Origin of the sequence: Photobacterium pectinilyticum (assembly GCF_024357955.1) — a bacterium.
Lineage (GTDB): Bacteria > Pseudomonadota > Gammaproteobacteria > Enterobacterales > Vibrionaceae > Photobacterium > Photobacterium pectinilyticum.
The window spans coordinates 1-48,344 of record NZ_JANEYT010000038.1 but is presented as its reverse complement, the minus strand read 5'-3'; the positions used below and the strand labels follow the sequence as shown (position 1 = coordinate 48,344).

The following is a 48,344-nucleotide window of genomic DNA, read 5'->3' as shown; positions in this document are numbered from 1 at the left end:
CAACTAGAAATCAACTAGTTGGGATTATCGCCTAACTGCAGGATCGTTCAAGTTAGCTTAAACGATCGGCATTACATCCTATGATGCGGCTTTCTCCGTTTAGCTTTCCGTTCCTAAGATATTCAATTACTTAAACAAACCGATGAAGAATAGTTTAATGTAGTCGATCAAGCGGCTAAAGAAGCCACCTTCTTCTACTGACTCTAGCGCAACCAGCGGTACTTCAGATACATCCTCACCATCGACTTGGTAGAAGATCTTACCAACAATTTCGCCCTCGCTAATCGGTGCCGTTAGCTCAGAGTTTAGCTCTATCGTTGCATTCATTTTGCTGACATCACCACGTGACAATGTCACGTAGGTGTCTTCTATCGTACCCAGTGAAATAGAATCGGCGTTACCCATCCACACTTTTTCGTTAATGAGTTCATCGCCTTTCTTATGAGGTGATACGGTCTGGAAAAATCTGAAACCGTAGTTTAGCAGCTGCTTACTTTCAGCCTCACGAGCTTTTGGACTGCTCGACCCCATAACCACTGAGATCAAACGCATGTCACCTTCAGTTGCAGAACTGGCTAGGCTATAACCAGCACCGCTGGTATAACCGGTTTTCATACCGTCTACATTCATGCTTCGGTCAGCAAGTAGACCGTTACGATTGCGCTGGGTAATATCGTTGTAGGTAAACGAACGCTCGCTGTAAATAGAATAGATATTAGGTAAATCATTAATTAATGCGCGACCTAGCAGTGCTATATCGTAAGGCGTAGAGTAAAGCTTATCGCTATCAAGGCCATGAGGATTTGAAAACGAACTGTTGTTCATGTTGAGTTTTTTGGCCCAAGAATTCATCAGGCTAACAAACGCCCCTTCCGACCCTGCAACATGTTCAGCAATCGCCACACTGGCATCATTACCAGATTGAACAATCAAGCCTCGATATAAATCCATCATGTTCACCTCGGTATTCACCTCAATGAACATTTTTGATGAATCAGGGAAATTACGAGCCCAAGCATTACGGCTGATCACGACAAGATCATCTTCGTTAATATTACCGCTTTTCATTTCCTGGCCAGCAACATAGCTGGTCATCAATTTGGTTAGGCTTGCAGGGTTAAGTTGCTCGTGGGCATTCTTCTCAACCAATACTTGACCAGTATAGTAATCCATCAAGATATAACCCTTGGCACCAAGAATGGGGGCATCAGGGATGACTGTAGGCGCAGCAAAGGCAGAGGCCGAAAGACAAAGTGTACCTGCAATTAAAGTGCGAAAAGTGTGTTTCAGTTGTGTTTTCATTATTCTCGCCATCGATGGTGTTGTTGGGGGCAGTATATCGAACCCAAGAATGAAATCTTGTAAGCTTTACGAAGTCTTACGTTATTGTAACATCCGTTACAACTGGATGTTTAAGTTGGTGTATTTTTAACCCAAGATATCGGATTTCAAACAACATATCCTGCTCAACGTCTTGCATTTCGATGCTTATCGCTTCTGATCGTCTATGTAATCCAGTATCAATGCATAGCGTATGTATTAAAATGCCGTTAAGATAACGTAAAATAACATTTTCTCAGGCTGAGATGCGTCAAAATAAAGGAATGATAATGACTTTCTACCAAAAATTAGTACACCATCATAAAAAGATTTCTCGGCTTGAACACCTTGAAGCTATTTGTGGCTGGGATCAGGCAGCAATGATGCCTGAGGGGGGGAACACAGCCCGTTCAGAAGCATTGGCCGAGCTCGCCGTTATTAAGCATGAACTATCAACTGCCCCGTATCTGTCTGGTTGGTTTGAACAAGCAAACAGCGAGCAATTAGAAGCTGATGATGTGACAAGCCTTCTTGAAATGCAGCGAAGCTGGCAGCAAGCCAATATTGTGCCCGCAGAACTCGTAGAGAAGAAATCCCTAGCCTGCTCTAAATGTGAACATGCTTGGCGAACACAGCGTGAAAAAAACGACTGGCAAGGATTTAGCCAGAACCTAAAAGAAGTGGTTGAATTAGCAAGACAAGAAGCACAAATCCGTGCTGAGGCCACTGGTTTAAGCCGCTATGACGCCTTGCTTGATTTGTACGAACCGGGAATGACCACCCATGAACTTGATAAATTATTCAGTGAGGTCAAAAGTTGGCTGCCTGATCTCATTCTTCAAATTATGGAGCGTCAAAGCCAGGATATTAGTATCCAACCTGTCGGTCCCTTTCCGGTAGAACAACAGCAAAGTTTAAGTCATGCATTAATGACTAAGTTTGGCTTTGATTTCAACCATGGCCGACTTGATAAGAGTATGCACCCTTTCTGCGGTGGTGTACCAACTGATGTTCGTATTACCACCCGTTATGATGAAGCTGACTTTACCTCCGCGCTAATGGGAGTGATTCATGAAACGGGCCATGCTCGTTATGAGCAGAGTTTACCTGAAAAGTGGGCAGGATTACCCGTAGGTAAAGCGCGATCAATGGGCATCCATGAATCACAAAGCCTATTTTTTGAAATGCAGCTATCAAGAAACGAGTTGTTCATCGAAACCTTGGCGCCGATGGCGGCCGAAACATTCCAGCGTAGTGATGACCCAGCCTTGTCAGCTGAAAACCTTACCTTGCTAAATACCCGAGTTAAACCCGGACATATCCGTGTCGATGCCGATGAAGCAACCTACCCGGCTCATGTCATTCTACGCTATGAAATCGAGCGGGATTTGATTGAAGGTAAGATTGAAGTCGAAGATATCCCTGAATTATGGGATAAAAAAATGTCTGAATACTTGGGGGTTTCAACCAAAGGGAACTTTATCGATGGCTGCATGCAGGACATTCATTGGACCTTCGGTGCCTTTGGTTATTTCCCGTCCTACACCTTAGGTGCGATGTATGCAGCCCAGTTTATGGTGTCGATTAATAAAGAGATGAATGTTGATAACCTTGTGCGTGAGCGTAATTTACAACCTATTTTTAACTGGTTAGATCGCCATGTTTGGAAACGCGCTTCGACGGTCTCAACCGATCAACTATTAATTGATGCCACTGGCGAAAGACTTAATGCACAGTTCTTCAAACAACACCTAGAGCAACGTTATTTGAAGTAACTCGCTCAACTTAGCTTTATCCGGATACGAATTAACGCGTTTTAATTATAAAGCCGCTAAATATGAGCGGCTTTTTTTAAGAAGGTAATTTGTGCCCTTATGGTAGTAAGTTGTGATGATGCGTACTTTAGTCGCGCTTCTAGCCTGTCGTAATCTAATTTGACGTGCTTTATCCCTTGTAGCCTCTCAAGCGATTTTGTCTCTCGATAAAATGAAGTACTCTTAATTATCTTATATTCTGCAACTTTTAGGCTCACTTTTAGTTCTTCAACTTCCAGTTTCCACTCGTTAGCCTCAGCTTTTAGATGATGTAAAGTTCCGTGGATACCGTTTGATGATGCTTCTGATACGTTATTCATAATGTACATAACTGTTTCTCATCGCTGACTGATGGCCATATATTAACAGTACAAAAAAAACACCACTTACCATTTCCTGCCACTCCCTGGATTCATTATCCACCTTAATCTCAAGTAGCTTCAAGTGACTTGGGTATATACTCATAGCATTATCACTGTCGGAGGTATGTCATGAAATTCACAGCAGGCGATCTAGATTACAAAGGCGAAGAGTCTGGTGTTCATAATTGGATCACTAAACAAGGAAAAAGCTTTTATTGGCACCCTGATTGGCTTCACATTGCAGAAGACCAGACGGGCATGCATGTGAAACAACAACTGGAAGTTGCTGAAAATCAAAAAGGTACAAAAGACCATGCCGTTCTTGCGATTTTAAAACACCTTAATGACTGGATGGTAGATGAAATAGACAAACACCCAGATGTTAAAAATCAACCAAAGTTGTAGCACTCATCAGAAAAGGCACTGGTTCAGACCCCAGTGCCAAATGCAGTTCAGACTAAATTCAATTCAAGTACAGAATTGATTGAATCACCGTTCCATTTGTAAGTGAAATGGCGACTTTGACATACCTTACTCACCAACACTGGCTTGTATAATACATAGCAGTCATAGCCCTGGTGGCGAACTGACTGGTAAACAATACCGTCACCTTTTGCCGTTTTCACATCCACCGCCAGCGCTTGCGAATGAGTATAATTGGTTGGATGATATAGCGTAGAGTCAAGTAAATGCTGCTCACGTAAATCAACCAACTCGGCGTTAAACCAAGCGTCAATACACCGCATCTGGATATCTTGTGCTGGCTCATTAGTGTAACCCATCACTCGCTCTATATGGTGCACAGTCTCTTTAATTGCGGTATTCACTTCAGGTGAAGCATAATAGCCACCGAAGTCTGCGGCATTGAATCTAGCCCCATCAGGGTTCACATGGGTAAACGCTGCCATGATATAGCTACAATGGGGAATACCGACTAACCTTTCTTCCGGCGGAATACGGCCAAAATCACCGGTTTCTTCAGCCAAACGGGGGTTGGTTATCGCCTCGATGGCAAAAATAGCTTCAAGCTGTTCAGGCTCGGCCACATCTTCATACAAGTTGATTGGTGGGTATTTGGAAGGGATCAATCGATAGCAAAGCTGTTCAGAAAAAGACACCACCCCCAACTCATCCAGTTCTATGTCCATTTATGATTGCCCGCCGCGCCATGCATTAAGTCGGGTTGCGACTTGAAATAAATCCACCACTTTACCTTCACACATAACGTCCATCGCCGAGCGGCCAGCAAAAAAAAGATGGCTGTTTGGCTTTTGTACCCAGTTATAAACACTCTCATCGGCGGTAAACATAATTCGCAGGCACTTATGAATATTCAGTATATAACTCATTCTTTCCAAAAGATCTTTTGAGACCTTGGCAGATTCAGGGTGAGACCGGTATTTGTTAAGCGTCGATCGGTTACTCAAACCAAGCAGCGCCATTTGCTGGTTTTGACTGCATGACCATTTATCAAGGATATTGAATACCACAGGCAATACGGTATTACCCGCCTGTGTCTGCTGTTGAGATTGATTGACCTGGGCTGCACTCATTTCGCCACTCCACCTGTACATATATAGACAAAGCTAGCATATGGGATTAAAAATAACCATAAATGGACAAACAAAATATAAATACCCAGCAAATGCTGGGTATCTAGTGGTACGCTAAATCTGGCTGCTTACCAATAAAGATTATGACTGAGTGCTTTTTGCCGTGTTCTCAGCAAGCTTCACAATCACTTTAACGGCTTGCTCCATACCTTCAATGGTGATGAACTCATGAATACCATGGAAGTTATAACCGCCTGTAAAGATATTCGGGCAAGGTAGCCCCATGAATGACAAACGGGCGCCATCAGTACCACCACGGATCGGTTTGATATCTGGTTTTACATCGCACTCAATCATCGCTTGTTTAGCTAGTTCGATAATGTGAGGATGAGGCTCAACCATTTCACGCATGTTGTTGTAGCTGTCGGTTAATACCAGCTCTACACTCCCTTTCGGTAGCTGACTATTCAGCTCATCAACTTTAGCCTGCATAAAGGCCTTACGGCGCTCTAAACCTTCAGTATCAAAGTCTCTGATAATGTAGCCAAGTTCGGTACGTGCAACAGCTGGCTCCATGGATTTGAGGTGATAAAAACCCTCGTAGCCTTCAGTGCATTCTGGTGTTTCTTCTGCTGGCATCATTAATTGAAATTGTGCAGCGATGTTCATGGCGTTAACCATTTTATTCTTGGCTGTACCTGGGTGGACGTTCACACCGTGACAAATAACATCGGCTGACGTCGCATTGAAATTTTCATATTCCAACTCACCAACTGGGCCACCATCAATGGTGTATGCCCATTGAGCACCAAAACTCTCAACATCAAACAAGTTAGCCCCACGGCCAATCTCTTCATCCGGCGTAAAGCCAATACAGATATCGCCATGTTTGATTTCAGGGTTGGCTTTCAAATAAGCGACGGCTGTAATAATTTCAGCAATACCGGCTTTGTTGTCGGCACCTAGCAAAGTCGTGCCATCAGTTGTGATCAGGTTGTGGCCGTGCAGCTTATTGAGATCTGGATAATGAACGGGTGATAGCACTTCATCCCCAATGCCTAGAGCAATATCCCCCCCCTGATAGTTCTCAACAATCTGAGGCCTTACATCTTTACCTGATGCATCAGGTGCTGTGTCCATATGAGCGATAAAACCAATCGCCGGCACTTCATGGCTGACATTCGCAGGCAGGCAAGCTGTCAGGTAGCCATTGTCATCCAAAGTGACGTCTGAAAGGCCAAGTTCAACCAATTCATCTTTCAGTTGCTGAGCTAATACGCGCTGCCCTTCAGTACTTGGGCAGTGGGCATTGGCAGGGTTAGATTGAGTTTCAAAGCTCACGTATCGTAAAAAACGCTCAATTAAGTTATCCATGTCCCACTCATTTAGTTCAATTAGATTAATACACCGAGCAAGTATCCCGATAGGAGCAGTTAAATGAATTGCGATGAATCAGTTTTTTGTGCATTAAATGCAGTTCGTTTAGAGCGCCGACCACTTTTTTTAAAGAAAACCGCACTAGTTGCAGAGTTATTGTTTAAATACCCAACAATTTGACCAGCAGCGCTAGCGAAAAACCGCTCACAAAAAAGTCATCAAGCTTGTAATATTATAAGGATGTTTCGTTTAGCCCTGTTAAACACCTCGGTGAATCCGAATATAAAGTGTGTGGAAATGTAAAATGTTGATCGTCCACTATAGAAATCACATCTTATTTAGCTGCCATTCAGTATGTGTGACATTGGTTGAAAAAATTTTTTCAATTAGTGCATAAGATGAATTTAACCAAGGAGGTCTTATGCTTACCAATCTATTTCTACCGCATCAATCAATTGATAAAACCGTGGATGTTCAAATTCCAGTTATGAATGAGAGTATTCCAGCCAAACTAAAATTGAGATATCAGAAAGGCCAGTTGAAAGCAAATTTACACCTGTGCAATAAAGATGGAAATGGAAAGCTAGATTTGTTCTATCCTCGTATTGCTTCAGAGTTCAAGCGTCAAGCACAACTTAATTTTTCTCAATGTTGTCGCTCTCGTTACTTACCCAACTCTCTTTTAGACTCTCAAGTGTCAAAATGGTGCAATGACAATGCCAAGCTCTATATCTCATACGAAACTCTTAGAGGTCTAAAAGTGACCGAACACAAGAAAGGAGGTATCAGAATCAAAGCAGCTAATAGTGATTTATATGTTTAACCATCCCTCTATTCAAACACGAAAAAGCCCGGAAATATTCCCGGGCTTTATATATTCCATTTAATTACTCTCTAACGTGAATATATCTCACCACTTAAAGTACAAATTCCTCGATTTAAAGCAGAATATCAGAGCTGAGAGATCGAAGGCGTAACTTTTACCGCAAGTTGATAAGAGCCAACGACTCCACTATAGACGAACGATGACAGCATGTTCACCATCATCGAAATGTACGATCGCCCCTTCAACATCAACATTCCTTTAACCCAAACCTATTTGTATTATTATTGGATCACTTCGCTTTGACCTGTTATATACCTCGGCTTAGCCGAAGATAAAGTGTGTAGAAATGTAAAAGGTTGATCACCCACTATAGAACTCACATCTTATTTAGCTGCTATTCAGTATGTGTGACATTGGTTGAAAATTTTCTCTCAAATAGTACATAAGATGAATTTAAACCAAGGAGTTCTTATGCTTACAAACCTATTTCTACCTCATGAACCCATTGAAAAAACAGTGGATGTTCAGATACCGGTTATTAATGACAATATTCCAGCAAAATTGAAATTGAGATATAAAAAAGGACAATTAAAGGCAAATTTACACTTCTGTAATAAAGATGGAAATGAAAAGCTCGATTTGTTCTACCCTCATATCGCTTCAGAGTTAAAGCGCCAGACGCAACTTAACTTTTCTCAATGTTGTCACTCTCGTTACTTACCCAACTCTCTTTTAACTTCTCAAGTGTCGAAATGGTGCAAGGACAACGCCAAGCTATATATTTCATATGAAACCCCTAATGGACTAAAAGTAACTGAACACCAAAAAGGAGGTATCAGAATCAAAGCCACGAATAGTGATTTGAATGTTTAACCTACCCTCTGTTTTAATACGAAAAAGCCCGGATACTAATCCGGGCTTTCTGTTTCAATCTAAAACAAATTAGAACTTAAGCTTGAGGAATCCAAGGCGTTACTTTTACCGCTGGTTGATGAAAGTTAACGATTTCACCGTCTGCAAGTGATGACAACTTGAGCACCTTAGTGTCGCCATCATTGAAGTGTACCACCACGCCTTCAACATCAGGCATAAACCAGCCCGAGAACATACCACCGAGAGCAGACAGTAACTCGTTCATCTGTGGTACCAGTTCAGCGATGTCAGTTTGCGTAATCGCCGTGCCGTAATATTTCTTAGCAATGACCTGCATGGACACATCACAGGTAATGCCATCATCAATCACAAAAGTTACATCAGGATTAGCCTGACGCAAGTTGGTATCAACTGGCACTGTTAGTTCATTGTTTTCTGGGATCACTAACTCTTCAAAGTGCTTGTCTTTGCGCATTGACCCTTTATGGATATGACAGACACTGCCATCTTGCTGGTTCAATAAAAACAGGGCGATTTTAACATCATCATGCCCTTCTTTTACGTTTTGCTTGAGCTTGCTGTAAAGTGTGCTGTAACGCATTTCTATGTTCTGTGCTGCGACTTCCTGAGCATAGAGCGAACTGCTGGCAAATAAGCCAGCTAATAGCCAATAGGTCAACTTCATCCTTTATCCTTGGCGCCAATATTGATTGTTGTGCCTGATCATTGCTTGAATTTCATCAACATAAGCCTGACCACGTTCTGAGTAACGGCTTAGTCCTTCTGCCAATTCAGTGCCTTCAACTATATCACCGGCCTTACGCTGTGCTGAGCGAATATCGCGTAAGTCTTGATAAGCCCGGTTCGTATTCACATTCATGAAATACGCTTGCACTGATAAATAAGGCGATGCGAAAACGGCCACTTCATGGCTTGCGCCATCATTTCTGGCATTGGGGACCAAACCGCAACCTTTACGATAACACCATTGACCAAAATAGTTGTTTCCTTCCACAGCAAAGCGTGACGTTCCCCACCCTGATTCATTGGCCGCTTGGCTCAGAACAAGTGATTCAGGGATCACATCAACTCGATTTAGCATTGCCGCTAACCATTCTGACGTCATGCCGCTATCATTCAGAGGGACCTTATAGACGTCAGATAGCTTCTCAGCATAGGTCTTTTGATCGGCTGAGAGCAACTCGCCGGCATGGACTGGAGATTTAATTAACGCTAAGAACTGGCGTTCTTTTGCTACGCGTTGGTTTTCATGTTCAACGGCCGGGCGTAGAAAGTCGAAAAAGGCCGCTTTCTTTTGACCAACATCGGTTATTTTAGAGAAGTCAGGCTTGGTGCTTTGCGATGAGGCCAGTAAGGCCTCATCGTTAGCGCTTTGAGAAGGGATTTCACCACAGGCTGTCAATCCACTGACTAGTGCAATAATGGCAACTTTACTGGTTGTTATTTTTTTTATCACGCGTCAAAAACCTTTGAATCCCCCTGCTGATCTTGGTCGTTATCATTTTGGCCTTTTTGAACGGTCGAAACATGTAAAGAAACACCGAAAAGGTTACGGTAGATAATGGCTTTCACATTGAAGAAGAATGGAATTGTCCAAATCAAGCCAATACCAGCAGTGGCAAATGAAATAATAAACATCGTTAGAATGACAATGAAAATAGCTGTCATCGGCAATAGTTTACGCAAAGTTGCCACAAGTGAAAACTGTATTGCTTTCAATGGTGATAAACGCTTTTCACAAACCAACATAATCGCTAGGCTAAAGCCCATAGAAAGAAGCATACCCAAAATAGGGAAAATAGCGTTGGCGATACCTTGTAGGGAAGCACTAAGCAAAACAGTGATGACAGAAGCAACAGCAAAAGGGAAACCTTTCACTAAATAACTTGGCTTACTAGGAAGACCAATCGCATGGTTGAGTGCCATCAAACTTACACCCGCTAATAAAGGGGCGCTTAATACATCAGACCAAAAGTTAGCCATGTATCCCGCTTCAATCACTGATGCTGCCATTTCGCCGCCAGTAATCACAGAATCAAAAAACACCGCTGCACTTCCCAGTTGCACTTGTAGACCAACTAAAAGCAACGCAACCTGCGCCAGAAACAAACCAATAACCGCAGGCAAGAAAGTCAGGAAGTTCTTGCCTGTGATTTTCCAGGCCTCTTGAAGCACGGACAGTGATTGAAGATCACTCTCACCTTTCAATGCCCTTTCGATTGAACCACCAACTTGGATTGTTTTGTTATTCATTTGTATTTCACTAACTATTACACACTTGGCCCGTGATTGTACGCTAGTTAAGCACGATAGAGAAACATTGAGGAAAAAAGCAGTTTTTCTATTCAGGCTCAAATTTTGATTGCGAATTAGCCAGCCGGCTTCATACACTATGATTAATGGATTATGCTTACAGCACGTAAAAGCTTTGATATTGATTTTAAAGCTAATTATTTCAAAGCCTGAACCTTGTATCTTGGCTGTCATAAAACAGTGATACAGCAGTATGAAAACAGTCAGAAAAATTGTAAAAAAACGCTTTGAATTACACGTTTAGGGGACTATTATGCGGCCCCTAAATTCAACCTAATAGTTGGGGGGATTACCTATAAAACCCCTAGGTGGAGATCTCGTAGAATTGAACGCTGCAGAAACAACTAAAGCACCAGTGATTCAGCTTAAAGGGCTGAGCAAAAGCTTCGATGGCAAGCAAATCATCACTGGTCTCGATTTGAATGTTAATGATGGTGAATTCCTTACCATTCTCGGCCCTTCTGGCTGTGGTAAAACAACTGTACTTCGACTTATCGCTGGCTTTGAAAATGCCGATGCGGGGCAAGTTGTTATTGCCGGCAAAGATGTCACCGGTATTCCTGCTGAACAACGAAATGTAAATACTGTCTTTCAAAGTTATGCGCTTTTCCCGCACATGACGGTATTTGAAAATGTTGCTTTTGGACTGCGTATGCAGAAAGTGGCTGAACAAGAGATTGAGCCGCGTGTTATGGACGCGCTGCGCATGGTGCAATTAGAACAATTTGCCCCACGCAAGCCTCACCAACTTTCCGGCGGTCAGCAGCAGCGTGTAGCTATCGCGCGTGCTGTTGTGAACAAGCCAAAAGTATTGTTGCTGGATGAATCTCTATCTGCGTTGGACTATAAACTTCGCAAACAGATGCAGATCGAGCTTAAGCAGCTGCAGCGTAAACTAGGAATTACTTTTATTTTCGTCACGCACGATCAAGAAGAAGCCCTATCAATGTCAGACCGCATCATTGTTATGCGTTCAGGAAACATTGAGCAAGATGGGTCCCCTCGTGAAATTTACGAAGAACCAGAAAATCTTTTTGTTGCTCGTTTCATCGGTGAAATCAACGTCTTTGATGCTGTGGTAAAAGAGCGCCTTGACGAAACCCGTGTATTGGCAAACGTTGAAGGCCGCCCTTCAATGATTCACTGTAAACTGCCTGTAAGTTCGGGTGACAAGGTAAAAGTGTTACTACGCCCTGAAGATATCCGCCTAGAAGAGATCAATAATGGCGACGAAGCACAAGGTATTATTGGTTATATCCGTGAGCGTACCTATAAAGGTATGACACTTGACTCAGTCGTTGAGCTGGAGACAGGTACATCTGTTATGGTCAGTGAATTCTTCAATGAAGATGATCCGGATGTAGACCACTCTCTGGATCAAAAAGTTGCGGTTACTTGGGTTGAAAGCTGGGAAGTGGTGCTAGCAGATGAACAAGAAGCTTAATCTTCAAAACATCATCATAACCATCATTGTTAGTTGGCTATTGCTGTTTGTCTTTATACCCAACTTGATGATCATCGGAACCAGTTTTCTGACCCGAGATGATGCAAACCTGATAGAAATGACCTTTACGTTAGACAACTATATCCGTTTGTTTGACCCGCTGTATGCAAAGGTCATGATGCATTCGTTTTACATGGCGCTGGTGGCCACCCTGCTCTGCTTGGTTATTGGCTATCCGTTTGCCTATGCGATTGCAAAGATGCCTGAAAAGTGGCGTCCATTCATGCTGTTTTTAGTGATTGTGCCGTTCTGGACAAACTCATTGATCCGTACATACGGTCTCAAGATCATGCTTGGTTCGCGCGGTATTTTTAATAATACCTTGCTGTATCTCGACATCATCGATAAACCAATACGGATTATGTACACCGAATACGCGGTTATGGTTGGCCTTGTCTATATTCTCCTGCCGTTTATGGTACTACCTTTGTACTCGGCTATTGAGAAGTTGGACTACAACTACATTGAAGCTGCGCGTGATTTAGGGGCGAACAAGTTCCAAACATTCGTGAAAGTGATTTTTCCACTGACAATGCCTGGCATTATCGCTGGCTGTCTGCTGGTTCTATTGCCAGCCCTAGGCATGTTCTATGTGTCTGACCTACTTGGCGGCGCGAAGAACCTGCTTATCGGTAATGTCATAAAGAGCCAGGTATTAAACGCTCGTGATTGGCCATTTGGTGCTGCAACCAGCATTGCCTTGACCATCGCAATGGCAGTGATGCTGTACGCTTATTACCGTGCGGGCAAGCTACTAAACCGTAAAGTGGAGCTTGAATAATGGGACGAGCATTAAAATTCAGTTTTATGACTGTGGTGTATGCCTTCCTATATACACCAATCATTATTCTGATTGTGAACTCATTCAATGCCAGTAAATTCGGCATGAAATGGGGTGGCTTCACGACCAAGTGGTATCACCAATTGGTAAACAACGATAGCTTGATGCAGGCAGCATGGCACTCACTGAACATTGCTGTGTTTTCAGCTACAGCAGCAGCAATTATTGGTAGCTTAACGGCCGTTGCCCTCTTCCGCTATCAGTTTCGTGGCAAGCATTTTGTCAACGGTATGCTGTTTGTCGTCATGATGTCACCCGATATCGTTATGGCTATTTCGCTACTGGCGCTGTTCTTATTAGTTGGCGCGGAGATGGGTTTCCTAACCTTGCTACTTTCACATATTACATTTTGCCTACCCTTTGTTGTGGTTACGGTATACAGCCGATTAAAAGGGTTTGATGTAAAAATGCTAGAAGCAGCCCGTGATTTAGGCGCTAGCGAATGGGTAATTCTGAAACAAATTATCCTACCGCTAGCCAAACCTGCGGTTGCCGCAGGCTGGTTGTTGAGCTTTACTCTGTCTTTAGATGACGTGATTGTAAGTTCATTTGTGACAGGCCCAAGTTATGAAATTCTGCCTTTGAAGATTTACTCCATGGTTAAAGTGGGTATTTCACCAGAAGTAAATGCATTGGCTACAATTATGCTAATAGTATCTTTGATTCTGGTTGTCACCTCTCAGCTACTGGCACGAGAGAAAATCAAATAAGGCTTGTTACACCGCTTTAAATTTGGCATTAGCCAAAAAACGAGCAAGTGGCCTTCGGGCCACTTGTTTTGTATTAACACCCTAAAAGGGTTTTGGAGATGATCATCTAATGAAAAAATGGTCCGCTTTTCTAGCCGGTACTGCATGCGCTGCAGCGATGTTTACTCACGTTGCCAATGCCGCAGACAAGGAATTAGTCTTTATGAACTGGGGGCCGTACATTTCTACGGAGCTTCGTGAGCAGTTCACTAAAGAAACTGGTATTAAAGTGATTTATTCGACTTACGAGTCGAACGAGACGATGTACGCTAAGTTAAAAGCTCACCCCCAAGGTTACGACCTGGTTGTGCCGTCAACTTACTTCGTTGCAAAAATGCGCGATGAAGGCATGTTACAGAAAATCGATAAATCAAAGCTAACCAACTTTAAAGAGCTTGATAAGAATTATCTGGATAAGCCTTTTGACCCAAGCAACGACTTCTCGATCCCACACGTTATCGCAATGACAGGCTTGGCAGTTAACACTGACATGTATGACCCTGCTGATTTCGATAGCTGGGCGGACCTTTGGAATCCGGAGCTTGAAGGCCAACTCATGCTTATGGATGACACGCGCGAAGTGTTCCACATTGCACTGCGTAAATTAGGTTACTCTGGTAACACTACCGATCCAAAACAGATCGATGAAGCCCACGAAGAATTGAAGAAATTGATGCCAAACGTATTGGTATTTAACTCAGACAACCCTGCCGCGCCATATCTAGCGGGCGAAGTTGGCTTAGGTATGCTGTGGAATGGCTCTGCTGCAGCCGCTCAGAAAGAAGGCTTGCCGATTGAGCTGATTTGGCCAAAAGAAGGCGGTATCTTCTGGGTTGATAGCCTTGCTATCGCCAAAAATGCCAAGAACGTTGAGGCAGCACACAAGATGATTGATTTCTTGTTACGTCCTGATGTTGCTGCAAAAATATCTGATGAAACGGGCTACCTAACTGCCGTTGAAGCATCAAACGCCAAGTACAAAGACAACCCAACTTTGTTCCCACCGCAAGAAGATCTAGACCGTGGTGAATGGCAAGATTCCGTTGGTGAAATGAACATCCGCTACGAAAATTACTTCCTAGAACTAAAAGCCGGCCAGTAATAGCAATGCATTAACTCCAGGCAGCCAAATGGCTGCCTTTTTTATATCGAAAACATACAAACATTGGCGACTAATAGTTCAGACAGTTATTAAGGCTTGATATTCCATATCGTAGCCATTCAATTCCCTGTTATAATAATGCTCTTAAAAGCGCTTTATTTTCAGTGTGTTTTAACAAACTTAGCTACCTTCAATACACAGGTAGCAATCCGGCGTTCAGCGACTAAGCTGGACATCACGACACTTTGCAGGAGAAGCGGTTAGTACTTCACAGAGGTGATTTTCATCCATTATGAGTACATTCGCTAGAGAACACTCTCAATATCCCATTTAGTTTGGAGCATATAACAATGAAAAAATGGTCTTCTTTAATGGCCGGTGGTGTTTGCGCTATGGCGATGTTTTCGAGCATGGCAACAGCCGCAGACAAAGAGCTTTATTTCTACAACTGGTCTGAATACATCCCTTCAGAGGTTCTAGAACAGTTCACCAAAGAAACGGGTATTAAAGTGATTTATTCGACCTATGAGTCGAATGAAACCATGTACGCAAAGCTGAAAACCCATGGTGACGGCTACGATCTGGTGGTTCCTTCAACCTACTATGTATCGAAGATGCGTGAAGAAAATATGCTGCAAAAAATCGACAAGTCAAAGATAAGCCACTTTGACGAGATCGACCCTAATTTCCTGCACAAGCCCTTTGACCCTGAGAATGATTACTCTATCCCATACATCTGGGGTGCGACCGGTATCGGTGTAAACACTGATATGATGGACAAAGAAGAAGTGGCTAGCTGGGCTGACCTTTGGGATCCTAAATGGGAAGGCCAATTGATGATGATGGATGACGCTCGTGAGTTCTTTCATATCGCCCTACGTAAACTTGGCTATTCTGCGAACACCAAGAACCCTGAAGAAATTAAAGCCGCGTACGAAGAGCTTAAAAAGCTAATGCCAAACGTATTGGTATTCAACTCTGACTACCCTGCAAACCCATACATGGCTGGAGAAACCTCACTAGGCATGCTGTGGAACGGTTCTGCTTACATGGCTCGCCAGGAAGGCGCTCCAATTGACATCGTATGGCCAAAAGAAGGCGCGATCTTCTGGATGGATAGCATTTCTATCCCTGCCAATGCGAAGAACACCGATGCAGCCCATAAGATGATCGATTTCCTACTTCGCCCAGAAAACGCAGCGAAAATTGCACTAGAGATCGGTTACCCAACACCTGTGGCAACAGCTAAAGACAAGCTTCCAGCTGAGTTTATAAACGATCCAAGCATCTACCCACCTCAAGAAGTGATGGATGCAGGTGAATGGCAAGACAGCGTAAACGGTGCAGTTACCCTTTACGAAGAGTACTACCAGAAACTAAAAGCAGGTATGTAATCTCTCCCAATCAGTATTGAAAACTCGGGCTGAGTCCCGAGTTTTTTATTTTTCACCAGTGGCAGTTAAGACCCGTTTTTGCATGGTTTTGAAAGTGAGCTTATTTTCGTCACTATCCAAGTATCTCATCAACAAAGTTAGGGACTAGCTTCGAAGCCGGACCATAGCGCTTCTCGGCAAACTCGCTTTCAACCTCACTAGGCTCCAAATTTAGTTCAATCGTATGAGCACCATGCATAGCGGCTTCGTGAACAAAGCCTGCGGCTGGATACACTGCCCCAGATGTTCCAATAGAAATAAATAAATCCGCTTCTAATAATGCGTCATGAATTCTATCCATACCAATCGGCATTTCACCAAACCAAACCACGTTAGGCCGCATTGGTGCAGGCATCTGGCAGCAGTGGCAATGATCATCTAGCGATATATCCCCTTTCCATTCTATGGATTGGCCTGTTTCGCTGCACTGGGCTTTTAATAACTCCCCATGCATATGAATAATATTCTTGCTACCCGCAGCTTCGTGCAAGTTATCAATATTCTGCGTCACGATAGTGACTTTACCATCCAACTCTTGTTCAAGCCTTGCAAGCGCACGGTGCGCTTCATTGGGAAACACCGTACCACTTTCTAGCTGTTGACGTCGTAGGTTGTAGAAGTTCTGGACCAATGCAGGATCACGGTAATAGCCTTCTGGCGTCGCCACATCCTCAATGCGATGGTTTTCCCACAGTCCGTCTTGGTCACGGAATGTACGTATGCCTGATTCCGCAGAAATACCCGCGCCAGTTAGTACAACAATATTGCGATATGGGAAATGCATAAGCCGTGTCCTTCTTTTGTTCTCTTATAAGCTTTATACCATTGTTTTCATGTGGTTATAAGCGAAACGTCTACGACATTAGTCTAATTATAGACAACAAATAAAAAGTTATAGTGCATTAAGGTGTTAAAGTAACATTCCTGGGTTCTCTCGACCATGTTGTGGGTTGCTATACTAACCTACTGATATCAAAACCTAAAATCATTAATAAAAGACATAATCTTCGTCTAAAAAAACCGGTAACTTTAGCTACCGGTTTACATGGCTATAATGTAGCTACCTATGTATTATCTTGTGCGGCACTGCCTTTCTTATCCGCTTCGACTTTATCATCATAACCCGGCTGGTTTTCTGGCAAGTCTTTTACCTCTTCATACCAGAGATCGTGATGCTCTTTCGCCCAAGTCTCATCAACTTCACCGGTAATCATGCCATCAAGGCCCGCTTCCATCCCAAACAAACCAATATAAATATGGAAGATGAAACCACAAATAAGTACCAATGCCGAAAGCATATGGACAAGATGTGACAATTCCATATCACGGCGGGTTTGGTCGAAGATCGGAAAGTCGAGGATAAAACCACTGGCCACAATAAAGGCACCAAAGAAAATCAACAACCAAAAGATCGCCTTTTCACCACCATTGGAGAACCCTGCCGATGGATGAGTACCTTTGTGCTTGCCGCCCATGCCGCCCATTTTCATGAACCACTGCATATCGACCTTATTGAAAATACTCTTACGCCACCACTTCACAAGCACAGCCACTAAGAATAACGCAAACAACGGGCCAATGTAGTTATGGTATTGCTTGGCCGCGTAGATTACCCAACCCCACAGCTCTGTTGGCACAATAGGCTTAATAAAGTACTTACCATAAACCAACGTCAGGCCACTGAATGCCAGCGTCAAAAAGGTGAAAGCCAAACTCCAGTGCAGCGCCCTATCAAGGCGGCTCCAACGTTTAATTTTACGCCCAGTCTTTGGCTTACTCAGCTTGAGCGGACCCACGACAACATATGCTAGCGCCACCATTACCAAGCTGCCAAAAATAGCCAGCGCACCAAGTGGAGACATCCACTTCTCTTTCATGATGAACCAGGTCTGCCCTGGCACACTAATCAGCACGCCATGCTCAGGTGACTGTGACGTGGTATAGCCTTCTTGACCATCCTTAACCGCTCGCCAATAGTCAGCACCGGCAAAACCGATGACTTCATGCCTTACAACAGACTCGCCCAAGCGCTCAGATTCAGAGTTAGCACCGGATTCATTGCTTGCTGCTGCCGATAATGAAAACATCAATACCACAGCAGTGGCCAGCAAGAAAAACCAGCGTTGAATTCGCTTAGTCATATTACTCCCGACTGTTAATTCAACAGTTATGTTCAAATCTCTTTACTCAATGGCAGCTCAATCAGAAAGCACATATCAAATAACACTTAGATACAACTGCCACTTATTCGTTAACTCGCTCTAAGACTTACGGACCTCAGAGGCATCATATGCAAGGTCGTCAGTGCTTGCCCAACCCGCTTCTTTGGCACCTCGTGCGACAACTCGCTCACGGTAAATATCTGAGATTTTCGCGGCATCACCGGCCAACAGAGCCTTGGTCGAGCACAAAGAAGCACACATAGGTAGCTTACCTTCAGCAATACGGTTGGCACCGTATTTCTGCTTCTCTTCAACCGAACCCGTTTCTACATTTGGGCCACCGGCACAGAAGGTACATTTGTCCATCTTGCCACGTTCGGCAAAGGCCGTTTGTTGTGGGAACTGCGGTGCGCCAAACGGACAGGCAAACAAGCAGTAACCACAGCCAATGCATAGGTCCTTGTCATGCAAAACGATGCCATCTTCTGTTTGTACGAAACAGTCCGCAGGACATACCGCCATACATGGTGCATCGCTACAATGCATACAAGCTACCGAAATAGAGTTCTCATTCGGCAGGCCATCGTTGAGGGTAACAACGCGACGGCGCTGAATACCCCACTCAAGCGCATCATCATTTTCGTTTTTACAAGCTGTCACACAACCGTTGCACTCGATACAACGCTTAGAGTCACAAAGAAATTTCATACGTGCCATCAGAATGACTCCTTACGCTTTAGAGATTTTACAAAGGGTGACTTTGGTTTCTTGCATCTGAGTTACAGGGTCATAGCCATAAGTCGTAGCCGTATTCGCCGCTTCACCAGAAACAAACGGCGCACTGCCATCAGGGTAACGGTCACGTAGATCTTCACCCTGGAACTTACCGCCGAAGTGGAACGGGATAAATGCCAGTCCCGGCTTCACGCGCGGTGTTACCATCGCTTTAACGTGGATGCGGCCCTTCTCGGCCCCCTCTACCCACACCATGTCACCGTCTCTGAAGCCAATGTCATTGGCATCTTTCGGGTTAACCTCAACAAACATCTCTTGCTGCAATTCTGCCAACCAAGGGTTAGAGCGGGTTTCATCACCGCCCCCCTCATACTCAACCAATCGACCCGAGGTCAGTACAATTGGGTATTCGCCAGACATGTCTTTGTCTTGAATCGACTTGTACAGTGTTGGCAGGCGGAACATCGCTTCGCTGTCATCCCATGTTGGATAGTCAGTGACCAAATCACGACGAGGCGTATACAGTGGCTCACGGTGCAGAGGAACAGCATCAGGGAAAGTCCATACCACAGCACGGGCTTTTGCATTACCAAACGGAATACAGCCATGCTTAATCGCGACGCGTTGGATACCACCAGACAGGTCAGTTTTCCAGTTTTCACCTTCGGCCTGTGCTTTTTCTTCAGCGGTAAGATCATCCCACCAACCCAGTTGCTTAAGCATCTTGTCGGTAAACTCAGGGTAACCATCTTCCAGTTCACAGCCTAGTGAGAAGCTGTCGTCAGCCAGTAAACTGTCACCATTACGCTCTACACCGAAACGTGCACGGAAGTTACCGCCACCTTGGGCAACCGTTTTAGATGTGTCATAAAGAATATGGGTACCTGGATGTTTCATTTCTGCCGTACCCCAGCAAGGCCAAGGTAGACCGTAGGTTTCACCATTTGCTGGGCCACCTTCCGCTTCAAGAGAAGTCTTGTGGAAGGTATGCCAGTTTTGCTGGTGCTCTTTCAAGCGTTCAGGGCTCTGTCCGGTGTAACCAATTGTCCACATACCCTTGTTATACTCGCGGGTAATGTCTTCAATCACGGGCTCATTGTTTTCAACACGAATGTGTTTAAACAACTGCTCAGATAGACCCAGTTTCTGGGAAAGCAGGAACATGATTTCATGGTCAGGCTTAGATTCGAACAACGGTTCAATCACCTGGTCACGCCACTGAACAGAGCGGTTTGTCGCGGTTACCGAACCTGTCGTTTCAAATTGCGTCGTGGCCGGTAGCAAATACACATTGTTCTTACGGTTGTTCATTACCGCTGCAACACCAGGATACGGGTCAACAATCACCATCATATCCAGCTTTTCCATCGCCTTGCGCATTTCGGGACCACGGGTCTGAGAGTTTACCGCATGCCCCCAGTAGAACATGGCTCGGATGTTATCGTTTTGCTCGATATTCGCTTTGTCCTCAAGCACACCATCAATCCAGCGCGAAACAGGAATACCGGCATTGTTCATTGGCTTTTTGCCACTGTATTCATTCTGGTCAAATCGGCCTTTTAGCCATTCGTAATCCACATCCCACACTTTTGCCCAGTGTTTCCAAGCTCCTTCAGACAAGCCGTAGTAGCCAGGTAGATTGTCAGACAGTACGCCAAAGTCAGTCGCACCCTGTACATTATCGTGACCACGGAAGATGTTAGCACCGCCGCCTGATTTACCCATATTGCCAAGGGCTAGCTCAAGGATACAGTAAGCACGGGTGTTGTTATTACCGGTCGTATGCTGAGTACCACCCATACACCAAACGACGCAACCCGGGCGGTTTTCAGACAACATCTTCGCTGTTTGATAAACATCCGCTTCTGGTACACCACTCACACGTTCCACTTCAGCTGGCGTCCACTTGGCCACTTCAGCTTGAACTTCATCCATCCCCCAAACACGCTGGCGGATAAACTCTTTATCTTCCCAGCCGTTTTTGAAAATGTGGTATAGCACACCCCAAATGAAGGCAACGTCTGAGCCTGGACGAAGAGAAACATAGTGATCAGACTTCGCCGCCGTACGGGTACGACGCGGATCGGCAACCACAATCTTACAGCTGTTACGCTCTTTAGCGATTAAGATGTGCTGCATGGCAACTGGGTGCGCTTCTGCTGGGTTAGAACCAATGAACAGAATCGACTTACAGTTGTGCATGTCATTGAGCGAGTTCGTCATCGCCCCGTAACCCCAGGTGTTTGCAACACCGGCAACCGTTGTTGAGTGACAGATACGTGCCTGGTGGTCGACGTTGTTAGAGCCCCATAAAGACACCATTTTACGGAACAAATAAGCCTGTTCATTGTTATGCTTTGCAGAACCCAGCCAGTAAATTGAATCTGGGCCCGATTCTTCGCGGATCTTCTTCACCTGCTGGCTCACTTCATCCAGTGCTTGCTCCCAGCTCAGTTTTTTCCACTTACCATCAACCAGTTTCATTGGGTATTTGATACGGCGCTCACCATGGCCATGCTCACGCAGGGCTGCACCTTTCGCACAGTGACCACCCGCATTAAATGGGTGATCAAAAGCGGGCTCTTGACCTGTCCATACCCCTGCCTGAACTTCGGCGTAGATACCACAACCTACTGAACAGTGAGAACAAATAGTACGTTTCACTTCTGCCGGCGCTTTAGGGTCAACCTCTTTAGCTTCAGCTTTTTTCATCATACCCGGAGCAAACAAACCTGCACCGGCAATGCCACCAGCAGCCGCCAGTGATGAGTTACGAATAAAGGAACGACGCGAAATACCTAGCTGGTTTTCGTCCTTGCTTACGTTGTCGGAACGTTTTGTCAGTTTCATTTATGGCTCCGTCTTACAAGGTTTCGTAATAATCGCGAACATGCTGGGTTTCGCGATAGCCAGTTGTATTGTCATCGTGATTATTGCTATTGCCGTCAGACTGTTCGACCTTTGCCTGAACGGCTGTTGTCGCCCCAGCGGCAACAGCACCAGCAGCCGCACTCAAACCAATGTTTTTCAGTAATTGGCGCCGACTTTGACTAATGTCATTATGAATAGCTTCATCTTTACTAGCTTTGTTTTGCTCACTCATAAAAGCTTGCTCCTTTATCGTGTTTCCGAATCCGAGTTACTCGCTTCGAAAATCAATTTTTCTGCTAAGTTTTTCGTAAAATACATAACGACTTTCGATTGTTTCCTCAGCTACATCTTGAGCACTATCATTTAGTAGCTAGGTAGCGGTTACGTCGTCACAAAATCAAAATTAGGTAAAGTCTAGTTCACCTCTATCAATCGTGTTTTTTCGACCAACAGGAACTGCAAAGCCAGTTCAGCAACTGCACTATAAAACACAGCACTGTTCGCCTTTTTTAGGTCATTACAAAGTTGTTCGAACCAGGTTGCGATATGGCGATTGAAGAAAACTTGCTGGAGATGTCTATCTCCGCCTTCCACCAGCATCGCCATGACTTCAAGTAAAGCGGCAATGTGGTCTTCCGGCTCTTTTACACTCTCGTCACGTTGAAAACCCAACTGCATGAGATCACGACGAAGATGTGCAAGCGGCATTTCCATTAATGAACCGGTCAAATACCATGAACCAAAAGGCACAATTTCTCCGCGCCCGATCCCGATGAACAAATCTTGATACTCTTCTTCAACAGCCAAAACCGATGTTGTTTGAGCGGCAAGTTTCAAAACAGGCCAAGAGGCTGCCATGGTATTAGACACATTTTGATTCGGTTCAACATCCAGTGAAGAAAGCCAATCTAAAACGGTTTGATCCGGCCCCTTACGAAACAAATGTGCCAACAAGCCATAAATTTCTACACGCAGTACACTTTCTTCCTGAGCGGTTTGAAGTACTGATTCCATTTGCTATTCCTACACCTTTAGCTGACTTTCAGGATCATCGACGATCGTCGAGAAAATATCGCGAACACGACAGTCTTCGCACATATTCAGGCGTCGAATAGCCTCTCCCTGAAACTGTGAATGGTTTTGTAACTTTTCAGTCAACATTTTCACCATAGAAGCCGGTGCAAAAGCTTTACCGCAACTGGTACAACACGCTGCTTCTTCTTCATGAACAACACGTGCTTCTTGACGAGTTTGCGCATTCCAAGTCACTCCCGGATTAAGAGAAATCACTTTTTCAGGACACGCTTTTTCACACATGCCACATTGCACACAATCTTGTTCAATAAATAACAGGCCTGGACGATCACCAATGGCATGCAATGCCCGGGTTGGACACACAGACACGCACCCCATACACAAGGTGCAATCTTCTGCTCGACAATCTACCGAACCATAAGGTTCATTTTCCGCAACTGCTGAACGTTCAGGTTTAACTGGAGCTAATGCGTAAAGCTCATCAAGAACAGCAAATAACTTCTCACGTTTTGTCCCCTCAACAGGGTCAGCGATATTCAATAATGCAGAATCAAAACCCGTGAAGGTCTTCGCCTCAGTAAAATCAAACAAAGCAATACGTTCAATGTCATAACCCATTTCAGCCAAGAAAGACTGAGCAGTCGCTAATTCATCGCGAAGTACACGATCGATAGTGTCGGGAATATAAGAAGTATTCGTCGCTAAAAGCACTTGATGCGCGCCGTATGCCAGTGCACTAAACCAAGTATCAATACCAACTGTGGCCAACTCTTCCAATGCGACGGGAATCACTGACTCAGGGAGGTCAGAAAGGATCTCGTTTACCGTGGCTTCATCGCGATTACCATAGAAAAGTAGCGTAGGTGTTTCTCCACCTGCTTTTCGATAATTAGTGATTAACCGATGAACAAAGTTTTGCGTATTAGTAGGATCAGGGAGTGCATAGGAAATCGCTTCTGTTGGACACGCCGTCGCACAGGTTCCCACACCTTGGCAAAGGTATGGATTAATTTCTATATGATCACCCGTGCTTGACAATGCGCCAGCAGGACAAGCATCAACACATCGCTCACACCCTGTTACCCCCCGTGAAGAGTGCGCACAGAGTTCAGGATCCAAACGAAAATATTTTGGTTTATCAAATGTACCAATCATCGCAGGAAGATCTTCGATCACATTGGCCAGTTTCGCTTTTCCTGCTCCAACTGCGTAATAACCTGGAGCTGAAATTTCAACAGCTGATAAACCGTTTTCCGTCATATCAACAACTAAATCAAAGCAATCATGACCAATAGCCACTTTTGCCAGATTCACTGCTGTCTGCATATTCTCAATATCACAAGACACTTCAAATGCGCCTAGGTAACCTTTCAGAGTTGCCTTACTCGCATAATAAAGGTTGTTACGCTTAACACTGTTTTTGGCATCCTCTGATGATGGCGCTTTCGCTGTGGCAAGTAGGGTTACCGAATTCAGCGAAGTAAACTGTGCTTCAAGCGTTGTGATAACGTTTTCTGCACCCACCAGCAAAACATTCCCGCGGCTTTCATAAGAAACCGTTGGTGGAATAAGATTAGAAAGCTCAACGGTACCATTTACCGCCGCTAGCCTAGCTTTACCATTTTGCTCATCGAACGCAGAAAGTGCTTCAAGTGTACTATTTAACATTATTATTCCTGTCTACTTGTCACCGCGACAATTTGTCCCACCCCATGACGACTATTGCGCCAAAATGTCCCGATCTTTCTTAAGGGTATTGTTCCCTTTTTGTCCCAGTTCGTTTGTTGTTGCTCTTCGAGTGACGGCTGACTTACTTTTTATTTATTATGGCGTTGCCATTTATCCATCCATAGCAAGGGCAAAATATCCTTAACCCTTTAGCAAATCGTTCTTATCGCTATGGAGTAACTTGCTATCAGAAATCGAGTCTGATTCTGTTTCAGTCTCTAGTTCAGTCGGGCCCGCAAATGCAATATCCGTTTCAACATTCTCTTGAACGTTCACCTTTTGAATATCATCAACAGCCGTAGTCTCTTCTTCTATTGCCCCATCTTTAGCTTGAACGCCATCAACAGCGGCGAGTGAATGGTCAGAGCCAGTCGCTTTAATCATGTCTTCTGTTGTCTCTGCAACCTGATTTACCCATTGGCGAAGCTGCTGAGTCACTTTGGTATCAAGCACAGGGATATTAGAAAAGTCTTCGGTATGATCATCCATGTCACTGACATAGTTGAATTCATCAGAATGAAAAAGTTTACGCAGTGCCGCTTTTTTCACTGATTTTTCAACACCTTCTTTCATAAAGTTCGACACACCAGAATCAAAAGTCACCTTTGTGGCATCAGCCAGGGTTAGATCTGGGAATGGTAAATCTGACTTTGTTGTTTGAGGTTCTATTGTTTCCGAAATCGCTGGAGCTTGTTCATCATTGGCTTGTGTATTCAATGACGGATCAATTTCAACCTCTTGAACGGGGTGAATGTCAGTGCCAGCATCATCAACAGCATTGTCCTTGACCAGTTCTGAGGCCGTAACATCCTGATCTAATTCAAGGCCGTCTTCATCCCGAATATTTAATTTGCGCTGAGACCAACGCTGGAAGAAATTAGTTACCACTGGAACGCCCTTTCTGCTCTTTGTTCTTACAGCGTTTGCGTCGATATTCGATTTGCTCGCCATGACGACCGATGAAAGCCTCCATCCACGCTTGGATCTGTAAAGGTGCTTTGATATGAAGGACTTGGTAGTCGCCATCCATATATCCACTTGCCAAGCCTTGAGCAGCAGTTATCAATAAGGGCGAAAGCTGTTCATTGTCTTCTTCGCAAACAATAAATAAGTGCGGCTCACGAGAACTAAGATTAAAACGGTAATCTGAACGTTCGTGACGATGCAACTCCAATGGCATAAGGTATCCACCTTGCTCACTCACCAACGTTTCTTTCTCTTCTTCGTCATAGAGGCAAACGTCTTGAATGGACCAAGAAAGTGTTGTCCAACGCCCGATTTGCTTCTCTTGCGAGACCAAGCGAAACGCTATAGGCCACAAAGATTCATTCTTATATTGTTCTGGCATATTCGCTCCCTAGCTTTATCGTTATGGCTTATCGGATTTTGAGGTCTATAGCACCCAACAAAGCAAATATCAGACCAACGTTAATAACCGCCCCCAAAGCAATGAAATTTTACGATACAAATAAATTGGAACGATGTTTGCTCCACACCTGCCAACGACTTACTCTATGTTTTAAAAGTAGACGCTTCAGACTGTGTTGCGTATACATGAAAACAATCACATCAACAGCAGGATAATTTGATGAGCCAGTTGCCAAAAATAATTAAAACAAATTCATCGGTTAATCAGACGATGACCGTTCAGGTAATGGACGAGTATGGCGATATGATGGAAAAAGAAATTGCCTGTGAACACCCGCTTACCGTGTATTTGAACTGGGTGGAAATTGTCACCCTGATGACGTTGGGTGAACGCCCTTCTGCGCTAGTGCTCGGTTATCTGAAAAACCAAGGTTTCATTGAAGACATCGATGCTATTGAATCGCTGATCATTGACTGGGAAACCAACTCCGCCGCAGTCATCACCCGCGAAAATACCGACGGGCTCGAAAAGAAGCTGGGAAAAAAAACCGTCACCTCTGGTTGTGGGCAAGGCACGATGTTCGGCAATGTCATGAAAAAGCTTGAAGGTGTCCAACTCCCACAGCCGCGAATTCCTCAGTCTAAACTGTACGGCTTACTTGAAGCTCTGACCCACCATAACGAAACTTATAAAGCCGCAGGTGCGGTCCACGGTTGCGCGATATGTAAAGACACCGAGATCCTTTCATTTGTGGAAGATGTCGGCCGTCACAACGCGGTAGATACTCTTGCCGGTGAGATGTGGCTCAAAGGTGAGCTAGGTGCCGATAAGATTTTCTACACTACAGGTCGACTGACCTCCGAGATGGTGATCAAAGTCGCGCAGATGGGGATCCCAGTATTGCTCTCCCGCTCGGGCGCCACCCAGATGGGTTATGACCTTGCTCAGAAGCTCGGTATTACCATGATTGCCCGTGCAAAAGGACACCGTTTCCAGGTGTACAACGGTATGGATAACCTCATTCTGGATATCAAGGGAGAGAACGATAGCCAATCAAAAGAAGACTCACATAAGCCAACACATAAAGGCGATACCGATCATCTTCAGGCTGACCACTAGCAAGATGGTAATAAGTAATGGATAGCGCTTACCCCAGAGGTTTATAAATGCTCAGCAATTGTAAGGCCTCTGAGCGCGACTTGCACTTATAGGGGGGATCCTTCTCCCCTTGTTCTAAAGCCATCATCCATAGACAGAACAAGAGATAGCAAAAACTGAATCAACTCGTTATCCCAATGCGAGAGATTGCAATCTTTCCAACCCGACCTTTCCACTCAGAGCCACATTTGCCATCATTAATTTATAAAATAGCCCAATCCTGCCAATTGGCATTAACTAACACCAGCTTACTGACTTCCACCTTACTATTTATACTACTTAATCATTAACTTGCAGATAGAACAACCAATAAAATCAAGGATAAATATTTATTCATCCATATGTATTTATTAATATTTATCCTCCGTCATATATGCGGGATTTATCACTGGTCTGATGTGACAAATGAAACCCAAAAAGAAAAAGCGTGAGCAATTACTCTAAAACATAAAATTCCCTCCGGGAATCTTGATCTAGAACACACTTTCTTCGGTTTTACTTTGATGATTTGTGCCACCAGATGCACACTGAAGTCGGTCATCTGACCAGTAAATTACTCTGCAATTGAATGTAAAATGAATACCGCGTAAGGAGTGGTCATGAATTATTTCATTACCGGCGCAACTGGATTTATCGGTTCTCAGTTATTACAACGTCTGGCTAAACGACCTGGTGATATTTATATACTCACCTATGACAAGATTTCTGAAGATAGACTGGAAGCACTGTTAGAGAAAAAACATCTACCTAAGGACAAGTTCCACTGCATTAAAGGCTCGATTACCGAACCAAATTTAGGTATATCAGCTAAAGATACAAAGAACCTGACAGGAAAAATTGATCAGTTCTTCCACCTCGCAGCCATCTATGATTTGACGGCTAGCGAAGAAGATATGATGCGCGCCAATATTGAAGGCACTGAACATACGTTACGTTTCGCCGAGCGCATTAATGCTGGTTGTTTCCATTACTTCAGCTCAATTGCTGTTGCAGGCCAATACCGTGGCTGGTTCCGGGAAGATATGCTTAATGAAGCGACTGGGCTTGAGCATGCTTACTTCTCAACTAAGCACAATGCAGAAAAACTAGTACAAGAAACGGCAACGATCCCTTGGCGTGCTTACCGTCCGGGCATTGTTATCGGTGATTCAAAGACAGGTGAAGCTGATCGTGTTGATGGTCCTTATTACTTCTTTAAGATCATCCAAAAACTACGCCGCGCTCTTCCAGAATGGGCACCGCTCATTGGCCTTGAAGGTGGCCGTCTAAACTTAGTGCCGGTGGATTATGTCGCCGATGCTATCGACCATATTTCTCATAAGCCTGAGTTAGATAATCAGTGTTTCCATATCGTTGACCCTGACCCATACCGCTCTGGTGAAGTGATCAACCTGTTTGCTGAAGCAGGCCATGCTCCACGTATGGCAATGCGACTGGATATGCGTGTTTTCCGTATGATCCCTTCTCACTTCTGGTCGCAGCTTGGTCAAGTCCCCGCACTCAAGCGTTTTATCGATGCCATCAGTAAAGAGATGGATATGCCGCAAGACGCGCTAGGTTACTTCAACTACCCAACCCAGTTCGATTGCAGCAATACGTTAAATGCACTGTCTGACAGTAACATTTGCTGCCCTCGCCTTGCAGATTATGCTGACAAAATTTGGGACTACTGGGAGCGTAACCTCGATCCTGAATTACATGTTGAAAAAACACTGCAAGGATGTGTAAATGACAAAGTTGTTGTTATCACCGGTGCCTCTTCAGGTATTGGCTATACCACAGCCATTAAACTTGCAAAAACAAAAGCTCGCCTAGTACTGATTGCTCGTGATCTTGAGCGCCTACAGCAAACCCGTAACGAAATCGAACGTCTTGGTGGCCATGCATCCATTTATCAATGCGACCTAAGCCAGGATGAGCCATCTCAGGAAGTGATTAAGCAAATCAAGCATGATCACGGTAAAGTTGATATTTTGATCAACAATGCTGGCCGTTCAATTCGCCGCTCAGTAGAAAAAGCGACTGACCGTCTGCACGATTACGAACGTACTATGCAGATTAACTACTTCGGTGCACTTCGTATGATTCTGGGCAACCTGCCAGAGATGATCGAAGCGGGTGAAGGCCATATTATCAACATCTCTTCCATTGCGGTGTTGACCAATCAGCCGTTGTTCTCGGCGTATGCAGCATCTAAATCGGCATTAGACACCTTCACCCGTACCGCAAGTACTGAACTGGGTGGCCAAGGTATCGATTTCACCACAATCAATATGCCGCTGGTTGAAACTCGCATGATTTCCGATCACTACCGTGAAGCTGAAGGTGGTATCCCGTTACTTACCCCTGAAGAAGCGGCAGATTTGATCATCAAAGCGATTATCGAGAAGCCAAAACGTATTGCGACCAAGCTTGGTCTGTTAGGTGCCTTCATTCATGGTGTTTATCCGAAACTGGGTGAGTTGCTAATGGCGACGGGCTACAACCCGGATCATGGCAAGCATGACGGTGAAAACGCAGAGCCTAAACAACCTTCAGCCGATGTAGTAGCCATTAATAGCATCATGCGCGAAATACACATGTAAGGATGAGAGCAATGCAAGTTTCAGCAATACATGACTACAAAGAAGAACTTGATACCTTACTGCGTTATTTCAGCGAAGAAGAACTGATCGTTGAAAAATACCAAAAACTAGGTGGCAAAAACGTTCGAGTTACTGCACTAGAAGAAACTGCGGATGGCTTCCGTGCTGAAACCCAGCGTGAAATGCCAGCCAATGTGCCAGCCGTTCTGAAAAGCCTATTAGGTAACTTTAATACTATCAAGCAGACAGAGTCATGGCACTGGCAAGAAAATGAGCAGTTAATCTGTAAACTTCAGATTGAGATCTTGGGTGTTCCAGCGACGATTTCGGGTCAGATGGTGTTCAGTGAGCCAGCAACTCGTCCAGGTACCGCGACATCAAACCATGTCACTATGGATGTGAAATCAGCTATTCCTCTCGTTGGCAGTACGCTAGTTTCTTTCATTTGCAGTGACATGAAAGATCAAATGCAAGCTGAGTATGACTTCCTTCGCGAGGCACTACCCCAACTTGTAGCTGAAGAGCAATAACGTTCATCCCATCACCTTCGGCAACCCCAAATTATGATATTGATGGGGTTGCCGAAAGTGAAGCTCGAATAACAAGGAAAAAATGATGAAAACCAAAGATCGGATTTTGTCAGTTAGTCTTGAGCTGTTTAATCGTGATGGTGTTAGTCAAGTCAGTACGTTAATCATCGCTACCGAAATGGGGATCAGCCCAGGAAACCTCTATTACCATTTCCGTGGCAAGGACGAAATAATTACGACACTTGTCAATGAGTTACAAAACTCACTAACAACCGTTAGCAATGAGTATGCAAGTCAGGTCAAGGACTTTGACGATTACTGGCCCTTCATGCATACGGTAATGGCATTATTTACCCATTACCGCTTTTTGTTCAGAAACTTGGACAGTTTAAACGGCCAAAACCCGCAAATTAAGCGTAAAATACGAACACTGATCCTTAAGCTACGTCATCTATGTAATGACATGCTCAAGCACCTCGTCGAGCTGGGCAAGCTAAAATGCGATGAACAAAGCCTGCCTCTACTGGCAGACAACTTATTGCTTGTTAGCCTGAACTGGCTCAACTACCAAACGCTACTTGATGATCATTACACTGAAAGTGACCTCGCTCGCTCAGGTGTACTGCGTTTGATCTCTTTGGTAGAGCCCTACCTGACTGATAACGCGAAGTCTCCATTCTTTACCCACAAAGATTTGGTTGAAGAGTTGGTTACCTAACCGTTCAGGACAGCACTAAATACTTATTTCAAACACCCCAAAGTATCTATGGGGTGTTTTTGTTTTACCCAACAACTATTTTGAAAAATCATTTCAATTTAACACCTTAAGAATTTTACTTAACTGCAAATACACTCTTACATTTTGAAATGTCATCCTACGGTAAAGTATGTAAGTGTGCTAAGAAACATTCGTTGCGGGTAAAAATGGATGAACGTTAAGTTATTAAAAAACCTATCAGAATCAATAATCTGTATTGTGGTGTTCTACACCTGCTTCCACTGGCTAATGGTGAGGTTTGCCGGTGAGTTTCATACCGACCTCATTGGCAAATTTATCCGTTTCTACCTCGTTTCCTCAACCTTATTTATCATCCTAGAGATATTGCAGTTCTATCGCGGTAGCTCCTGGGGGTACTTGGCTTATGCCTTTGCAACAATCGCCATTATGGCTTCCTCCTTTGAGCCAAACTTGCTCAACGAAATGGCACTCCAACTCATGATCAGTGTAGGCGCCTTAGGCTTCGTCATTTGTATGTATAAATGGTGGGAAGATAGAGATAGTAATCATGAAAATTATTAACCATTCGATTAATTAACAATAAACTCACTTTACCACCGACTTTCCCCAAGCTACCCTTGTCAGTAATTGTAATAAACCGTTAAGACAAACAAGGAGTGGTTTTGTTTCGCCATCTCAATTTACTCGTTTCCATCAGCCTGGCCTTATTCATATCAACCTCCCATGCCAGTAAACTGAACCCTGATAATATTCAGACCGCGTCAGTCAGTACTTTAGTGACTGACTTGAAGACCAACAAAACGTTATTTCAAAAAAACACCGAACTCGTGATGCCCATCGCCTCACTCACAAAGGTGATGACGGCAATGGTTGTTCTGGACGCCAAACTTCCACTGGATGAGGCAATTTCTTTCAAGAAAATAGATAAGGAAAGGATATACAACGGCTATTCGCGTATCAGAATGGATTCAACGCTTAGCCGAGGGGTTACCTTGCACATTGCCCTGATGTCTTCAGAGAACCTCGCAACGGCGGCCCTAGCACGGCAATACCCTGGTGGTTATGATGCCTTTATCAAAGCAATGAATACCAAGGCCAAGGCATTGGGCATGACTGATACGGTATTTGTCGATAGTTCCGGCTTAAACCCTGAGAACGTTTCTACTGCTGCAGATATCACCAAAATGATCAAAGCCGCTTATCAGTATCCCACCATAAAAAAATACAGCACTACACCGGTACATACCGCCTATTTCAAAAAGCCTCGATACAAATTGGGTTACACCAACACAAACGCGTTAGTCAGAGGCCAGAAATGGGATGTAACCCTAAGCAAAACGGGCTATTTAGATATTGCGGGCCACTGCTTGGCGATGATCACTCAAGTGGAAGGTAAAGAGCTTCTTATCGTTACGCTGGATGCTTATGGCAAGCTGACACCGATTGGTGATGCCGGAAGGGTTAAGAAGTGGCTTCAGAGTGGCAATAGCGGGAAAGTGTCAGAGTCAGCAATGCACTATCAAAAACAAAAACTCTCTACATTGACCAACTAAAGAAACAAACAGCATCTCAGTTTACATCGAGCCCTGAAAATGGGCTCGGCATCCATCTTCGCGTTACCTGACAACAAAGCAGCTTAAGTCAATACGCATGGTTAACCCACCTTCTTATCTATCGACTCACCAGCCTCTTTAAATTTCTCTTGGATAAACCCTGCCATCAGCTTCATTGCCTCCCTAGCTTCACTCAGCTGATAAAACAACGGATAAACATGCGGTACCCCTTTCACGACATTTATTGTCACATCGTTACCGGCCTCACCCATTCGCTCAGCAAGGTGAATCGCATCATCCATTAACAACTCTTCAGTGCCACAAGTGATAAAGGTCGGCGGGAGATCATAATGATCGGCGTAATATGGCGATATATCGGGATCGCAAGGGTTTTGCATCCCAATGTAATTGTTACGCATTAAGAGTAAGGTACTCAAATCAAAGAAAGGATCATCTTTACATTTTTTGAAGGCTGACTCGCCAGTCACGGCCATATCCGATACAGGCGACATCAAAATACCACCAGCAGGCTGTGGCAACTTAGCTTCGCGGATCCGTAACATGGTTGTCAGTACCAGATTACCCCCCGCAGAATCCCCAGCAAAGAATATCTGGTGAGGATGGTATCCCTTAACCAATAACCCTCGATAAACGGCAAAGCAGTCATCAGGAGCCGCAGGATAAGGATTTTCTGGCGCCAAGCGATAATTAACCATCAGCCCCCGAGATTTGGTGTAATTGGCAAGACGGGCTAAAAACGCACTATGAATTTTGGGACTGTTAAAGCAAAAGCCCCCACCATGAAAATAGAGGATGATTTTGTTACCGCTACTATTGGGCATATCAACCCAATCACAAGAAACGTCTGAAAAACGAGTCGGCGTGATTTCCATTCCCTTTGGCGCAGCAATAAATGGGCCATAGCTATCAACAGAAGAAATGATATCTCGCATCCCTTCGGTTGATTCACAATTTGCAAGGCGTTGCCGCATAATTCGGAATAAAACCTTGTTAAAAGCCCTATTACGCCAACTCTCCATACTTCCCACCTTTCTTCACAATTCATTTACAAAGTTAGAATTAAACAAGGGGTTTGGTCAATATCTGGCAGCAAAAAAATGATTCTTTTCTAAAAGAAGTGCCCATTATTCTGATATTTAAGGCAAAAAAAATATTTTTCTTGGATGAACAAAAACTCTGCCAATGAAGGCAGTAAAAATAGTAAAAAAGGTGCGCGTGCATGGCCCACGCGCAACCTAAAGGCTTCACAACCTGCAGACTGGGAACGGTTGCTCAGCCGGGGCTACTTATTGTCTGGCTGGCATAAACGTAGCCCCGTATTGGCAGTTACTCTGCTTCTGCCAACTTCTCAACGGCTTGAGTCAGTTTGTCGATTTTCTCGTCCATACGCTCAAGCTTCTCACGGTCAACGCCACTCAGACGATAGAACAGATCATTCATACCTGCTTCTACTTCTTCTGTCGCTTTTTCCGTGTTTTTACCAATACATTCTTTCGCTTGAATTTCAACTTCTTTACCGCGCTCAACAAGCTCATCAAACATCGTGGTTGATTTCTCGTTCAGTTGCTGAGCTTCTTCCAAGCTACGGCTGTAAATACCAAGGCCTGCTAACCAAACGTTACGTGCAATGCCTTCACCACTTTCTACGACATTTTTTGCCGCTTTCACTACTGTATTGCTGCTCATAATAATATCCTCTTGCGTTATCTTGCCTTAAGCACGCTCGTATGCTTATACCACTTCAGGTTTTGTACTTTCAGCTGGCTTGCTGACGCTTGGAGCCACCTGATCTTCAGCTTTTGGTTCCGCAACAGTTTTAGTTACTGCTACGGTTTGTGGCTTTACCGGCGCATCGGCCTCTTTCTTCTCTGCCTCTGGTTTAGCGGCAGGAACAGGTTGAGCTGCTTTCACGGTTTTACGGCGTGCAACACTAGGTTTCTTGGCTGCGGGTGCAGCTTTATCAGTTGCCTGCGTAGCTGTACGCTTGCGTGGTGCTGGTTTTTTCTCAGCTTGTGCCTGATGGCGCTCGACTAGCGCTTCAATATTGGCTGTAAGCTGATCAATCTTGTCATCAACACGGTCAAGGCGCTCGTTATCTAGGCCAATGAATTTCTGAACCATGTTATGCATGCGTTCTTCAATCGCGACAGAAGTTTGGCTACGTGCAGTGTGAACTCGCTCTTTGGTTTTTGACTCAACCGCGCGGCCACGCTCAATCAACTCGTCAAAAAGGCTCTTGCCTTTGTCAGAAATCTGATTAACTTCTTCTGCGCTTTTAGCATAAGCACCAAGGCCTGCTAACCAAATGTTGTATACCATTGCTTCACGAATCTGCTCTTTGTTTGATTCTTCCGCAGTCTGTTTAAAAATGCCCATCAGTTTCCCCTCCATACTTTTGCGATAGTGCCAGCCAGTGGGTATTGCCTGACTGCTTGTATGTAATTTACGAATTTCGATTAGAATGTTCTCCCTAAAACAACACTTTATCGTTGTGGAGATCATGTTTTTGATGCGGATCACAGATAGATAGAAGGAAAGCTTGAAGAATCATAGAGATAAAAAAAGAGCTCGGGGTGAGCTCTTTGGAAACAGATAACGAGATATTGTGAATTAACTCGCCAACAAATACCTATCAAGCTGTTCAGTAATATGGCTTTCTATTGTTGGGGCAAAAAAAGCAGCGGCAAAACCGACAAGTTGAAGTTGAATGGTTATTTTACCTTCTTCGGCATGTAAATAGCCTTTTGCTGCCGAATGTTTGATGTGCATTTTATCGTCTTGCCAGGACCAAATAAGGCCATACTCCTGTTCAAGCTGACCTGCAATTTTCTCGCTTAGCATAGTAATGTCATCATGTGCTCTGTCATGATGACGTTCAATTAAAATCGTCACAGAAGTTCTCGCGCATTAGTGTATTTACTCAGTCACCTTTTGTTAACATACGGCCTAACCAGAAAAATTTCTGTGGGCAAGATCTAACAAATTGAAATTTGTTGCAGGTGCCTCATGAGAATAGCCTTCACCTATCACTGATACGGTATTGAAGAGCGGTTATCGCACACTACAAAATACGACGTAACAATGTCGGTAAGATCAGACTAGCCCCAACCGTTAGTTTCGCACCTTTGACTGCATTTTGGTAAGGCTGTTTTTCCGATGATGTGAGTACAGCACCAAGAAATAGCCCCACCCCTGCCATCTTGATTAATGTGGAGGGGGCACTAACGGTCATGTAGCCACCAGCGACAGCAACCACCAATCGCTGAAACTGAGTACATTCAATAGGCAACCCATGGGCTTCACGAACAAACTGCTCACAGTTCCGGTTAAATAAGTTATATGTCCGACCGATCTTTGACTTTGCATAACGTACTGCAGCTCGTGGGTCCGAGCCAACAATGTCACTCACCTCTATGCGTCGGCCTTCTGAGAATTCAGACTCTGTTTCTCGCTCTATCCGCCGCCATTTTTTCGAATTATGAATCACATGGCCATACCCGTCTGCAATACCATAGTGCCAATAAGTACTACAGCGAATCCTCAATACCGTACCGGCCGGGAAATTTGTGCTTTGCATAAATACATCCATCCAAGTCGCTATCAGTTCAGTAAAGCCTAGTTGTTGCTGCGCAATAGTGTGAAATTTGTCTCATTTTGAATAAGAGCGAATTTTATCAGTCAATCATGCGCTTTACCGTTAAGCCTTGCTAACAATCCTTACAAACACTGCTAACATAAAATTATCGTAAAAATAATGATAGATATCACAATAAATTTTTGAGTGGCGACGATTTATTATGATCATTAGAAGTAAATTTTTGTTTTTGCTTATGAGTTTTGCACTTGGGTGTCAATCAATTCCGACGGTCAATCAGGATGACTTAAACACACCAGCAACAGCAACAGTAATGAACACGGTTTCAGTCCAATCATTGCCTGATGATGTCAATGACTTATGTGAAATCGATAAAGGATTATTTGCTGGTAGCTTTATTGCAACAGGCTCTGTTGCAGAACCTTCTCAAGACCCCGATATGTGGGATCTCTTGGCCAGTGAATTCACCATGACGGTGCCGAATAACCGCACAATTCGTTATTACAAACGCTGGTATGTAAACAACCCTTACCATATCGAGAAAGTGACCGCTCGTGCTGAGCCGTTTCTTCACTATATATACCAGCAAGTGAATGCCCGCGATCTACCTATAGAGCTGGTACTGCTGCCCTTCGTCGAAAGCAGCTTTGATCAATTTGCTTATTCTCACAAAGGTGCTGCAGGTCTATGGCAATTTACCGAACCAACCGGTAAAACATTCGGGCTCGATATCATTAAGGGATATGACGGCAGGCGGGATATTGCCTCCTCAACAGACGCCGCTCTGGATTTATTGGAATACCTCTACGATAAATTCGATGAAAACTGGCTCCACGCCATTGCAGCATACAATACTGGAGGCGGCCGGGTCAGAAATGCCATAAAACTGAATAAAAAGAACGGAAAATCAACCGACTTCTGGTCTTTAAAACTACCCAAGGAAACACGCCACTATGTGCCTAAACTCTTGGCTATGGCAGACCTAGTTAAACACCATGGCTACCGCTACGACATTCCCCTACATCCAATAAAAGCAGAAGCCGTCCTCGATGAAATCACGATCAGCAGAAGGGTGAAACTAGGTACAGTAGCGGCTTACTCAGGCTTATCCAGTAAGGAGCTTTATCATTACAACCCAGGTTTCACCGCAGGATATACCCGACGCGATAAAGACAACAAAATCTTAATGCCAATAAAAAACAAAACACAATTTTTTGAGCATAAAAATGCACGCACTTATGCCAAGCAAACCTATGATGTCTATGACATTAAAGTGGGTGACTCGCTGAATCAACTCGCTAATGTCAACAACATTTCTGTCGACTTACTTAAGCAAGTTAACAATCTTGATGGGGCAACTATCTTTGCAGGGCAAAAACTACTGATTCCAAAATTATCGCTAAACGAATAACAAATACCACGGTGTAGAAAGAGCTCTCACCGTGGCTTAAACATTATTTAGCAGCAACGACCGCCAAAGTGGGATCTTTCTTGTCTGGAAGGTCGCTATTTATCGGCGTTACATCTAGTTGGGTAATTTCCGTGGAGGTTTCATTGTACTGAAGTGAGGCACGACTATCTAACTGTAGCAATGCTAATGCTTGGCTTTCAAACAACGAGAGCATTTTTAGATCTGCCTCATTGTGGGATAAAGATAGCCCTATTAACACCCCAGCCATCAAGCACACTGGGGCAACCAAGTGTCTAACAACCAGCATGCTAGCCATCGCGGCAACGGATATTAGCGTCGCCAAGTAGATCCCCCCCGCAAAGCCAGAATAAAAAGCAATATAAAGAGCAAAAAATTGAAGCAAGGCTCCAAGTGATAAAACTGCAATTTTCATCGTGTCATCCGTAACTTGGCTTTTTCTGCAAGTATAGACATTCAAAAAATAATGCCCCAACTATTTATGCGCAACCGGAATACATCATACAAATTGATAATGTGCACAATTTTATCAAATAGTGCTTTATTCATGAGAAATTTGATCTATGATGTAAAAGTAGAAAGAAAAACACAAAGATCTTCAAATTGTCATAAAAGGGTAATATATGCAGCATCAGGAAATGATTAATCCAACTCACACTGGCATCATCACACGCACTGTATTCACAAGCCTTACCTTTATGGTTATTGGTCTTGTACTTATGTAACCACCTAACGGTAATTTGCGATGAAACTTTTACTATTAAAGCGTTCATTAAAGTAAAAAGGGCATGTTAACAACATGCCCTTTTTACTTTTCTCAGCACCCCATTTTTTCTAAATCAACAACTACCATGTTGTCACTGTTAGCTTTTTCCGGTAGGTAAACAGTAAATATTGACCCTTTCCCTATTTCCGAATCTACCACTATTTCGCCACCGAACCCGCTAACAATACCTTGGCTAACAGACAGCCCTAACCCAGTACCACTTCTTCTTGTGGTATAGAATGGATTAAAAATGCGTTCTATCTGGTCTTCGCTGATACCGCAACCGTGGTCAATGACCTTCACCATCGCCCCAATAGTCTGGCCACTTTCATCTAACCAATCGTCCGTACAGACACGCAGCACGCCTCGATCATCCATAGCATGAATACCATTCATCTGTAGGTTCACGAGCACCTGAAGCATTTGATGACGATTTACTTCAACACAACAACGAGCATTGAGATCAGTATGGATCTCAATATCAAATTTTTTCGTGCCACTTCTTACTAACGTTAAACTTTCTTCGATAATCGGATTCAAATGCTGCCAAGTCACTTCATCTTGCACACCACCTTGACGGCTGTATTGCAACAGACTGCGAGTGATATTTCGAATGCGATCTATCTGTTCATGTATCGCTTCTAGCTCTTCGCTGACTCGCTCGGTCTCATCACCCAACTCAAACTGCATTAACTCTACGTTACCCAAGATAACCGCCGTTGGATTATTGATTTCATGGGCAATACCCGCGGTAAGCTCACCTAAGGCTGCCAGTTTTTCATTACTAACCAATTGAGTTCTGGCTTGGTTTAACAATTTAATGTGCTGTTCTAACTCTTCGGTTTTCTCACTTAAACTCTGTGTACGTCTTTGGACCTTGTCTTCAAGCTGTGCCGATGCCTGTTTTATCGCTTCATTACGCTGGTGTAATTGGTCCAGCATAGTATCAAACTGCTTGCCGAGAATTTGTAACTCATGGCCGCGGGTAAGATCCAAGCTTCCAATACGGCGATCAAGCCCCAATTGAATAGCAGATACAACCTGATGCATCTTCTCAATCGGCCTAAATAAATCTCTGGCTCCCCGATACACAACAACGCCTGAGATCAGCAAAACCATGAGGATCCCTACCCCAAGCTCAACTATATTGGTCAGGTAGATCTTAATCATTGGCCATTCCAGGTAACCGGTGTAAAGCATGCCGATAATATTACCGTTGTAATCTTTCAAAGGTTCGTAAGCAGAAACATACCAGTCGTCATAGACAAAGGCCCGATCCACCCACATTTCACCCAGTTTGAGTACCGACTCTTTAACGTCATCAGACACGCGTGTTCCTACCGCTCGCCCGTTCAGTTGGCTACTGTCCAAAGGCACATTGGTACTAACCCGAATATCACTCATAAACAGTGTAACGGTTCCAAGGCTCCCTTCAGGCAAGGTGTCAGAGGCATAAACCAAATCCCGAATACGGTCGACAAGTTGGGTACTATTGTTAAGCAGTATCCCACCATCGACAATCCACTGCAGGTCACCGTACTGGTTGAAGATCGGGATCAAACTGCGACTAATCAAGCCATCAGAAACCAAAGTGTTTTCGTTAAGTAATGGGATTTGGGCCCGAGCAGGGAGATCAGAATGAAGGTAATCCAATTCGTTAGCAGTTAGGCGCTCGAAAAAGGTTTGCTCCTGACCCTTTTGCAGTAACTGGCGATTGGCTTTTGGAAACTCACCTAATGCTGAAGCTGGGTGGATCACCACAAAGTCCAGATCGTATTCGACTGCCTGTTGCTTGACCCAGTCAATCATCTGGCTTTGATCTTCCCTTAGTAGGGTCTGGAACGGGTAAGACTCTGTCAGTGAGCCCAGTCGCATCCGCTGCTCTTTTTGCAGTAGCGCCATACTATGGTGTGCAACGGCCAGATCTGCTCGGGCATTCATCAGCGCATTTTGCCAGGTGTACATCACCGTCCAGTACATGGTCAGAGCGATTAGCGCCAGCAAAGTAATGACAATGGGCACAGAAGTTAGTAAGAGCAGCCGGTAACGAACCATCGTCCGAAAACGTCGAACCCAAATCGCAATACATTGTTTCATCGTTGACCTTATTGTTCTGTTGTACTCAGCACTTCATCGGCCCATTCCTTGAATTTGCGCTCCAATGTTTTTCGAGCAACACCGAGCTGTCTCGCTGCAGCCGATTTATTGCCAGCATAAGAGTCAACAACCTGCATAATGTGCGCTTTTTCCACGTCCTTCAGGGTCCAATCGCTCGGATAACAAAACGTCGTTTCACCACTCTGACTGTCATGGCCGCGACAAAACTGTCGGCTTTCACAGCCTTTCGCTAATAATGTACCCCCTGGACATTGCTTATTATCTGTGACAGGGTCACTAGAAATATCAGAGCCTGAAGGCGCTTCACCAGCCAACTCCCGCCAGTAATCAGCCGGAGGTTTACCCAGCAGTAAGCAACGCTCCATCATATTACGCAGCTCTCGTATGTTACCTGGCCAATCATAGGCTTGCATGGCACTGATATCTTCATGCATCCAATTCACCGGCTTAGAGCCAAGATCTTTGGCGAGTTGCTGGGTAAAGTGATGCGCTAGAGCCGGAATATCATCTAGCCGTTCACGTAACGCTGGTAATTCGATCGTCAACACATTGAGACGGTAATACAGATCACGACGGAATCGTCCTTCTGCCACTTCTTCTTTAAGGTTTCGGTTAGTCGCCGCAACAATCCTGACATCGATCTTCACTTCGCGTTCGGCACCGACCGGACGAATAGCTTTTTGCTCCAAGGCACGCAATAACGAAGACTGCATCGAAAGCGGCATTTCACCGATTTCGTCCAAGAACAGTGTTCCGTTGTTAGCGACCCGAAATAACCCTTCACGGCTTTTTTTAGCACCGGTAAACGCGCCTGAAACATGACCAAACAATTCACTCTCGAGTAAATCCGGCGCAATCGCACCACAGTTAAGAGGAACAAAAGGACCACTGCGATGACTGAGCTGGTGAAGTGCACGGGCAACAAGCTCTTTACCCGTTCCCGACTCACCTTCAATCAGCACGGCAGCTTGGGAAGGCGCTATTTGGCCAATCAGCTTTTTCATTGACAGCGTGCTGTGAGCGTCGCCAATAATATCAACCGGATAACTTCGCTCTACATCGCGCTGCAGGGCGAAATTCTGCCTTTCGACCAAACGGCGTTCAATACAGCGCTGCACCGACTGCATCATTTGGTCTAGATTAAACGGCTTAAGGATAAAATCTGATGCCCCAGCGCGTAGTGCCCTAATTGCCGTGTCTAAGTCGGCATAGCCGGTCATAAAGATCACATCACTACGGCGAGTCTGAGGGTCGAAGGCTTCATGCCATTCAATCCCTGAACGGCCAGGTAAATTAATATCGACAATGAGCAGATCAAAGTGGCATCGTTTACGAAGCTCTTCGGCTTCTTCAATACTTCCTGCAACATCAACCTGAGCAAATTGCTTGCTCAGCGCTTTTTTCAAAATGGCGCGCATTCCTGGCTCATCATCAACAACCAGAGCAGATACCGCAGACCATGACACAAACGCATTTTCAGACATAAAAACTTATATATATTATGGTTATAGTGATGAGACATTTTGTCCCAGTACCAATCTCTCTGTCAAAGATGTTTCAAAATGTTTTTCACACAATGTGAAGAATGATTCTTATTTTGTTTTAAATCATTCTCTTATAACTTCAACCAGAGGTATTATACGCAACAAGTTAAGTTGGCACTTGATTTGCTTATTGACTCGTTCATAGCGATGGGGAGCATCTCCTTTGGAGAGTTCCCCTTCACTTGCATAAAATAAATGACAAATGACGTTTAGTCAGGAAGACCCATGAAACTATTAAAAACGACTCTTATTGTGTTGGCCCTTGCTTCTTCAGCGGCGATTCAAGCTGCAGAGAATATGACGGTGCGATTGGCAACAACTACCAGTACATATCACTCAGGCCTATTGGACTACCTATTACCTGAGTTTAAAAAAGACACTGGCTACACCGTAGCAGTGCTTGCAGCCGGTACAGGCAAGTCTCTACGTATGGGTGAAAATGGCGATGTCGACTTGGTGATGACCCACGCCCCTGAAGCTGAAGCGGCTTTCGTTGAGAAAGGCTTCGGCGTGCTGCCTCGAAAATTGATGTACAACGATTTTGTCATTGTTGGCCCTAAGTCTGATCCAGCCGATATCACCGATATTAAAGATGCCACCAAAGCACTTAAAACCATTGCCAACGATAATGAAACCTTCGTTTCCCGTGGCGATGATTCCGGTACCCACATAAAAGAGCTTGATCTTTGGGCGCAAACCAAAATTGAACCAAACTTCGGTGGTTACAAAGCGGTTGGCCAAGGCATGGGACCGACACTGAATATGGCATCTGAGTTGCAGGCCTACACCCTGACTGACCGAGGAACTTGGCTGGCATACCAGAACAAACTTGATCTAAAAATCGTGCTGCAAGGTGACTCTCGTCTATTCAACCCTTATCAGGTGATTCTTGTTAACCCAAGCCGTTACCCAGACGTTAACTACCAAGGCGCAAAGTCATTTAGCGATTGGCTGGTAAATTCTAAAGCGCAAGCCATGATCAACGATTACAAACGACACGGCGAGCAGCTATTTGTCGCGGATGCTATTGCTCAGTAAATGGATATCTGGCAAACCACACACCAAGCGATCCAACTACTCATGAGCGGTGATACCGCTCTATGGGGGATCGTTGGTGTTTCATTTTCGGTTTCACTGCTGGCAATAGGCATTGTGCTATTGCCAGCCATGCTGATCAGCTTTGCCCTCGCCTATGGTCGCTTCCCTGGACGTTGGCTAATTTTGTCTTTGTTTAATACTTGCCAGTCGATCCCTACTGTAGTGATCGGCTTGTTGCTCTATATGCTACTTTCACGAGCCGGGCCGCTGGGCGATTGGAAGATGCTATTTACCCAACAAGCGATGATATTGGGACAAATGCTGATTTGTTTACCAATATTAGTGTCTATGATGCATGCCGCTTTTCAAAACAGTGATAAGCGGGCATGGGAAACAGCACTGACATTGGGTGCCAGCTTGCCGCGGGCCTTTATGAGCCTAATGTGGGAGAGCCGGTTTCCTCTGCTTGCTGCAGTCATTGCCGCATTTAGCCGGGTGATCACTGAAGTTGGCTGCTCCATGATGGTTGGTGGTAATATCCTCAATTCGACACGGAATATTCCAACCGCCATTGCATTAGAAAGCTCTAAGGGGGCGTTTGCACAAGGCGTTGCCTTGGGAATGGTGCTGCTGATTTTGGCATTAGGACTAAACTTCTTCCTATCTGTTGCGCGTGGTAAAGCCCACTTGCGTACGAACTAAGCCGGAGAATTTGATGACACAACTCTCTATCGAGGCCACAGACCTATCGGTTAGGTTCAAAGACAGGCTCTTATTCCACATCCCTAATCTTGTTCTTGGGCCAAGAGATGCTGTTTACCTCAGTGGTGATAATGGTGTAGGTAAAACAACCTTGCTAAAGATTCTCAGCGGATTACAACGTCCAACAACAGGTTCAATCAACCTCAATAAGCCGTCTATCTTACGCCGTTTATTTTGCGCCCATTCCAACAACGGGGTGATCTATATGCATCAAACCCCTTATATGTTCGATGGGACCGTACTTGATAACGTCTGTTATGGCCTTAAATTCACCGTTCGAGATCGTCGCAACCGACGAACAGAAGCGATCAATGCCCTCCGTATGGTAGGCTTGGAAACATTGGCCGATGAACATATTTCTGTACTTTCTGGCGGTGAAAGACAACGAGTGGCTATGGCTCGGGCATGGGTGATTAAACCTGCCGTACTGTTAATGGATGAATCCAGTGCAAGCCTTGATCAAGAGTCTACCGAACGCTTGGTTATCCTGTGCAAAGATCTCCTCTCGCGCGGTACCAGTTTAGTCATCACCAGCCACCAAAAGAATGCGCTAACTGAGCTGTGTCGTCGCCAATGGACTATTTCAGACTCTCAACTTATTGAACGCGCTGATCTACAGCTCGTTGACGAGGACAATAACAAATATGCCTACGCCGGATAACACAAGCTGGGTCATTTTGGCTGGCGGCCAAGCTAGCCGAATGGGTGGAAATGACAAAGGACTCGTCACGCTTGCTGGGCGAGCAATGATAGAACATGTCATCGACATCCTTGGTACACAAACCTCCTCTATCACTATCAACGCGAACCGAAATCAAGACACCTATCGCCAATACGGTACGGTGTTTGGTGATCACATCAAGAATTACCCTGGCCCCCTCGGTGGTATGCACGCCGCTCTGCATCATCTTGATACTGAGTGGGTAGGCTTTGTACCTTGCGACTGCCCGGCTCTACCCGCCGATCTCGTCTCCAGAATGAGCAACGCCTGCGATGGCAATACCGATATAGCGGTAGCTCATGACGGCGAACATATCCAACCGGTCGTCACGCTGGTTAACCGCCGAATTTTGCCCAAACTTGAGCAGTTTTTAGAAAATGGCGACCGAAAAATCATTTTGCTCTATCGCCAGTGCAACATGATCACCGTTGATTTCAGTGATCAACCCAATGCATTTGTGAACCTCAATACGCCTGAAGAACTAGAACAATTCGGACAAGCATTATGAACCCAATTCAATCTACCCTGCCGATACTTGGCTTTGCCGCATGGAGCGGAACCGGTAAAACGACACTGCTAGAAGCGATGCTGCCAAAATTAGTTGAACATAGCATCCGAGTCGCTGTGATCAAACACGCCCACCATAATTTCGACATCGATAAAGAAGGCAAGGACTCATACCGCCTCCGCAAGGCGGGTGCCGCACAAATGCTGATATCTTCTCGCTACCGCCGTGCGATGGTAACCGAGACCCCGGACGAAGAAGCCAGCCTGCCACAATTAATCGCTCAGCTCGATCTCAACACACTTGACCTCATACTTATTGAAGGCTTCAAGAAGCTGAGCTTTCCAAAAATAGAACTACACCGCGAAGAAATCGGCAAGCCTTGGTTATTTCCTGAAGACAATAACATAATCGCTATCGCTTCTGACGTGCCGGCTAAGACTGATTTACCTCAATGGGATATCAATGATCTCGACAAGCTCACACAGTTTGTTGCCGATTTTGCCAAGCAGCAATCTGGACAATCACTCAACTGTAGCGATCTCAACCCGTCGGGCATGTTATCGGTTGCTGAAGGCCGTGATCGTATCTTGACCCAGATTGTCGCACCTACCACTGAAACAACCGTTAAGCTTAAAGACGCTTTGGGACAAATTGTCGCAAACGATATTTTATCGCCGGTTAATGTACCCCAGCATACCAATTCCGCAATGGATGGCTATGCCATTCGCAGCGATGATTTGGGCAGGGACAGTTATCAGGTTATCGCGCATGTAATGGCTGGCCATAGCTACGAACAGCCGCTGAACTTAGGAGAATCGGTTCGCATTATGACGGGGGCACCAGTACCGCAAAACGCCGACACCGTAATCATGCGTGAGCAAGCGACTCAAGACGGTGACACTGTCACCTTCAACTTGAGCATGGGGGCAATAAAGCCAGGCCAAAATGTCCGCCAAGCAGGCGAAGACTTAGCCATCGGTCAAGCAGCGGTCCAGGCTGGAACACAAATCACGGCACCAGAGCTGGGTATGATCGCCTCGCTGGGGCTGGATTTCGTGACTATCCGCCCGCAAGTTAAAGTGGCTATGTTCTCTACCGGTGATGAAGTTCAGCATCCAGGAGAGGCACAAAAACCGAACTGTATTTATGACTCAAATCGCTATACCTTGCATGCCATACTAAGCAAAATCGGTTGTGAGGTGATTGATCTAGGGATCATCGAAGACAGTGAACAAGCACTCGAAACCACACTAACATCTGCTAGCCAGCAAGCAGATCTTATCCTCTCTTCTGGGGGTGTTTCGGTGGGTGATGCCGATTACATCAAGACGGTTCTCGACAAATTGGGGCAGATAAATTTCTGGCGTATCAATATGAGACCAGGTCGCCCTCTCGCTTTCGGTCATATTGATACCACGCCTTTCTTCGGTCTGCCGGGCAACCCTGTCGCGGTTATGGTTGCTTTCATGCAATTCGTCGAGCCAGCAATTCGTAGGCTACAGGGTATACCTGATTGGCAGGCACCATTCTTTCATGCTGTTGCAGAAGAACAGCTTCGCTCTCGTCCCGGGAGAACAGAATACAGCCGTGGTATTTTTGGTATTGATGCCAATGGTCGCCTGACGGTAAGAAGCGCCGGTAAACAAGGTTCGGGAATTTTGCGCTCAATGAGCGAAGCCAACTGCCTGATCGAGATCTTGCCTGAACAGCCGGGTGTAGAGGTTGGTGAGAAAGTGCGAGTAATTCCGTTGGAAAACCGTATATAAGCGGTTGAAGGGGTAAGGAAGGTCTCTGCTCTGAAGATATACAGTAGCAGAGGCTACCAACCTGAGAGAATTGCTGCAAAACAACGTTATCCGTTTTATTATGAGCACTCAGCAAACGGCGTTTAAGCCACCGTTTACTGAGTGCTTATTTTTTTGCAGCTTCCGTGCTACTTTATTTTTCCTGAGCTTCTACACGTCTAGAAGATGGTTTATTGTGCTACGTACTTCGGTGTTTAGCCTATACATAGCATCTTGGAATTGCTCAGATAAAGTAACCTAGCCATCGTTCGTCAATTACTGACAACCTGTCTGTATACCGGTTTTCAAAGCTAAGCCAGAAACTGAATCTTTGCTTATCAACGAGGTATTAAACGACTTTTATCATTATTGATAATGATTTGTATGTTATTGTATTACTGCCGTTTTGAACAATGGTACAAAATTATGTAGTAAGTTGCACTAAAAAAATATTTGCGCGCTATACTAGCTATCATAAGTGTGACATATGTAATCAATCTTAGTGATTTGGGGTGATAATCATCCAGTCTCCAAGTTGATTCGAGTCACTATCACCTGATTTCTTTTAAGTCTGCTTTAGCATTTTCCACTGGCTAGACCATTTAATATGAAGATATCGGGTAGAATAGGTGACAGTTTAATTAACCCACTATCAGTACGTTAAGCATGTTTTTAGATTCATATTACCTAGAAAAGAATGGTGTATTCAGCTTTACCCGTGAGCAAGCGAGTCACTTTGCAAAAAAAATCGCTGGCGATTTCAATCCCATTCATGATGAAGATAACAAACGCTTCTGCGTCCCTGGTGATCTTTTATTTTCTGTTGTGCTTTCCCGTGCGGGCATCAGCAAGAAAATGCGATTCGAATTTGCCGGCATGATCAACGATGGTGTCGGATTGAAAGCGCACCACAGCTGCTTCAATGATTTTGCGATTGTTGACGATGCAGGTAAAGAATACCTTCATGTTACCCGTGAAGGTGATATCAACACCGATAAAACCCTTATTGAACAAGTCACTAAAAACTATGTTCAATTCTCGGGGATGAACTTCCCGCACATCATGGTGCCTTTGATGAAATCTAAAGATATCATGATCAATACTGCGCGTCCGCTGGTGATCTACGAGAGCATGGAGCTTAATTTTGATCGATTAGATCTTACCGCTCCTACGGTCGATCTCGCTGAATCACAAATCGACGTTGAAGGTAAGCGCGGCAGTGTTACGCTTAACTTCCACTTTAAAGAAAGTGGTGAAGTGGTTGGTACAGGCCGTAAGCGTATGCTAATGAGTGGCTTGAAGCCGTACAGCCAAGAAGCTATCGATGACTTAGTTGAGCGCTTTAATGAGCGAAAAACAGCGTTTTCTTCGCTTGCTGCATAGCCCCCTTCACGGTCATAAATACATGACAAAAGCCGTCCTTATGACTAATGCCATTCGGTTAAGCACTAGCGCTTATATCTCAATGGATATCGGCTAGGAATATAGAGCACTGAACGTGGATA

Annotated in this window: 47 protein-coding genes; 22 read left to right on the top strand and 25 right to left on the bottom strand. The window is 44.6% G+C overall.

Features of this window, described 5'->3' with window-relative positions; all coding sequences use genetic code 11:
- Positions 1-126: 126 nt before the first annotated feature.
- Positions 127-1,302 (bottom strand): D-alanyl-D-alanine carboxypeptidase family protein, encoded by a 1,176-nt coding sequence (locus tag NHN17_RS15915; protein WP_255043593.1) that lies wholly within the window; start codon positions 1,300-1,302, stop codon positions 127-129.
- A 308-nt stretch (positions 1,303-1,610) separates the two neighbouring features.
- Between NHN17_RS15915 and NHN17_RS15910 the strand changes: the two genes are divergently transcribed.
- Entirely contained in the window at positions 1,611-3,095 is a 1,485-nt protein-coding gene (locus tag NHN17_RS15910) for a carboxypeptidase M32 (protein ID WP_255043592.1), read from the top strand.
- Positions 3,096-3,151: 56 nt separating this feature from the next.
- On the opposite strand, the gene NHN17_RS15905 is transcribed toward NHN17_RS15910, so the two are convergent.
- Complete coding sequence (locus NHN17_RS15905) at positions 3,152-3,463, bottom strand: hypothetical protein (RefSeq protein WP_255043591.1); 312 nt, start codon at positions 3,461-3,463, stop codon at positions 3,152-3,154.
- Between the two features lie 162 nt (positions 3,464-3,625).
- On the opposite strand from NHN17_RS15905, the gene NHN17_RS15900 reads away from it, so the two are divergent.
- On the top strand, positions 3,626-3,901 hold the full coding sequence (locus NHN17_RS15900) for a hypothetical protein (RefSeq protein WP_255043590.1): 276 nt from the start codon (positions 3,626-3,628) through the stop codon (positions 3,899-3,901).
- A 47-nt stretch (positions 3,902-3,948) separates the two neighbouring features.
- On the opposite strand, the gene NHN17_RS15895 is transcribed toward NHN17_RS15900, so the two are convergent.
- The 3 genes from NHN17_RS15895 to pepT all read right to left on the bottom strand — a co-directional run bounded on the left by NHN17_RS15895 (position 3,949) and on the right by pepT (position 6,423).
- The gene (locus tag NHN17_RS15895; protein WP_255043589.1) at positions 3,949-4,644 is read right to left on the bottom strand and encodes an RES family NAD+ phosphorylase; all 696 of its coding nucleotides are present in this window, start codon (positions 4,642-4,644) and stop codon (positions 3,949-3,951) included.
- The gene (locus NHN17_RS15890; protein ID WP_255043588.1) at positions 4,645-5,049 is read right to left on the bottom strand and encodes an MbcA/ParS/Xre antitoxin family protein; all 405 of its coding nucleotides are present in this window, start codon (positions 5,047-5,049) and stop codon (positions 4,645-4,647) included.
- A gap of 141 nt (positions 5,050-5,190) precedes the next feature.
- Positions 5,191-6,423: a peptidase T gene (pepT, locus tag NHN17_RS15885; RefSeq protein ID WP_255043587.1), complete on the bottom strand. Its 1,233-nt coding sequence runs from the start codon at positions 6,421-6,423 to the stop codon at positions 5,191-5,193.
- Between the two features lie 424 nt (positions 6,424-6,847).
- Here pepT and NHN17_RS15880 point away from each other — a divergent pair, with 424 nt between their 5' ends.
- Both NHN17_RS15880 and NHN17_RS15875 read left to right on the top strand, forming a co-directional pair.
- On the top strand, positions 6,848-7,249 hold the full coding sequence (locus tag NHN17_RS15880) for a hypothetical protein (protein ID WP_255043586.1): 402 nt from the start codon (positions 6,848-6,850) through the stop codon (positions 7,247-7,249).
- A 474-nt stretch (positions 7,250-7,723) separates the two neighbouring features.
- Complete coding sequence (locus tag NHN17_RS15875) at positions 7,724-8,125, top strand: hypothetical protein (RefSeq protein WP_255043585.1); 402 nt, start codon at positions 7,724-7,726, stop codon at positions 8,123-8,125.
- Between the two features lie 76 nt (positions 8,126-8,201).
- Here the strand turns inward: NHN17_RS15875 and NHN17_RS15870 are convergent, their stop codons facing one another.
- Genes NHN17_RS15870 through NHN17_RS15860 form a run of 3 tightly spaced genes read right to left on the bottom strand, consistent with a single transcriptional unit; the run spans position 8,202 to position 10,399 of the window.
- Positions 8,202-8,810, bottom strand: coding sequence for a DUF2987 domain-containing protein (locus tag NHN17_RS15870; RefSeq protein ID WP_255043584.1), 609 nt, complete (start codon positions 8,808-8,810; stop codon positions 8,202-8,204).
- Positions 8,811-8,813: 3 nt separating this feature from the next.
- Positions 8,814-9,602 carry a glucosaminidase domain-containing protein gene (locus NHN17_RS15865; RefSeq protein ID WP_255043583.1) on the bottom strand — a complete coding sequence of 263 codons (789 nt, stop codon included), beginning with the start codon at positions 9,600-9,602 and terminating at the stop codon, positions 8,814-8,816.
- Positions 9,599-10,399 carry a DUF2189 domain-containing protein gene (locus NHN17_RS15860; protein ID WP_255043582.1) on the bottom strand — a complete coding sequence of 267 codons (801 nt, stop codon included), beginning with the start codon at positions 10,397-10,399 and terminating at the stop codon, positions 9,599-9,601. Before NHN17_RS15860 ends, NHN17_RS15865 begins: the two co-directional genes overlap by 4 nt.
- Positions 10,400-10,784: 385 nt before the next feature.
- Here NHN17_RS15860 and potA point away from each other — a divergent pair, with 385 nt between their 5' ends.
- The 5 genes from potA (at position 10,785) to NHN17_RS15835 (ending at position 16,049) form a co-directional block, all read left to right on the top strand.
- Complete coding sequence (gene potA, locus NHN17_RS15855) at positions 10,785-11,903, top strand: spermidine/putrescine ABC transporter ATP-binding protein PotA (RefSeq protein WP_255043581.1); 1,119 nt, start codon at positions 10,785-10,787, stop codon at positions 11,901-11,903.
- On the top strand, positions 11,887-12,744 hold the full coding sequence (potB, locus tag NHN17_RS15850) for a spermidine/putrescine ABC transporter permease PotB (RefSeq protein WP_255043580.1): 858 nt from the start codon (positions 11,887-11,889) through the stop codon (positions 12,742-12,744). Before potA ends, potB begins: the two co-directional genes overlap by 17 nt.
- Positions 12,744-13,514 carry a spermidine/putrescine ABC transporter permease PotC gene (gene potC, locus NHN17_RS15845; RefSeq protein ID WP_255043579.1) on the top strand — a complete coding sequence of 257 codons (771 nt, stop codon included), beginning with the start codon at positions 12,744-12,746 and terminating at the stop codon, positions 13,512-13,514. The genes potB and potC overlap by 1 nt, the downstream gene beginning before the upstream one ends.
- Positions 13,515-13,623: 109 nt before the next feature.
- Entirely contained in the window at positions 13,624-14,655 is a 1,032-nt protein-coding gene (locus tag NHN17_RS15840; RefSeq protein WP_255043578.1) for an extracellular solute-binding protein, read from the top strand.
- Between the two features lie 350 nt (positions 14,656-15,005).
- Positions 15,006-16,049, top strand: coding sequence for an extracellular solute-binding protein (locus tag NHN17_RS15835; protein WP_255043577.1), 1,044 nt, complete (start codon positions 15,006-15,008; stop codon positions 16,047-16,049).
- Positions 16,050-16,161: 112 nt separating this feature from the next.
- Here the strand turns inward: NHN17_RS15835 and cobB are convergent, their stop codons facing one another.
- From cobB to NHN17_RS15790, 9 genes are all read right to left on the bottom strand, one after another.
- Entirely contained in the window at positions 16,162-16,872 is a 711-nt protein-coding gene (cobB, locus tag NHN17_RS15830; RefSeq protein ID WP_255043576.1) for a Sir2 family NAD+-dependent deacetylase, read from the bottom strand.
- Positions 16,873-17,152: 280 nt separating this feature from the next.
- Positions 17,153-18,229, bottom strand: a complete 1,077-nt coding sequence (locus NHN17_RS15825) for a formate dehydrogenase subunit gamma (RefSeq protein WP_255043575.1) — start codon at positions 18,227-18,229, stop codon at positions 17,153-17,155.
- A gap of 120 nt (positions 18,230-18,349) precedes the next feature.
- Entirely contained in the window at positions 18,350-18,967 is a 618-nt protein-coding gene (gene fdh3B, locus NHN17_RS15820) for a formate dehydrogenase FDH3 subunit beta (protein ID WP_255043574.1), read from the bottom strand.
- Between the two features lie 12 nt (positions 18,968-18,979).
- On the bottom strand, positions 18,980-21,835 hold the full coding sequence (locus NHN17_RS15815; protein ID WP_255043573.1) for a formate dehydrogenase subunit alpha: 2,856 nt from the start codon (positions 21,833-21,835) through the stop codon (positions 18,980-18,982).
- A gap of 13 nt (positions 21,836-21,848) precedes the next feature.
- Positions 21,849-22,088 carry a twin-arginine translocation signal domain-containing protein gene (locus NHN17_RS15810; RefSeq protein ID WP_255043572.1) on the bottom strand — a complete coding sequence of 80 codons (240 nt, stop codon included), beginning with the start codon at positions 22,086-22,088 and terminating at the stop codon, positions 21,849-21,851.
- Between the two features lie 182 nt (positions 22,089-22,270).
- Positions 22,271-22,870: a TorD/DmsD family molecular chaperone gene (locus NHN17_RS15805; protein ID WP_255043571.1), complete on the bottom strand. Its 600-nt coding sequence runs from the start codon at positions 22,868-22,870 to the stop codon at positions 22,271-22,273.
- Positions 22,871-22,879: 9 nt separating this feature from the next.
- A complete protein-coding gene (locus NHN17_RS15800) occupies positions 22,880-24,559 on the bottom strand; it encodes a 4Fe-4S dicluster domain-containing protein (protein ID WP_255043570.1) in 1,680 nt (559 codons plus the stop codon).
- Positions 24,560-24,760: 201 nt separating this feature from the next.
- On the bottom strand, positions 24,761-25,507 hold the full coding sequence (locus NHN17_RS15795) for a DUF3306 domain-containing protein (RefSeq protein WP_255043569.1): 747 nt from the start codon (positions 25,505-25,507) through the stop codon (positions 24,761-24,763).
- Positions 25,497-25,967, bottom strand: coding sequence for a DUF3305 domain-containing protein (locus NHN17_RS15790; protein WP_255043568.1), 471 nt, complete (start codon positions 25,965-25,967; stop codon positions 25,497-25,499). The genes NHN17_RS15795 and NHN17_RS15790 overlap by 11 nt, the downstream gene beginning before the upstream one ends.
- A 240-nt stretch (positions 25,968-26,207) precedes the next feature.
- Between NHN17_RS15790 and fdhD the strand changes: the two genes are divergently transcribed.
- From fdhD to pbpG, 6 genes are all read left to right on the top strand, one after another.
- Positions 26,208-27,107 carry a formate dehydrogenase accessory sulfurtransferase FdhD gene (gene fdhD, locus NHN17_RS15785; RefSeq protein ID WP_255043567.1) on the top strand — a complete coding sequence of 300 codons (900 nt, stop codon included), beginning with the start codon at positions 26,208-26,210 and terminating at the stop codon, positions 27,105-27,107.
- A gap of 638 nt (positions 27,108-27,745) precedes the next feature.
- Positions 27,746-29,731 carry an SDR family oxidoreductase gene (locus NHN17_RS15780; protein ID WP_255043566.1) on the top strand — a complete coding sequence of 662 codons (1,986 nt, stop codon included), beginning with the start codon at positions 27,746-27,748 and terminating at the stop codon, positions 29,729-29,731.
- Positions 29,732-29,742: 11 nt separating this feature from the next.
- The gene (locus NHN17_RS15775; protein ID WP_255043565.1) at positions 29,743-30,261 is read left to right on the top strand and encodes a DUF2505 domain-containing protein; all 519 of its coding nucleotides are present in this window, start codon (positions 29,743-29,745) and stop codon (positions 30,259-30,261) included.
- An 85-nt stretch (positions 30,262-30,346) separates the two neighbouring features.
- Entirely contained in the window at positions 30,347-30,979 is a 633-nt protein-coding gene (locus NHN17_RS15770) for a TetR/AcrR family transcriptional regulator (protein ID WP_255043564.1), read from the top strand.
- A 210-nt stretch (positions 30,980-31,189) separates the two neighbouring features.
- A complete protein-coding gene (locus NHN17_RS15765) occupies positions 31,190-31,561 on the top strand; it encodes a hypothetical protein (protein WP_255043563.1) in 372 nt (123 codons plus the stop codon).
- A gap of 101 nt (positions 31,562-31,662) precedes the next feature.
- Positions 31,663-32,553: a D-alanyl-D-alanine endopeptidase gene (gene pbpG, locus NHN17_RS15760; RefSeq protein ID WP_303629419.1), complete on the top strand. Its 891-nt coding sequence runs from the start codon at positions 31,663-31,665 to the stop codon at positions 32,551-32,553.
- A gap of 101 nt (positions 32,554-32,654) precedes the next feature.
- On the opposite strand, the gene NHN17_RS15755 is transcribed toward pbpG, so the two are convergent.
- The 5 genes from NHN17_RS15755 to NHN17_RS15735 form a co-directional block, all read right to left on the bottom strand.
- On the bottom strand, positions 32,655-33,593 hold the full coding sequence (locus NHN17_RS15755; RefSeq protein WP_255043561.1) for an alpha/beta hydrolase: 939 nt from the start codon (positions 33,591-33,593) through the stop codon (positions 32,655-32,657).
- A 307-nt stretch (positions 33,594-33,900) separates the two neighbouring features.
- Entirely contained in the window at positions 33,901-34,260 is a 360-nt protein-coding gene (locus NHN17_RS15750) for a phasin family protein (RefSeq protein WP_255043559.1), read from the bottom strand.
- 45 nt (positions 34,261-34,305) lie between these two features.
- Positions 34,306-34,950: a phasin-related domain-containing protein gene (locus NHN17_RS15745; RefSeq protein WP_255043558.1), complete on the bottom strand. Its 645-nt coding sequence runs from the start codon at positions 34,948-34,950 to the stop codon at positions 34,306-34,308.
- Between the two features lie 234 nt (positions 34,951-35,184).
- Positions 35,185-35,466 (bottom strand): polyhydroxyalkanoic acid system family protein, encoded by a 282-nt coding sequence (locus NHN17_RS15740; RefSeq protein ID WP_255043557.1) that lies wholly within the window; start codon positions 35,464-35,466, stop codon positions 35,185-35,187.
- A gap of 169 nt (positions 35,467-35,635) precedes the next feature.
- Positions 35,636-36,151: a lecithin retinol acyltransferase family protein gene (locus tag NHN17_RS15735; RefSeq protein WP_255043556.1), complete on the bottom strand. Its 516-nt coding sequence runs from the start codon at positions 36,149-36,151 to the stop codon at positions 35,636-35,638.
- 253 nt (positions 36,152-36,404) lie between these two features.
- On the opposite strand from NHN17_RS15735, the gene NHN17_RS15730 reads away from it, so the two are divergent.
- Entirely contained in the window at positions 36,405-37,580 is a 1,176-nt protein-coding gene (locus NHN17_RS15730; protein ID WP_255043554.1) for a transglycosylase SLT domain-containing protein, read from the top strand.
- A gap of 43 nt (positions 37,581-37,623) precedes the next feature.
- Here the strand turns inward: NHN17_RS15730 and NHN17_RS15725 are convergent, their stop codons facing one another.
- The 3 genes from NHN17_RS15725 to NHN17_RS15715 form a co-directional block, all read right to left on the bottom strand.
- Positions 37,624-38,013 carry a hypothetical protein gene (locus NHN17_RS15725; RefSeq protein WP_255043552.1) on the bottom strand — a complete coding sequence of 130 codons (390 nt, stop codon included), beginning with the start codon at positions 38,011-38,013 and terminating at the stop codon, positions 37,624-37,626.
- A 402-nt stretch (positions 38,014-38,415) separates the two neighbouring features.
- Positions 38,416-40,461, bottom strand: a complete 2,046-nt coding sequence (locus NHN17_RS15720; protein ID WP_255043551.1) for a sensor histidine kinase — start codon at positions 40,459-40,461, stop codon at positions 38,416-38,418.
- 8 nt (positions 40,462-40,469) lie between these two features.
- Complete coding sequence (locus NHN17_RS15715) at positions 40,470-41,966, bottom strand: sigma-54-dependent transcriptional regulator (RefSeq protein ID WP_255043549.1); 1,497 nt, start codon at positions 41,964-41,966, stop codon at positions 40,470-40,472.
- Between the two features lie 285 nt (positions 41,967-42,251).
- Here NHN17_RS15715 and NHN17_RS15710 point away from each other — a divergent pair, with 285 nt between their 5' ends.
- From NHN17_RS15710 to NHN17_RS15685, 6 genes are all read left to right on the top strand, one after another.
- Entirely contained in the window at positions 42,252-43,064 is an 813-nt protein-coding gene (locus tag NHN17_RS15710; RefSeq protein ID WP_255043548.1) for an ABC transporter substrate-binding protein, read from the top strand.
- Positions 43,065-43,766, top strand: coding sequence for an ABC transporter permease (locus NHN17_RS15705; RefSeq protein ID WP_255043547.1), 702 nt, complete (start codon positions 43,065-43,067; stop codon positions 43,764-43,766). It abuts the gene before it with no gap.
- Positions 43,767-43,779: 13 nt separating this feature from the next.
- On the top strand, positions 43,780-44,487 hold the full coding sequence (locus NHN17_RS15700; protein ID WP_255043546.1) for an energy-coupling factor ABC transporter ATP-binding protein: 708 nt from the start codon (positions 43,780-43,782) through the stop codon (positions 44,485-44,487).
- A complete protein-coding gene (gene mobA, locus NHN17_RS15695; RefSeq protein WP_255043545.1) occupies positions 44,471-45,055 on the top strand; it encodes a molybdenum cofactor guanylyltransferase MobA in 585 nt (194 codons plus the stop codon). The genes NHN17_RS15700 and mobA overlap by 17 nt, the downstream gene beginning before the upstream one ends.
- Positions 45,052-46,821, top strand: a complete 1,770-nt coding sequence (locus tag NHN17_RS15690) for a bifunctional molybdopterin-guanine dinucleotide biosynthesis adaptor protein MobB/molybdopterin molybdotransferase MoeA (protein WP_255043543.1) — start codon at positions 45,052-45,054, stop codon at positions 46,819-46,821. The genes mobA and NHN17_RS15690 overlap by 4 nt, the downstream gene beginning before the upstream one ends.
- 684 nt (positions 46,822-47,505) lie before the next feature.
- A complete protein-coding gene (locus NHN17_RS15685; protein ID WP_255043542.1) occupies positions 47,506-48,222 on the top strand; it encodes a DUF3581 domain-containing protein in 717 nt (238 codons plus the stop codon).
- The last annotated feature ends 122 nt before the right edge of the window (positions 48,223-48,344 follow it).

Coding starts and splice junctions, on each gene's coding strand:
- NHN17_RS15915 (WP_255043593.1), bottom strand. CDS start 1,302: ATGAAAACACAACTGAAACACACTTTTCGCACTTTAATTGCAGGTACA.
- NHN17_RS15910 (WP_255043592.1), top strand. CDS start 1,611: ATGACTTTCTACCAAAAATTAGTACACCATCATAAAAAGATTTCTCGG.
- NHN17_RS15905 (WP_255043591.1), bottom strand. CDS start 3,463: ATGTACATTATGAATAACGTATCAGAAGCATCATCAAACGGTATCCAC.
- NHN17_RS15900 (WP_255043590.1), top strand. CDS start 3,626: ATGAAATTCACAGCAGGCGATCTAGATTACAAAGGCGAAGAGTCTGGT.
- NHN17_RS15895 (WP_255043589.1), bottom strand. CDS start 4,644: ATGGACATAGAACTGGATGAGTTGGGGGTGGTGTCTTTTTCTGAACAG.
- NHN17_RS15890 (WP_255043588.1), bottom strand. CDS start 5,049: ATGAGTGCAGCCCAGGTCAATCAATCTCAACAGCAGACACAGGCGGGT.
- pepT (WP_255043587.1), bottom strand. CDS start 6,423: ATGGATAACTTAATTGAGCGTTTTTTACGATACGTGAGCTTTGAAACT.
- NHN17_RS15880 (WP_255043586.1), top strand. CDS start 6,848: ATGCTTACCAATCTATTTCTACCGCATCAATCAATTGATAAAACCGTG.
- NHN17_RS15875 (WP_255043585.1), top strand. CDS start 7,724: ATGCTTACAAACCTATTTCTACCTCATGAACCCATTGAAAAAACAGTG.
- NHN17_RS15870 (WP_255043584.1), bottom strand. CDS start 8,810: ATGAAGTTGACCTATTGGCTATTAGCTGGCTTATTTGCCAGCAGTTCG.
- NHN17_RS15860 (WP_255043582.1), bottom strand. CDS start 10,399: ATGAATAACAAAACAATCCAAGTTGGTGGTTCAATCGAAAGGGCATTG.
- potB (WP_255043580.1), top strand. CDS start 11,887: ATGAACAAGAAGCTTAATCTTCAAAACATCATCATAACCATCATTGTT.
- potC (WP_255043579.1), top strand. CDS start 12,744: ATGGGACGAGCATTAAAATTCAGTTTTATGACTGTGGTGTATGCCTTC.
- NHN17_RS15840 (WP_255043578.1), top strand. CDS start 13,624: ATGAAAAAATGGTCCGCTTTTCTAGCCGGTACTGCATGCGCTGCAGCG.
- NHN17_RS15835 (WP_255043577.1), top strand. CDS start 15,006: ATGAAAAAATGGTCTTCTTTAATGGCCGGTGGTGTTTGCGCTATGGCG.
- cobB (WP_255043576.1), bottom strand. CDS start 16,872: ATGCATTTCCCATATCGCAATATTGTTGTACTAACTGGCGCGGGTATT.
- NHN17_RS15825 (WP_255043575.1), bottom strand. CDS start 18,229: ATGACTAAGCGAATTCAACGCTGGTTTTTCTTGCTGGCCACTGCTGTG.
- fdh3B (WP_255043574.1), bottom strand. CDS start 18,967: ATGGCACGTATGAAATTTCTTTGTGACTCTAAGCGTTGTATCGAGTGC.
- NHN17_RS15815 (WP_255043573.1), bottom strand. CDS start 21,835: ATGAAACTGACAAAACGTTCCGACAACGTAAGCAAGGACGAAAACCAG.
- NHN17_RS15810 (WP_255043572.1), bottom strand. CDS start 22,088: ATGAGTGAGCAAAACAAAGCTAGTAAAGATGAAGCTATTCATAATGAC.
- NHN17_RS15805 (WP_255043571.1), bottom strand. CDS start 22,870: ATGGAATCAGTACTTCAAACCGCTCAGGAAGAAAGTGTACTGCGTGTA.
- NHN17_RS15800 (WP_255043570.1), bottom strand. CDS start 24,559: ATGTTAAATAGTACACTTGAAGCACTTTCTGCGTTCGATGAGCAAAAT.
- NHN17_RS15790 (WP_255043568.1), bottom strand. CDS start 25,967: ATGCCAGAACAATATAAGAATGAATCTTTGTGGCCTATAGCGTTTCGC.
- fdhD (WP_255043567.1), top strand. CDS start 26,208: ATGAGCCAGTTGCCAAAAATAATTAAAACAAATTCATCGGTTAATCAG.
- NHN17_RS15780 (WP_255043566.1), top strand. CDS start 27,746: ATGAATTATTTCATTACCGGCGCAACTGGATTTATCGGTTCTCAGTTA.
- NHN17_RS15775 (WP_255043565.1), top strand. CDS start 29,743: ATGCAAGTTTCAGCAATACATGACTACAAAGAAGAACTTGATACCTTA.
- NHN17_RS15770 (WP_255043564.1), top strand. CDS start 30,347: ATGAAAACCAAAGATCGGATTTTGTCAGTTAGTCTTGAGCTGTTTAAT.
- NHN17_RS15765 (WP_255043563.1), top strand. CDS start 31,190: ATGAACGTTAAGTTATTAAAAAACCTATCAGAATCAATAATCTGTATT.
- NHN17_RS15755 (WP_255043561.1), bottom strand. CDS start 33,593: ATGGAGAGTTGGCGTAATAGGGCTTTTAACAAGGTTTTATTCCGAATT.
- NHN17_RS15750 (WP_255043559.1), bottom strand. CDS start 34,260: ATGAGCAGCAATACAGTAGTGAAAGCGGCAAAAAATGTCGTAGAAAGT.
- NHN17_RS15745 (WP_255043558.1), bottom strand. CDS start 34,950: ATGGGCATTTTTAAACAGACTGCGGAAGAATCAAACAAAGAGCAGATT.
- NHN17_RS15735 (WP_255043556.1), bottom strand. CDS start 36,151: ATGCAAAGCACAAATTTCCCGGCCGGTACGGTATTGAGGATTCGCTGT.
- NHN17_RS15730 (WP_255043554.1), top strand. CDS start 36,405: ATGAGTTTTGCACTTGGGTGTCAATCAATTCCGACGGTCAATCAGGAT.
- NHN17_RS15725 (WP_255043552.1), bottom strand. CDS start 38,013: ATGAAAATTGCAGTTTTATCACTTGGAGCCTTGCTTCAATTTTTTGCT.
- NHN17_RS15720 (WP_255043551.1), bottom strand. CDS start 40,461: ATGAAACAATGTATTGCGATTTGGGTTCGACGTTTTCGGACGATGGTT.
- NHN17_RS15715 (WP_255043549.1), bottom strand. CDS start 41,966: ATGTCTGAAAATGCGTTTGTGTCATGGTCTGCGGTATCTGCTCTGGTT.
- NHN17_RS15710 (WP_255043548.1), top strand. CDS start 42,252: ATGAAACTATTAAAAACGACTCTTATTGTGTTGGCCCTTGCTTCTTCA.
- NHN17_RS15705 (WP_255043547.1), top strand. CDS start 43,065: ATGGATATCTGGCAAACCACACACCAAGCGATCCAACTACTCATGAGC.
- NHN17_RS15700 (WP_255043546.1), top strand. CDS start 43,780: ATGACACAACTCTCTATCGAGGCCACAGACCTATCGGTTAGGTTCAAA.
- mobA (WP_255043545.1), top strand. CDS start 44,471: ATGCCTACGCCGGATAACACAAGCTGGGTCATTTTGGCTGGCGGCCAA.
- NHN17_RS15690 (WP_255043543.1), top strand. CDS start 45,052: ATGAACCCAATTCAATCTACCCTGCCGATACTTGGCTTTGCCGCATGG.
- NHN17_RS15685 (WP_255043542.1), top strand. CDS start 47,506: ATGTTTTTAGATTCATATTACCTAGAAAAGAATGGTGTATTCAGCTTT.